Source organism: Psychrobacter sp. UBA6766 (genome assembly GCF_002453355.1).
Lineage (GTDB): Bacteria > Pseudomonadota > Gammaproteobacteria > Pseudomonadales > Moraxellaceae > Psychrobacter.
Window position 1 is genome coordinate 48,257 of record NZ_DKGQ01000052.1, and the last position, 57,671, is coordinate 105,927.

Sequence of the window (57,671 nt, forward strand, 5' to 3'; positions counted from 1 at the left end):
GCCTTTATTTCAAAAATACGGCCATGGCTTTTTTAAATAAACCACCATACGGCGGCAATAAAATATTAAGGCCATTTAGCTTCGATTGTACAAAGACTGGCTTCATATGACTGAGACGCTCAAAGCCCGCTTTGCCGTGATAAGAGCCGGTGCCTGAGTGTCCAACACCGCCAAACGGTAAGTCATGCTGCGCCACATGCATAATGACTTCATTAATACAAAGACCGCCTGATACCGTATTGTTGCGTACCTGATCTATCTCACTGCTATTGTCACCAAAGACGTAGAGTGCCAAAGGACGTGGGCGCTCATTGATGAAGTTAATGGCATCATCAAGCGTATCGTAGTGCATGAGCGGTAAGATCGGCGCAAAAATCTCATTTTGCATCACCTCGCTATCAGGATCAGGTTCACTGATAATCACTGGTGGCATTAGCCGGCTGTCGATATTAGCGTCTGCATCCGTCAACTGATGAACATTTTCGCCTGCTAACTCATCGAGATAGCCTTTTACGCGTTTAAACTGCTCGCCATTAATGATATGCGAATAATCAGGGTTGTCTTGAATATTGGGATAATGTTTGTCCATCCACTCTTTTGCCAGACGAATAAACTCCTCGTGATATTGACGTTGAACCAATACATAATCAGGCGCAATACAGGTCTGACCCGCATTAAGGGTTTTACCCATCATCACGCGATTAACAGCGTTTTCTAAGTTAGCGCCTTCTAAAATAACGACAGGCGACTTACCACCCAGCTCAAGTGTAACTGGCGTTAGATTTGGCGCAGCAGCAGCCATGACCTTTTTGCCTACCGCGGTCGAGCCGGTATACAATAAATGATCGAAGGGCAATTTACTAAACGCTTCAGCAATATCAACTTCTCCTAGTACCACAGAAACTATATCGGGAGAAAAATAACGCGAAATAGTCTCAGCAAAGGTTTGCGCAAATTGCGGTGCGGCCTCGCTCATTTTAATCATAATGCGATTGCCCGCTGCTAGCGCATCAATCATCGGTCCGACTGCTAAAAATAGCGGATAATTCCACGGTACCATAATACCGACCACGCCCAGCGGCTGCGGCTGAATCTCATTGTGGGCAGGCATATAAAGCGCTGAAATTGATACGCGCTGCGGTTTCATCCACTTTTTGCCGTGTTTTTTGGCATGGCTGATGCCTGTAAAGCTCGGAAATAGCTCGGCAAACTGCGTCTCCGACTCGCTACGATAACCAAAATCAGCGCTAATCGCTTTGGCAAGCAGTGCTTGATTGTCGCTTAGCATCACCTCTAAGTTGTCGAGTTGATTTTCACGCGTTGCCCAATCATTGATAGGCTGCGTGCGGCTTAGTTTTTGTAAGCGCAAAAATTGCGCTTGCATATCATCAATTGTCTTAACGATGCTAAGAGACTCATTTGCACTATGCGTACGATTTGGTTTTTGAGCTTGATCGACTGGCGCATGTTCATGTGGAGATGCAGAGTTTTGATTACTATCAGTCATTTGTCTTCCTTGTTATAGTCGATTCACTGTAGACGCCATATAGTGCTACTGGTATGAATGTTCCTCGTTTGCTGCTATCACAGAAGCTGCGAAAAATTCATCCCTCAGCGCATAAGATTCCGTTCGATGCGATTCGACACTATTTTAGTTAATGACGTTTAATGTAGCGCATTGTCTAGCGAATGCATAGTCTCTTTAATTGACTACTGGGTTTGTATGAAATACGTGTCGATTCGCGCTTATATGGCAGAAATTTATCAGCGTTTCTAGAACAGTTCGGTTAGTTGATTCAGGCCACAAATCATAAAAATTTAGATTTGGGCACAAATGCTAAAACTGCTACACTAAATATCAATAATAAGCACGTTTCTTAATAACAAAACCATAAGACAGTCACTCTCATGCAAAATGCCGCCCAACCACTCAATGATATGCTTATTAGCAAATCGCTCTCAGCTGCTGATTATGTTCCCACCCTTGATGCTATGCTATCGCGAACGTTAGCACGTATTGCGCTTAAAAAAGAACAAGGTCTGCGCACCCCTGACGAGCTATGGATTGTCGATCATAATGATGTCTATACGCTTGGACAAGCTGGTAAAGAAGAGCATATATTGCAACGCACAGACACGCCGATTATCAAGACCGATCGCGGTGGTCAGGTAACATGGCACGGGCATGGGCAACTGGTTATCTATTGGTTGTTTGATTTAGAAAGTTTGGGCTGGAGTGTGCGCAACATGGTATCGCACGCCGAGCAAGCGATTGAAGATGTGGTCAATGACTGCCTAAAAAGCCACGCGTCTAGCAGTGATTCCATTAGCGCCCATGCGCGGCGTGATGCGCCCGGTGTGTATTTATATAGTCATTTAAATGGTAGCTCTCAACCGCTTTCTAATGTACTCGCCGATGACGCTATTATGCTGGGTAAAATCGCCTCTCTTGGTTTTAAGATTAAGCATGGTTTTAGCTATCACGGCGTCGCGATTAATTTAGATTGTGACTTATCAGCCTTTAACGCCATCAATCCTTGCGGCTATGCGGGCATGCAAATGCTGCGACTGGCTGACTTTGTGGCTATGAATGAGCAAGCAGCGGATAAGCAAACAACTGAAAAGACTTCTCAGCAAAATTCTAACTATTTAAGTTATGAGCAAGTGACCCAAAAACTTATCGATAATATTGCCAAACGTCATGCCGGACATATCAAATTACGCGCCCTCGCGCCAAAGTAATTTCTTTAGGATTGTTTCGAATATTGTTTTTTACACACTGATTTCTACACGCTGCTTTTCGCATCTTGCTTTTGCATAATCCTTTTTTGCATAATATCGTGCGCGCTTAGACTTAAGCATTTTGAGAAAATTTAAGTCAAACTTGTTATAATCGCAGGCGCACAAATTGGGCGCAGCAATATTCTTAACCCACCAACATTTAACCCTTTATCGTTGAAGTATTCATAACAAAAGCACCTTGGAGCAATTTATGGCAGATTTTAATAAAATTTTAGACGCAGGCGACGTCGATGGTGGCATCATTAATGTGGTCGTAGAAATCCCAACCGGTAGCAGCCATAAAATCGAATGGAATCGCGAATTGGCGGTTTTTGAGCTTGACCGTGTTGATCCACAAATCTTTGCCAAACCCTGTAACTACGGTTTTATCCCACAAACCCTTGATGAAGATGGCGATGAGTTAGATGCGCTTATCATCACCGAGCAGCCTTTGCCAACTGGTATTTTCTTAAAAGCAAAAGTTATCGGTGTGATGAAATTCGTTGATGATGGTGAAGTCGATGACAAAATCGTTGTCGTTCCTGCTGATGATCGTGACACAGGCAATGCTTACAACAGCCTAGAAGACTTACCAAAGCAGCTAATCAACCAGTTACAGTTCCATTTCAGCCACTATAAAGACCTGAAAAAAGCCGGTACGACTGTGGTCGAATCTTGGGGTGACGTTGATGAAGCTAAAGAAGTGATTAAAGACTCTATCCAGCGCTGGAAAGACTTATAATTCATCGGTAATAACTTATAAAAGGCTTTTATTACAATACGTTTATTTAAACAGAATAAATCCCATGCAAAAATACCGCAGCCACGATAAGGACTGCGGTATTTTTTTGCTTGAATTTTGCGGCGATAAAATGAGTATAATAACCGTACCTATTTACTCTCACACGCAAATAAGGATTGTCATGTTTGATTCTGATTCAGGCTCGAAACCTTCTAACAAAAAACTGCCAAAAACCGTTATGATGATGGTCGAAAAAGGCAATTTGGTGCAGGCGATTAAAACCTTAGCCGCCGATGAGAATATCAGTATGGATGCCGCCAAATCTCGCATAGATGCTTACGAGCTTGCGCTAAAAAACAAACAACAGCAAACACTCAACACTATCGCAAATAAACAAGGCATTCCAAGCCAAGCCTTTAGCTTTGATAGAGAACAGGTCGAAGAGGCGTCAGAATGCTTGATCAGAAGTAAAGCCAGAGACACGCCGTCTGAACAAGGCTTCCAAAGCTTACAAGACGGTCTTGATAATCAGCTCAATAGTTTGGGCTATAAAAAGCCACTGCTCCCCTATTGGGTGAAGCGGTTATTGGTCATTGTTATCATTATGGCAGGATTGTTTTGGATAATGTGGCGTGTGTTTGGCTAGTCTGTTATAAGTAGTTCCATTATACCAGTCTGTTTTAAGGGGTCTGTTAATAGGTTTGAAGGGTGAAATAGCTGGTTCCGCTAGGGTATACATTATTGGAACTAGCTGAGGAATCAGCATCAATTATTACTTAATCCTTGTAAGTTTCTCCCAACAATATATACACCACCCAGTATGAGGGTGTTCAAGTACTGAATTATAACGCTCACAACGCTCACTATGAGGTCCATCAGTTAATTGATTGGTAATATTATTAATCATAGCTAATGCTTTATCTCGGTCTCTGTCATACACAGAAGATTTAAGTGAACTAAGCAAACGAAGAGTAGCATTAACATCGATATTTCGGTTTTCAGAATTCATTGTACTACCTTCATAATTGTTAGAAGATGCTCGATGTCTGTATAGCGCATCGATCATGATTTAATGTAAATCAGTTAGATTATAAGTCAGTTAGATTATAAGGAAGCTCTAGGCAATAAGTTTTGGCGAATCATTTTTGAGAATAGATTATGATCTTTACGTTCTGCTATTTTAAATTTCCTGACTCTGAGAGTTTGCATGCAACAATTCTTCCTAACAGAATAGAAGATATGGAAAGTTTAATTGCATCATATTTAGTAGACAATGGAGGGGCTTCGCTAAAATCACATATTGAATATTTGAAAGAATGCTTGAGAGCGCTAGAAAGCCCTTCAACGTATGAGGCTGATATAAGTAGTAATTCTTATTCTGCTGAAATACGTAATGATGGGGTGAGAGTAAGTTTTTTATATGATGAAGTTCAGAGTATTAAAATAAGTCGTACTAAGCTGCAAGACATTACGAAGGCTTGGATTTTATTTTTAGAAAGAGAACCCATAGCAGGATATATAGAAAATATGCATATTGCTTAAAACTGTTATATCTAATAATTCTCAAACAATTTTGAGCAAGCGAAGCTAAATATGACTTATGCTTTCAACCCTATAGTTAGCAGATCGATGCCTGTATAGTGCATCGATCATGATTTCATACTATTTTCATGCTTGCAAAGCGTATTAGTCAATATAAGGTTAATTAAATAAATGGCTCATTTGGATATACATGCTAAAGCAGAGATTGGTAAATCCTTAGCAGGGTTCACACTAGGTGAAAAATTGCAAAGCTTTTTGCATTATGTCGATCAGAGTGTAGATGGGAACAAGGTTCCTTGGGATGTTGATTTAGTAAACAATAATGAAGGTGTTTTACTATATAAATGGGGTTCATCGTACGGTAATGGATACGCAATATTCTTTAAAAACCCTACACTAGAGCTTAGTTTTTCTGAACAAGGTACGCTTATCTTCATTCAAGCTGGTGAAGGTTATCAAGGTGAAATCTTTGATGGTGGTATCAAAATTGGCAGTCGTATCGGAGATATAGACCATGCGTTAGTTTTGGATGATACGGAAGATGTGCACTATCTAGCGGATGAGAAAGGACAGTTCATGGATGGGATCTTCTTTTTCTCTGGTGGCTTAGAGCTTGAAGAAGATCCCGACTCCATCATAGAAGAAGTTAGGATTTATAATTACAACTTAATATAGTAACTATTCTGGTCTAGATACCATTTTACTCAAGTCACCTTGCATCGCCCAACAAGTACACTGTGAAGTACACCACAATGAAATGAATAATCAAAGCCTTTGATACCATTAGCCTACAGCCTAGGATTCAAGTCCTCACTAGGGTACCGAACCTGATTGGTTCGCCATATATATCTTAAAATGAATCCTTCTAGCATTGCCGCTTCTACTGGCACGATTAATGACTCCTCTTTCAGAGAATATTAACATGAGTAATATGCAACGATTGAAATCAACATTGTTAAATAAAAGTAACGGTAAATGGTATCAGAAGGGTAAATGGTATCAACGCGATAAGCTATACACAGGCATTATCTTCTTTGATAAACCAGACCATCAACTTGAAGCTTATGAAGTTAAAAACGGAGAGATTAGTAAACCGTATGTCTCACCATGTCAGATAGGATTATCTTCACCTATTCAAATAGACTCTTCAGGGTTTTGTAATGAAGATGAAGACGAGTATGGCTGTGGAACAATACCGCAATTTTATCAAGGTAAATTATATCAAGGTATGTCATATACCTTCGCTGAAGGTATATGCGATAGAGAGATCTATACCATTGAAAATGGCGAAACAGAAAATCAGATCATGTGGAGGACAAAACCCCATGAACCATCCATGTTTGAACTTCGATACGAATATGATCAATCAGGCTTCTACTATAGAAATAGTAGAGATGATATAAATTTTGGTTATAGCAAAACTTGTAAAGAAACCAATCAGCTTGAAGATATAGATATTACATATATCCCAAAATTAAATCGTATAAAACGTTTTACAGCTATAGATGATATTATTCACTCAAAAAACTACCTTGATTGTCCCATCCCTGTTCCAGAGATATATGAGCTGATAGAAAATTATCAAAATTTTACATTTGATACATTCATACGTTTGAAGATAAGCGAAGATATTGCAGAAGATTTGTTCGATAAATCGGCAAAGAACAATAGCTTTATACACGTGGATTTTATGTACATCACTGGATTAAACGGACTTCATAATTTAGAAATATTTAATGATAAAGAAGTGTTTAGTAGTTTAAAGGAGCTACGTATCGAAGAAAGTGAAGTACTACCTCAAAAAATTGAGCAGCTGAAAAAATATAGTAATAACTTTAAATTGGTTATCTATAAATAGGTTTATGAGGGCTAAATTGATATTTTTAATATTAGATGTGCATTATCAAACAGACGTGGTACAAAAGCTGGACAGCGCTAAAGTAGCGGGCATACGTTTTCAAGGTATAGAGACTAATGAGATATTAAGTGAGCATACTGTCAACGTGAATAATGTTGCGCCATATGAGTCAGGGCAATTTTATAAAAGAGAAATGCCTTGCTTACTGGCTTTGATTAACCAGATTGACGAACCTTTTGATGCAATTATCATCGACGGCTATGTATTTTTAGATGGTGTTAGTAAAGCAGGATTGGGTAAGTATTTATATGATAATCTTGCTAATAAAAAGCCTATCATCGGTATCGCTAAAAATCATTTTTATGACATTACAGAAGACTATGCTGTTTGGAGAGGAATAAGTAAGCACCCACTATATGTAACTAGTATTGGTATAGAAATCACGAAGGCTAAAGAGATGGTAAGTAGGATGGATGGCGAACATAGAATGCCGAAAATGGTTACTTACGTAGATAAACTAGGCCGTGTCATCAATTAGAACATTTATACCTATTGAAATAAATTCCCCTACAGCCATACCCTCACTAGATAACAGCCCTTATTCCCATAACGGGCGTTATGGTAAATAAACCTCGCCGCCTACCAATTCATATAAATTACGAATAACTTCAAGGCATTAAAAAAGAGATACCGTAGCATCTCTTTTTTTAAATACATCAGACATATTATCTTAGTGATGCTCACCCGGTAAAATTCTAGCAAAGGCACGCTGAGCAAGGTTTGGTTTTTTATTGCTAGTCAATCCAGCACGAGTACTTGGAAAAATACGATAACCCATCGATTGAATACCAACGTTAATGGCTGGTGCTAATGAATAAGTCGCCGACGCAAATTTGCCCATGTTACTGGCAATACTGTTTGGTTTATGGACAATCGCTTTGGCAACCATCATCGCCGCTTCATCAGGCATCAGCGCAGGCATGTAGCGGTATAACTTAGTTGGCTCAATCATCGGCGTACGCACCAACGGCATGAAGATATTGGTAATCGTAACATTATCGCCTTTTACTTCAGCGGCGAGGCAGCGGCTAAAGGCATCCAATGCTGATTTCGAGGCGACATAAGCGGCAAAACGCGGGCTGTTAGCTAGGACACCAATCGATGAGATATTTACAATTTGACCAGTCTGGCGCTCGATCATGGTCGGCAAAAATCCAAGCACTATTTTAACCGCACCAAAGTAATTGATATCCATGGTACGCTCAAAATCATGGAAGCGATCTATAGACTCGTGAACCGAGCGACGAATTGAGCGACCCGCATTATTGACCAGGACATCAACATGACCAAAATCTGCTAAAATTTGCGTGCTGACTTTTTCGATATCATCCATATTGGTCAAATCACAAGGGTAATAACTGGCCTTACCACCAAGCTCCTCAATACTTTCTTTGACTATTTTTAGCTTATCTTCGGTACGGGCCAGCAAAATAACATGAGCACCGCATTCACTTAGTAAAAACGCCGTTCGTTCGCCAATTCCGCTTGAGGCACCAGTAATGATAATATTTTTATCTTTGACCACTTTGCTGATTGCTTTTTTTGAGGGATTGGCCATAAAAAATCCTTTTAAAATTAGACTTTCGTTAATATTTGTCTAAATCATAGCAAAGAAATATAGAGTAAAGGGAATAAATCAGCAATAAAAACACTTTAACTTGATGGATACTTTTATTTGCTGAGTTATTGAACAATTTATGTTCGGCAAGTGACTTTCACTGACTATTCATGAGCATGTAAAAAATCTTCGACGACGCGAAACTGTCCGGCGGTACTCTCTTCACCGTACATGGCTTGGCGAAAGGCGTTGGAATTGGGAATGCCTGTGGTGTACCAAGCAATGTGCTTACGCGCGATTCGGCAACCTGAGTATTCACCATAGAAATCATATAGCTCTTGCAAATGCGCCAACACAATCTCTTTTATCTCCCCAACGCTTGGCGGCGCAAGCATTTCTCCTGAGCGTAAAAAATACTCAATATCACGAAATATCCAAGGCTGACCTTGTGCGGCTCGCCCTATCATTACCGCGTCACAGCCCGTTAGTTCATAGACTCGCTGGGCTTTTTGCGCGCTATCGATATCGCCATTGGCAATGACGGGAATGCTGATGCTTTCTTTGACCTCACGAATCAGCTCATAACGGGCCTCGCCGGTATACATGTCCTCACGCGTTCGGCCATGAATGGCAATTGCGGCAATACCTGCCTGCTCAGCGCGCTTGGCCACACGCAAGATATTTTCACGACCATTTTCAAACCCCAATCGTGTTTTTAATGTCACAGGTGCATCGACCGCTCCCACAGCAGCATCTAATAATCGCGCCACCAAATCTTCATCTTGTAACAACGCCGACCCCGCCAGCTTACGACAGACTTTTTTGGCAGGACAACCCATATTGATATCAATGATTTGTGCGCCATTATCAATCTGATAGCGGGCGGCTTCTGCCAATTTGTCAGGCTCTGCACCTGCTATTTGTGCAGAAATGGGCGCTATTTCGTTATCAAAATTGGCACGATAAAGGGATTTTTTGCGCGCGTAAAGTGCGGTATCAGCGATAATCATCTCGCTGACCGCATGCCCTGCACCAAACGACTTACACAATCTGCGAAATGGATTGTCGGTGACGCCTGCCATTGGCGCGACCATTAGACGGTTTTCAATCGTCAAGCCACCAATGGCCAACGGCTGTAATAAAGGATGGCCAGACGCTTGCGAAGACGAAAGTAACACTGGAGAATCAATAGGCATAAATGACGGCTTGTTGTTAATTGAAATAAGTCAAGGAAAACAAGCCGTTATTCTAAGGATTCGTACGCATATTGCAAGTTATTCAACCAATCATTTATTCAGCGCTCGTTAATAGCAAGGCGATTATTTATCAAATACACTGCCTTGCTCAAGCGTAATATCATCATCGTGAGCTTGCATTCGCCACGGTAAGATATCGGGCGAAACATTGATGAAGTGTAAATATTTTTCGAATTGATCGACAATATCGTTAATCACCGATTCTGGTTGATAACCATACAAATCATAAGTTTGACCGCCGCGGCGTAGATACACTTCGGCACGGTAATGACGTTCTTGTGGCAGTTTGTTGGCCATATCTTCCGTATAGTAGTCAGGAAGCTTGTTTTCTGACAAGCGAACTTCGTACCAGAATTCAACGTTGTCGCCGCCACGCAATTCGAACACCACGCGATCATTCACCTCATCATAATTCACTTCAGGCAACCAGCCAGTTTCAGTAAACTTCTCTGCAACCTCGTTCATCGATGATAAAACCGTGCCTTTAATATAACCGAGAACTTTTTCACGTGTGGGCTGCTGGGTCATGTAATCAATCCGGTCGCGCCAAGCATCTAGTTTTAACAGATGCGGCGGCAAGTGATTATCATTGGCCAAGCTCTGGTTGCGATGGCCTTCGATACGCAGCGCTTGCCACATACCAAACATGGCTAGCATCATAATAATGGCAAATGGTAGCGCACTGACGATAGCCGCTGTTTGCAGCGCCGTTAACCCTCCTGCTAATAACAGCGCCGAGGCCACCGCTCCTTCGGTTACCACCCAAAACGTGCGTTGCCACCACGGCGTGTCACTACGACCACCAGCAGCAAGCGAATCAATCACCAATGACCCTGAGTCTGACGAGGTCACAAAGAAAGTAATAATCAACAATACAGCAAGCGATGACACAATTTGCGTCAACGGCAGATTCTCTAGGAGTTTGAATAACGCAATCGCTTGGTTGCCTTGGACATCCTCAATCAAAGAGTTGTAACCATCAACCATTATCATATGAAGCGCAGTATCGCCAAGGACCGCAAACCAAAAAAAGGTGAAAATCGTAGGCACTAACATGACGCCCATAATAAATTCACGAATGGTACGACCGCGGCTAATCTTGGCAATAAACAACCCAACAAAAGGCGCCCAAGAAATGGTCCATGCAAATATAAATAAGGTCCAGTTACCAATCCAATCACTTGACTGATAGGCTTGTAAACTAAAGGTACGTTCGACGATGTTGCCAAGATAGCTGCCGGTATTTTCCATAAAAGCATTAAGAATGAAAACGGTCGGGCCAACGATAAATACGAACAACATCAGCGCTGTGGCGATGCCCATATTTAACATAGACAGACGCTTTACGCCTTTGTCCATTCCCGCCAGCACTGATATCAATGCAGCGCCCGTTATCAGTACAATGGCAATCACTTGAACTTTACTATTTACGGGAATGACATTGGGTAATAAATAATTCAATCCAGCATTGATCTGCGAAACAGAAATACCCAAACTGGTGGCCAAACCAAACAGTGTTCCCAATATGGCAAACACATCCACAGCATGACCAATAGGACCATGAATTTTGTCACCGATTAGCGGATATAACGTCGAGCGCATGGACAGCGGCAAACCATGACGAAAAGCAAAGTAAGCCAATGTTAAAGCCACGACGGCGTTAATAGCCCAAATATGAAAACCCCAGTGGAAATAAGCAATTTGCATCGCCTCTTTTGCTGCTGCAATCGTCTGCGGCTCGGATAATGGCGGGCTAGCAAAGTGGATGACGGGCTCAGCCACCCCGTAAAACAGTAAGGCAATCCCATAGCCTGCCGAGAACAACATCGCGAACCACTCAAGGAACTTATATTCGGGCTCTGCATGGTCAGGGCCTAGTTTAATATTGCCATAAGGTGAAAAGGCAATCGCCACCACAAACAACAAAAACGATGCCGTTGCCAGCATATAAAACCAGCCAAACTTTTGAGTGGTAAAGCTCAACACTTCCCCAAATAATGCGCCAGCCGCCTCTGGGTTGATCGACGTAGCAACCACCAGTAATAACATGATGACCGCTGTTGGTATAAACACTGGTAGTAAAATGGTGGAACGCGGTAATTTACTCATAAAAACTTCTCAAAGAAATCATAACTTTAAATAGATATGCAATATCTGTTATATAAAATTTATTTTTTCAAACGAATTTTTCAAATAACACAAAAATACGGATATGATTCAGATTTATCAACCCTGATAAACAAACAATATCGATTCCTCTCAAAAAAAGGCAACCTTTTAGCTGCCTTTTTCTTATTAAATGATGAACGGTTTATTTATCAAACACACTGCCCTGCTCTAGGGTAATATCATCATCGTGTGCTTGCATTCGCCATGGCAAAATATCCGGCGAAACATTGACAAAATGCAGATATTTTTCAAACTGATCAATGATGTCATTGATGACCGAAGCCGACTGATAACCGTATAAATCATAGGTTTGACCGCCACGGCGCAAGTAAACCTCAGCGCGGTAATGATGCTCTTGCGGCAGTTTACTTGCCATATCTTCAGTATAGTAGTCAGGAAGCTCGTTTTCAGATAAGCGAACTTCATACCAAAACTCAACATTATCGCCGCCACTTCTTAACTCAAGCACGACCCGCTCATTTAACTCATCATAGTTCACTTCTGGTAACCAGCCTGTTTCGGCAAACTTCTCTGCAACTTCCTGCATAGACGATAAAACGGTTCCTTTAATATAACCAAGAACTTTTTCACGCGTTGGCTGCTGAGTCATGTAATCAATACGGTCACGCCAAGCGTCTAGCTTCAATAGATGCGGCGGTAAGTGGTTGTCGTTGGCTAAACTTTGATTGCGATGACCCTCAATACGAAGCGCTCGCCACATACCAAATATCGAAATTAATATAATAATCGCAAACGGTAAGGCACTGACAATGGCCGCTGTTTGCAGAGCCGTCAGACCACCTGCAATAAGCAAGGCTGCCGCAACCGCTCCTTCAGTTGCTACCCAAAATGTCCGTTGCCACCAAGGCGTATCGCTTCGGCCACCTGCTGCGAGCGAATCGATCACCAATGACCCTGAATCCGACGACGTCACAAAAAAGGTAATAATCAATAGTACCGTTAATGAGGAAACGATTTGGGTAAATGGCAATCTCTCTAACAGTTTAAATAAAGCAATCGCTTGGTCATTTTGCACTTCAGTAATGAGCGTCTCATAACCATCAACCATAATCATATGAAGGGCTGTATCACCAAATACCGAAAACCAAAAGAAGGTGAATAAGGTCGGTACGAGCATGACGCCCAATACAAACTCACGAATGGTACGACCGCGGCTGATTTTGGCAATAAACAAACCGACAAAAGGCGCCCATGCAATCGTCCATGCAAAGATGAATAGCGTCCAGCTACCGATCCAATCACTCGATTGATAAGCTTGTAAACTAAAAGTACGCTCAACGATATTACCTAGATAGCTGCCTGTATTTTCCATAAAAGCATTTAAAATAAATATTGTCGGTCCAACAATGAATACAAATAGCATCAAAGCAGTGGCTAACACCATATTTAAAATAGACAGCCGTTTTACACCTTTATCCATTCCCGCCAGCACTGAGACTAACGCCGCCGCGGTGACCAACGCAATAACAATCACTTGAACGGTTGTATTAACCGGTATCAGCTCGGGCAATAAATAGTTTAAGCCTGCGTTAATCTGTGCCACCGATAGGCCCAAACTGGTGGCGATACCGAACATTGTGCCTACAATTGCAAACACATCAACGGTATGACCAATAGGACCATGGATTTTGTCACCGATTATTGGATACAGCGTCGAGCGCACCGATAGCGGCAACCCGTGGCGAAAAGAAAAATACGCCAGCGATATACCTACCACACCATATATCGCCCAAATATGAAAACCCCAGTGAAAATAGGCAATTTGCATGGCTTCTTTTGCGGCGGCAATCGTCTGCGGTTCTGATAGCGGGGGACTGGCAAAATGAATGACAGGCTCAGCTACCCCGTAGAATAACAGGGCAATCCCATAGCCTGCTGAAAACAACATCGCAAACCATTCAAGGAATTTATACTCAGCCTCCGCATGGTCAGGACCTAGCTTAATGCTACCGTAAGGCGAAAACGCTAAGGCAACAATAAACATGAGAAAGATGGCGACTGCCAACATATAAAACCAACCGAAAGTCTCGGTAATGAAAGCCAGAACAGTGCTAAACAATTCACCAGCAGCGGCAGGATTGACGGCAGTGCCAATAACCAACAGCAGCATAATGACCGCTGCAGGTACAAATACTGGCAACAGAATGGTGGATTTGGATGAGTGATGATTCATAAAAGGGGTCTCATAATAGTGAGAAAAATGCCAATAAATTTTCAAAGCATGCCAATAAAAAATGGAGAAATAAAAGGCATGCAAATAATAAGATGGTTGATTTTTAACACATTAATGGCTCAAACCCTAGTATCTTATCTAAGACGTAACATTACTTTAACGCTTGTTACACCACCATTACCTAAAACTAAAAAAGGCAACTTGTTGGTTGCCTTTTTATCATTATAAGAAAAACAAATTACTATGAACTTTTTTATTAGGAAAACTCATGGTAAATAGGAGAGTTAAACATCAATAAGCGCTGCTAACTGCTTGGCTTGCTCTGCTAACTCTTGTTGATCCGCCATTTCAACGGCATGTTTCCCTAACTCATGAATGTTTGATGGAATCAGATGAACGTGATAATGAAAGACAGTCTGTCCTGCCTCTGAGCCATTTAATTGCATTTGAATAATGCCCTCACGCTCAAATACTTGACGTTGAGCTTGCATGATTTTTTTGGCAGTCATAAGTACTGCTGCGGCGTATTCCGGCTCAAGATCAGCTAAATCAATGGTTTTTTGCTTAGGGATCACCAACACATGGCCTTTGGCTTGTGGCATGATATCCATAAAGGCCAAAGTTTTATCATCTTCAAAAACCTTATGATAGGGAATATCACCGTTAAGCATTTTGGCAAAGATATTATTGTCGTCGTATTTTGTTTGGTTGTCTTGACTCATTTTTTTTCCTTAATCAGCTATTAGTCATTGGTTGCCAGCAATTAATGAACCACCTATTGGTATTAAAGGGTAAATATCTCAGCAAATATAGTGGACGAAATATTGACTCAGTACAAGTAGGGAATAAATTAAGAGCCAATTTCAGCCTTAGTTCAGCCTTAGTTCAGCATAAAGCAATCTGTAAGCGTTTTGATTAATTTATTGGCGAGTCATGCGCTTTAAATGTTATATTAATCTTCTATTTTAATCACCCTACGTTTATGGATTTGACTGCCTTGCCAACTCAATCATCAGATAACCACCCTTATTCAAAACCTTATAATATAGCAGTGCCATCTGCATCTGCTTCTATATCAAATGCTATATCAGAGCCAGTTAGCACTGACGTTGACAGTGTTAACGCTGAAGCTCGTACGCAAACCATCGAGCCAAACGCCATCATCTTAGCTGAAGCACTAACCGATAAGGCCATTATCTGGCGTATTCATAATTGTAAAATTAGTAAAAAAACTGTCACGCAAGACCTGCCGCTGCCCTTTTTATATCATTACGACAGCTTAGATGACAATATCAAACAAACCTATCCATTAACGCCTCCGTTGCTTGCACAGTTTAATCATCCAATGACGGCTGATGAGGCGGCGAAACTTATTGGTATTGATAAAGCGCTCATAGCTAGCCCTTGGCATGTCAAGATAATTGGCTCGTTAGTGGTGTTTAGTGAAGCGCTGCAATTGGCCGTACGCTTGCATTGGACCAATACTGGTAAAGAAACCGAGCAAATTTATACCAAGGATGAAGCGGATGCGCTCATTGCAGCGTTTAAAGACTGGCAGTTTTTTGGTCGCGTTGATGTCCTTTATAAAAACGATAAGCAGGCGTTAATTAGTATTGATGAACACGCTGAAGGCAACAATCAAATACTGACTATCAATGCCAGTGCTGACTATCAGTTCTTGCCAGCAACCCACGCTTTGGCGGTCATCGCCGAACTTGAAGCCGATAAAGGCGAGTTACCTTGGTTCGAGACCGCTATTTTAGAGCGTCTTGCTTAAATATTGACCCTCAAGTTTTTATGATTTTTGGTTAATAATTTTTAGTTACTCATATCTAATGGTATGGTAACGCCCTAGTATTATTCACTAGTACTCACTTAGCATAAAAAGCACACTATCAGTATGACAGCGGATGCTGCACACGTTCATAAATCTCGCTTATTTGTAAGGAATATCACATGGATTATCGCTCAAAAACTTCTACTGGCGGTCGTAATATGGCAGGCGCGCGTGCCCTATGGCGTGCGACGGGTATGACGGATGGCGACTTTGGCAAACCGATTATTGCGATTGCCAACTCCTTTACGCAGTTTGTACCGGGCCATGTGCATCTAAAAGACTTGGGACAATTGGTTGCGCGTGAGATTGAAAAAGCGGGCGGCGTCGCAAAAGAGTTTAATACCATTGCGGTTGATGATGGTATTGCCATGGGTCATAGCGGGATGTTGTATTCATTACCAAGTCGCGACTTGATTGCCGACTCTGTTGAATACATGGTCAATGCTCACTGTGCCGATGCCCTAGTTTGTATTTCTAACTGCGATAAAATCACCCCAGGAATGCTAATGGCAGCCATGCGCCTCAACATTCCAGTGGTCTTTATTTCAGGTGGCCCGATGGAAGCCGGTAAAATTATCGCCAGTACCGTAGCTCACAGCCATAATAATGACGGCGAAAGTGATGCTCAAGGCATAGACAGCAAAGGCAATGCCATCCGTAAGCTCGACCTCGTCGATGCGATGATGGATGCCGCTGATGATAATATCAGCGATGAAGATGTACTAGCGATTGAAAGCTCAGCTTGCCCAACTTGTGGCTCGTGCTCTGGCATGTTTACCGCCAACTCGATGAACTGCTTGACTGAAGCATTAGGATTGGCACTGCCGGGAAATGGCTCGCTATTAGCCACGCATTCACTCCGTCGTGAGCTATTTTTAGAAGCCGGTCGTACTATCGTGTCATTGGCTAAACGTCGCTATGAACAAGATGATGACTCGGTATTACCGCGCTCTATCGCCACCAAAGCAGCATTTGAAAACGCGATGACTTTAGATATTGCCATGGGCGGCTCGACCAATACCATTTTGCATCTACTTGCTGCCGCTAATGAAGCAGAAGTCGACTTTAAGATGCACGACATTGACCGTTTAAGTCGCGGTGTTCCTTGTCTTGCAAAAGTAGCGCCTGCTTCACAGAAATATCATATGGAAGATGTGCACCGTGCGGGCGGGGTCTTTGCGCTGTTAGCAGAGCTTGACCGTGCTGGTTTGCTCCATACCGATTCGCCGACTATCCATAGTGAGACGATGCGCGAGGCCATAGATAAATGGGATATCATGAATCCTGATAATCTCGAAGCACGTGCAAGATACCTTGCTGCTCCGGGTGGTATTCGTACCACACAAGCATTTTCTCAATCAAAAGAATGGTCAAATCTTGATGTCAACCGTGAGTCAGGTTGTATTCGTAGCGCGAATCATGCCTACACTCAAGACGGCGGCTTAGCAGTCCTTTATGGTAATATCGCTGAGCGTGGCTGTGTGGTCAAAACTGCTGGCGTCGATGAGAGCATCTTAGTCTTTACTGGACGCGCTCGTATTTTCGAATCGCAAGATGATGCTGTAGCCGCTGTGCTCGACGACCAAATTGTGGCAGGCGATGTGGTTATCATCCGTTACGAAGGACCAAAGGGCGGCCCTGGAATGCAAGAGATGCTTTATCCAACCACCTATCTTAAATCCAAAGGCTTGGGTAAAGCGTGTGCGCTGCTGACAGATGGTCGCTTCTCTGGCGGAACATCAGGGTTATCCATTGGTCATGCCAGTCCAGAAGCTGCTGAAGGCGGCGCGATTGGTTTGGTTCAGGAAGGCGATACTATCCATATTGATATTCCGAACCGTACCATTAATATGCAGGTCAGCGATGCAGAGCTTGCCGCCCGCCGCGAAGAAATGGAAGCGCGTGGACGTGATGCATGGAAGCCAGTCAGCCGTGAGCGTCATGTTTCTCCTGCCCTGCGTGCTTATGCGGCAATGACTACCAGTGCTGATACAGGTGCCGTTCGTGATGTCAGCCAAGTTGAGCGTTAAATAAGCCCGTAAACGCGATTTCTTAAGAATAGTCTTAAAGAATTATCCAAAGCCTGCGCTATGCAGGCTTTTTTTCACCAAAAAACAACGCAGCTGCTATTCTGATAACGTTTTTTTTCGGTATTAAAAGGTATTTACCGTCATCATTAACAACCATTAGTCCTCTTCCAATTTTACCTTTTAAACTAAAAAAAATAGCGTGCACCAAACTTATGATTGAAAACTATAATTTATTCTTATTGGTCTGCGGTATTGCCTTTTTATTTGGCGCCCTATTTCCTATTATTTTTAAACGCACGCCCATCTCATTACCTATGTTGCAAGTAAGCTTTGGTTTACTCATGGGCTACTTATGGACCAGTTTATCTTTTTTAAATCCTATGGATAATGGATTTATTATCGAAAAACTGACCGAGATTGTGGTGTTGGTCTCTTTGGTCGGTGCAGGTATTAAAATCGACACCGATTTATCGTGGCACTTATGGCGTCCAACCGTCCGTTTACTACTTATCACCATGCCAATTGGTATTTTTGTCATGGCAGCATTGGGACATTATGCTTTCGGTTTGACACTGGGCGCTGCCATTTTACTCGGCGCAGTTCTTGCTCCAACCGATCCTGTATTGGCCTCTAGCATCCAAGTTGGACCGCCTAACACAGGCGGCGAAGATACGCCCCGCTTTATCTTAACGTCAGAAGCAGGATTAAATGATGGTTTGGCATTTCCATTCGTCTATCTTGCGATTAAGATAGCAGAAGCCTACAGCGGCGGCCAGCAATTCACAGGTGAGATGCTGTGGTCATGGTTTACTCATGATGTGATATGGAAAATTGGTGCAGGATTGGTGGTTGGGATTGTTGTTGGTAAAGTGCTAGCAAAATTGGTCTTTTCAAAATACAGCCGTCACACGACTATCTCTCAAGGATATGTTGTGATTGCCCTTACCTTACTGGCGTATGGTCTAGCAGAGTATGTCCACAGTTATGGCTTCATTGCGGTCTTTGTCGCCGCCTTTGCTTTTCGCCGCTCAGAGCGTGAACACAGTTACCATCAAAAACTGCATGATTTCGCTGAGCAGTCAGAAGGTTTATTGATGTCATTGGTTCTAGTGGTTTTTGGAATGTTTTTAGGACAAGGGTTGCAAGCTGGAGTCGAGCTAACATGGCGTGTCTATATTGTTAGCTTCACCTTTTTATTGTTGATTCGACCCATTGGCGGGTTTGTTGCTCTTTCAGGATTAAAGTTGCCATATACTGAAAAATATGCAATTTCCGCCTTAGGGATTCGCGGTATCGGCACCTTATACTATCTATCTTATGCGCTTAATCAAGGCTTCTTTAATGAGGTAGATGCCGTTAAACTTTGGATAGTATGCTCAATTGTTATTTTAGCCTCTATCTTTATTCACGGTTTAATTTCTCCAAGGCTGCTTAATATGACACCCAACAAGCCGCGCCAAAGATAATTGCTAATATCGAGCGCATACATCAATGCTTTTGCCACTTATCCTTCTGGTCTCTGTACTTATACCATTCACGTTGGTAGTAAATTTATTGATGTTCGCTCATAATTAACCACTATTATATTTCAGTTTCAATCAAGCCTAATACTGCTTCCGTTAGCGCAAATTGACGGACGTCATTGAGCATCGTCACATCAAAGTTATGAATAAAAGCAAACGACAATTGCCGTGCAGGATCACACCAAGCAACCGAGCCGTTATAGCCCATGTGACCAAAACCTTGCGCGCTATTATTGTCATCTTCGCTGTGACAAATACTAAATCTGCGATGATAGCCCAATCGCCAGTTCATTTTTGCGGGCATCACCGCATCCATACCTGTGACTTGCGGGGTTGATAGCTGTTTAAACGTTGCTGAGTTAATCAATGTTTGTCCCTGCCATCTGCCGCCATTGGCCAGCATGGCATAAATAGTCGCTAATGCTTGCGCTGATGCCACGCCATTTGCAGCGGGAATGATGGCTTGTAGCGTCCGATTATCGTAATAATCAATAGGTTGTCTATTAGCCAATACAAGGGCTGATTTATAATTTTTTAGATTAAGCTGACTATTATTAAAGTATAAGCGGTTGATGGTCGCCGTATCTAGATTTGGCATGTCATTTATCACTTTATCCTCAGCGCCATTTGCTGCTGTAATAACGACTTGATCGGTAGCGGTCTTTTTTTGCCAACAAGCATAGCTTGGTAATTTTGTATAAGTATGCAAAGTATGTGCAGAGTCCGCTCTTAAAACCGGTTTGTTACGACGAGGGCGCGCTTGCAATTGCTCTTGATTGCTTCCTTGCTCTGCTCCCTGTTCTGCTATTTCAAAATATTTAACCAAATGGGCGACTTCATTTACCTTATCGTCTGGCATCCCAAAGTAACAGCTGTCTGCAATTCCGAGAGGCTCGGTTAAATAATGACGCAATGCATCGGCTAATGGCATATCCGTAACGGCTTCTATCACGCCACCTAATACCCAACCATAAACCAGGGCACTATAAGCGCTTTCATATAGCTTGCGCTCTTCAGGAGCCGTTATTGGCATGGCGGCAACTTTTTCTAACATAAGATGCCAATTAAGCACCGTTTCATTGTCGACATCGATACTTTGAATTGAAAATAAATTCGCTTGGTGCGACATGACACTACGCAGCGTAATCTGCTCTTTTCCATTTGCGGCAAAAGCGGGCCAATAATCGGCAATCGGTCGGTCATAATCGAGTATTTGCTGTGAGACCAATATATGCACCAATGTCGCTAACACCCCTTTCCCCGTTGAAAAATTCAGCGACAAGGTATCAGGGCTCCATGATAAATTTGCACGTGCCATTCCCACACTGGCTCTAGCGACACATTGTCCTGCTTGATAAACCACCAAGGCACCACCCGCTGGCGTGTCATCAAGTTGCAAATCCGTTAATAGCTGTTGTAATCGTTGCTGAATGACAGGATTAATGGACTCAACAGATTCATTAGCATTTCGATTATTGGTTTTTTCATTCTCATTATTTTTTATCATTGCTTACTCGCTCTACTTATAAAAAATGCTTCTTAGTTCTAAAAAATTGCTCACGTGCAAAATTTACTCATAAAAAAGGCAACCTATTGGTCGCCTTTTTGTTGAATGTCGCTAATATCTAGTGCGTACAGCTTACCGTCCATATTTTAGTATGATAACAGTTTAGCGAGGAACCAATAAGCGATTATGAACCTCTTCTTCCAGCTTCGTCAAACCATGACTACGGCCACGCTCCATTGCGGTATCCATTTTACGACCGCGTAGCCAGCCCGCCCGTAACGCCACAGCTGCGCCAGCGCGATTACCTGTGCCACAGTGTAAGACGGTTTTTTTACCATGGTACTGACGTAAAATATTATCAAACGCCAATATATTTAGCTGCTTTAAGTCTTTAGCGCCGCTGATAGGCAGCTGCTCATAATGCATGCCAGCGCTTTCTACCGCCGCTCTTTCATCAAAACTTAGCTCGTCATCTGGCTGTAAATTAAGCACCAACTCAACGCCAGCAGCCGCTAAAGCAGCTACTTTCTCTTCATCGAGTGCGCCGCAAACAATGGTATTATCATCAGGACGAAAATAAGGCTCAACAATATTTTCTAACTTGATACCATTATCTACCGTGCTCGCATCGTTTTGATCGTTATTAGCGTTTTGCTCATCAACCGCAGTTTGATTTATCGTAGCTGAGTTATTAGGCTCAGCTTCGCTTGTCGTATTTTCATGTAAAGTCATAATGAATAACTGGTTGGTAAAATATAAAGGTTAAAAATATGGCGAAATCTATTGATTTTCGCCTTGCAGTTTAATCACACCAGCAAGATGTGGCTTGTCATTCTTTGCGCTAAACAAGCCAAATTCACAAGTATCGGTTGGGCTCTGTAACTGCGCTACCGGCTCAGCGATCAGCTCCACTTCAGCTGGTAAAAAGATAGGAAGCTTAAATGCTACATCAACGGTGCAAGCATCAGGCAGCTCGTCCATCAATGCTAGGCACTTTGCCTTTGACCACATGCCATGAGCGATGGCTTTTGGAAAACCAAATGCACGTGCCGAAAGTGGATGAAGGTGAATAAGGTTAAAGTCCCCTGACACAAACGCATAACGACGACCGATATCTTCTGGTACTTCAAAAATACTGTGCACACCTTCTTCATTGACCAGAGGCTTAACGGTCACTGGACGCGGTGTACTTTTTTTATTTTTACTGCTGGCAGGTTTTTTGCTACGTGATAAATAAGTAGAAGTGCCTTCCCAAATAACCTCGTCGTCTGACTTAACGGTGGTGACAAAATCAAACTGCTGACCTTGCGCATGGTCGCGCAGATTACCAAATTTTACTGCCATAGCAACCGTTTCACGCTCACCGATAGGACGATACTGTGTCACACTATTATCCACGTGTACCAACCCTAGCATGGCAAATGGAAACGGCTCTTTAACCATCATATTCATCTGCAATGTCTGAGATAACACAGAAAAATAGGTAATCGGCACTTTGCCGTTGTCAGCGAAACCACAAATTTGACGATAATCATCAAGATTGCTTTGGTCGATGTGCAAATCGTCGACATAGTATGTCGCTTGTGGCAACTGATCGCGGCTGACCTTATCGCTATTACCAATAGGCAATAAACTCTTGACGATGTTGGCATAGGTGGTGTGCGCTTTTGGCAACGCATCATAATGTTTGTCTGACATAATAAATCCTAGATGGGGGTTGAGCTAAATGGGGCTTAAATAAGTTTTCCGGCTACATTTAAAATGCTATGCACTCGTTTGTGGGCTTGTTAACACTTGCTTTGATTCATACCTGTTTTTATCATAAAAAAGCCACCCTCGGGCAGCTTTATTACAATTTATCAGCAATTTTTTCGTAAGCATATGTGAGGTAAATTTAAAAATCTCGTAAATATCACCTACTTAATACAGGCTTACTTGATACTATATCGTTATTTATCAAAATAGTTCTTCATCAAGCAATATTTTGCCTCTATTTTATCGATTATGCACCCAATAAGCTTTGACCACAAACGCGTACGATATTGCCGTTTAGTCCGCCAGAAGCTGGTGAGGCAAGCCATGCAATGGTCTCAGCCACGTCTATTGGCAAGCCGCCTTGGCTCATTGAATTCATTCGACGACCGGCTTCACGAATAGCAAATGGGATTGCTTCGGTCATTTGTGTTTCGATAAACCCTGGCGCCACAGCGTTGATTGTCATACCTTTATTTTTGTAGCTGTCTTCTAATTGTTTAGCCGTTGCATTGACCAAACCAATGACACCAGCTTTCGAGGTGGCATAGTTACTTTGGCCTAAGTTACCAGCAATTCCTGAGATTGATGATACGCAGACGATACGAGCATTGTCTTTTAGTACGTCATTATCAAGCAAATAGCGGTTCAGCTTGGCAATACTGCCCAAGTTGATGTTGATAACCATGTCCCACTTTTTCTCGTCCATTTTTGCCAATGTTTTATCACGTGTCACGCCAGCATTGTGAATGATTGCATCTAAACCGCCGCGCTTTTGCGCCGCCTCTGCAATCTCTTTGCCCGCATCTTCACTGGTGATATCGACAGTTAAAACAGAGCCACTGATTTCGCTCGCGACTTTTTGCAAGTCTGCTTGCTGCTGTGGTACATCTAGACAGATAACGTGAGCGCCTTCGCGCGCCAAAACACGAGCGATGGCTTCACCAATACCGCGACTTGCGCCAGTCACCAGCATGGTTTTGCCGCCTAAAGGCTGGGTCCAATCGACATCAACGTTCGCGCCATTGCTGACTCGTACAACCTGTCCTGATACATAAGCTGAGCGCGCTGACGCAAAGAAGCGTAACGTTGAATCTAGATTTCTTTCAGCGCCTTCTGCTACGTAGATAAGCTGGGCGGTGATACCGCGCTTAAACTCTTTTCCAACAGACTTCACAAAACCTTCAAGCGAGCGCTGAGCCAATGCCGCTTCAATATCCGTTAGCTCTTCTGGCGGACGACCGATGACGATAACACGACCTGATTTTTCTACGCGGCGCGCCACCGCATGAAAGAATTCATACACTTGTTTGAGCTCGTCAGCATTACGAATATTGCTAGCATCAAACAACAAGACTTTAAATTTGTCATCGCCGCCCGTATTGGCTTTTGCTTTCACGCCAGCATCAGCCAGCGCATCTTTTACCGCATCACGGCTATTTACAAACACATCAGCATGTAGATCTGACAAAATACGCGCTACTGATTCACTGATAGCAGTATTGTCACCATTAGCACGACCCACTAATACACTACCACGAACTGATGGCTGACCACTATCAAAACGATCAAGCTCCACTGGCATCGGCAGGCCTAGATTTTTTGCTACTTTTTTACCAATCGTAGACTGTACAAAATCACCATAACGGTCTGACATAATATAATCCTATAGTTAATGAGTAAAATAAAATTCACGAATAAAATAAAATTAGCGAAGAAATAATAGTAAACAAAAAAAATGTGATACGCCTATTATAAAGACGCCTCAACTTTATCATTGATAAAAATTATTAATATTTAGTAAAAGGGTGAAGAACTGCCTTAACTATACACTTCAATGCGAAACAAGTCCAAAAGCCGCTCCTGTCTATCATAATCTGTAGACAAGCCAGTATACAAGATTGCAACTTTTTCTCGCGTTAAAAACACTCAACTTATGCTAAAATCTAACTTATAAGTTATGGCAAATGTATTTATAGATAACAATATATTATCAAAAGCTCAGTTATGCAACGTCATTAATCAACCTAATCAGTATAACCATTACGTATTGATGGTCAGCATTGATTGCATGAGCTTAAAATTAGCGTCACATCGTTTGCTAAAGGGATACAGTAAGTGCGTAAAAAGCGCCTTATGCTAAACTTCTCTGCCATGTACTATGTTTTTCCCTTTTATCTTCTACCCATATTTTTTAAGGATAATATTATGAGTACTAAAAACAATCACCCTGATAGCCCTGTTGTTGAAACTACCGTCGTAAAAGTTGGTGATACCCCAAATACCGATAAGGCGGCTGATGTAGCAACCGCTAAAAAAGCAACAACTGAAGACGCCAATCAGCCTAATGTGTTTGACACGATGGCAAACTCAAAAACGGCTGAGCCAAAAAATACAGACGATAAAACGGCTGACACTGATAAAACAGCTGACACTAAGGCCAACGACGAAAAAACCACAGACACACAAAAAACAGAGGCTAAAAAAGACAGCGCATCTGAAAGCGACTCGAAAGGCAGCCAAAGCGCTACTGCTAATAAAGATAATGGCGCTACTGACGAAGTTAATAAAGCCAATAGCGCGGCAAAAAATGTCGATAAAAACATTAATACGACTGATAAAAAAGATACCAATATTGCGGCTAAAAAAGCGCACAAAACTGGACTTAGCTCAGGTCAGCATCGTGTGGCCATCTTAGGTGGTAACCGTATTCCTTTTGCGCGCTCAAACGGCACATACGCAGATGTTAGCAATACCGATATGCTAACGGCGGCGTTAGACGGCTTGGTTGAGCGCTTTCACTTACAAGATGAGAAAATGGGTGAAGTGGTTGCGGGTGCGGTCATGAAACTGAGCCGTGACATCAACTTAACTCGTGAAGCGACACTAAGCACCGCATTAAACCCACATACTCCCACTTATGATATCTCACAAGCGTGTGGTACGGGCTTACAAGCAACCTTTGCTTCTGCCAATAAAATCGCTCTTGGTATCATCGATTCAGCTATTACTGGTGGGGTTGACACGACCTCTGATGCCCCTATCGCAGTTGGTGATGGCTTACGTAAAGTACTGATCAAATTGGGCGCTGCGAAAGACAACAAACAACGTTTAAAAGCTTTAATGAGTCTAAACCCAAAAGATTTGATCGATTCACCGCAAAATGGTGAGCCACGAACTGGTCTATCAATGGGCGACCATCAGGCGATTACCGCGCTTGAGTGGAACATCAGCCGTGAAGATCAAGACGAGCTTGCCTTCAATAGCCATAAAAATCTAGCGCGCGCTTATGATGAAGGTTTTTTCGACGACCTAATCACACCATATAAAGGTCTGACGCGTGACAACAACTTGCGCCCAGATACCACATTAGACAAGCTTGCTAAATTAAAACCTGTGTTTGGTAAAAAGAACGCCAACCCAACCATGACCGCTGCTAACTCTACGCCGCTAACGGATGGCGCCTCTTGTGTACTATTAGCCAATGATGAATGGGCTCAAGAGCGCGGCCTTAAGCCACTAGCGTATATCGTTCATCAAGAAACGGCTGCTGTTGACTTTATCGGCAAATCTGGCGATAAAGAAGGCTTGCTCATGGCCCCAGCTTATGCAGTACCGCGTATGCTTGAGCGCGCTGGTCTAACGCTGCAAGATTTTGACTTTTATGAAATCCATGAAGCCTTTGCCTCACAAGTACTCTCAACATTGGCTGCTTGGGAAGACGAAAAATTCTGTGAAGAGCGTTTAGGTCTTGATGCGCCACTAGGGTCTATTGATCGTAGCAAACTCAACGTCAATGGTTCATCACTTGCTGCAGGTCATCCATTTGCCGCAACAGGTGGTCGTATTTTAGCCACTGCTGCTAAATTACTGGATCAAAAAGGTTCAGGTCGCGCGCTTATTTCTATCTGCGCCGCTGGCGGTCAAGGTGTGACGTGTATCCTAGAGAAATAATTTATCATTCTGATTAATTAGCCAATAAACAACAGTAATTTTTAAGACGCCCTTTAATCCATTGATTAAAGGGTGTTTTTTTATCTGAATAAAATGCTAAAAATGACTGCAGTAATCAAACACGGCTCATTCATAGCCTTATCAATAAGTGTGCTAAAGTAATAGCCATATAAAGAACAGTCATAATATAGTGTTCTATGAAAAGAATTATCAGGAGTTTACTATGAGCAAGAATTCCTCATCGATTGATCGACAAACTTTAAATACATCAAAGCAGCAAGCGCTGTCAGCACTCGAACAGGACAGTTTTATTACCCGTATGGATAAAGAAGTGTTTGGCGATGAGCTGCGCCGCAGAATGCACCAAGATTTAATTGATAGCTATGATGAAGAGCTTGAAAACGAGATAGACGACTACGTGCGTGACTTCCGTTTTGATGGTCGCGAGTTGAGTGAGCAAGAAAAGCTTGATCGCCGTACCTATTTTGAAGAATTACTGCGGCTGCAACGAGAGCTTATCAAGTTGCAAGACTGGGTGGTTGAATACGGTGAGCGCATCGTCGTGATATTTGAAGGACGTGATTCTGCAGGTAAAGGCGGCGCTATCAAGCGTATTACCCAACGCTTAAACCCGCGTGTTTGCCGCGTCGCTGCCTTACCTGCCCCAACCGAACGCGAGCAGTCGCAGTGGTATTTCCAGCGTTATGTCGCGCATCTTCCTGCCGCTGGTGAGATTGTCTTGTTTGATCGCAGCTGGTATAACCGTGTAGGTGTCGAACGCGTGATGGGGTTTTGTACCGATGCGCAATACGAAGAGTTTTTCCAATCGGTACCTGAATTTGAGCGTATGCTAGTACGTTCAGGCATTCGCTTGGTTAAATATTGGTTTTCGATTACCGATGACGAGCAGCATTCGCGCTTTATGAGCCGAATTCATGACCCTCTTAAACAGTGGAAATTGTCGGCGATGGACTTGCAGTCACGCCGCCGCTGGGAGGATTACACCAAAGCCAAAGAAACCATGTTTGAGCGCACGCATATTCCTGAAGCGCCGTGGTGGGTAGTCGAAGGTAATAATAAAAAACGCGCTCGACTAAACTGTATCGCTCATTTACTTGAGCAAATTCCTTATAAAGAAGTACCGCGAGATGAGGTTGAGTTGCCTGAACGGAAACGCGATGACGAATATTACCGCGAGCCGATTCCTGATGATATGTATGTACCGCCGCGCTATTAACCCAATCCATTTACATATTATTTAAAAAACTGCACGGACAAAAAAGCAGCCTTACATATTTTATAAAGCTGCTTTTTATATGCTTTTGCTGGTATTTATAACAATCCTAATGAATACGATTACTGCTACGCACAAGTACTACATGGTATAAGTCGATTGTAAGCTATCAATCTTACCGGCCAATAAACGCTCAACCTCATTTTTGATTCTTAGCCCAGCAATATCCGTACCTATCTGCACCGCAAAACCTGCTGGACGCCCGCTTTGGCTTTTTGAATTGATCCAAACCACTTTACCGTTCATGGGTAAGCGCTCGCTAGAATTGGGCAAAGTCACGGCAATAAAAACCTCATCACCCAATTTTTGCGTTTTATCAGACGGTACAAATAACGCGCCATTGGTCACAAAAGATAAATAGCTTGCGTATAACGTTTCCATATCTTCAATATGACAGGTTAAAATCCCGCCACGCCCTGGCATTGCCATAGTCCGCTTCCTTTATAAGTGAGGTTTACTTTTTTAATCTAAGTTATAAATAAGCCAATTCTTGCATCAGCTTATCATAAGCGAATTTTTCTTGCACATTTTGTTGTAGGGCAATTTTTGTTTCTTGCAGACTGTTTATAAATGCCTCTAATCCATCTTCAGTAGGTTGATAATTGTTTAGAGACGCTGATAAGTCAATGTCTTTTTGCAGGGCATCGAGCCCCAAGCATTCACGGCGCAAGTCTACGAGCATTAGCTCAGACAATTGGATAAATTCACTGATATTCAACTGGGTTTGCCAATAATCACTCGCCGCCACGCTACTGCGTTTGCCGCTACATAACGCTTGCCACGTTGTTAGCCATAGCGCGCGCTTGCTATACCAAGGCGCTTGCGCAAGAGCGACCGCTGCTAAAGGCGCGCCATTTGCCAACTGTATCAGCTGCTCAATGGCCGCCGTGCTAACTGCTTCACGATTGACCGTACTACCAAGTGCTTGAGTGACATAATCAATTGAAACAGCCGGATCAATCGTTTGCAATGCCAACTGCTGGACGCGGCTTTTAATGGTTGGTAAGAGCTGTGCCGGACTGTCGCTGATTAGAAATAAATGCACTTGCGCTTGCGGCTCTTCCAAGGTTTTAAGCAGCGCATTAGCAGCTGCAACCGTCATCTGCTCTGCATAATCTAGCACACAAATCCGCATGCCCTGACCACCTTGATAAATAAATGGTTGTAAAGCACGAATATCATCAACCTTTACTTTTAACACAGTATTACTGTCAGCTTTAACAGTCTTGGTAGATTTTTTATCTTTTGCTGTACTACTCGCCACTTCTTTATTATTAGCATTATCGATACTAACGGGCATACCAATAAGTGGCAAAACTTGTAAACTTGGATGCGTCCCTGATCTGAGCCATTGACAACTCTCGCATACACCGCAAGCACCGAGCGGATGACTCTCACGCTCTCGGCATAATAGCCATGCTACCAAGCGCCAGACAAAAGCACGCTTACCCATACCTTGCATACCAGCGGCTAAAAGTGCATGCGGTAAAGACTGCTGCGGTATTAATACCCGCTTAGTCAGCTGTGACCATAGCTCATTTTGCCAGGGCAACAACGGTGCAAAATATATATTATCCGTCAAAGGCAATGTGCTGGTCATTTCAGTTACCCCATTCACGATCATCGCTCAATACCTTAAATACGTTCAATACGCTTACAACCTTTGAGTAACAAACAATCCTACTCTATTTAATAAAATACTTTATAAACATTTACTTAGGCTATTATTAATTATGTAAATTAGCAATTTTGAAAATTTACCAAACTCATAGCATTAAGACGATCCAAATCTTCTTGAGTATCGACGCCTGCTGGTAGAGGACAGTTGGCAATGGCAATAGCAATATGCCCGCCATTTTCTAGTACGCGTAACTGCTCTAGGCTTTCCAGTGTTTCAAGGGGCGTTTGCGGCCAGTGTACAAACTGCTGTAATAAGCTAACTCGGTAAGCATATAATCCCAAGTGACGATAAGCATTCTTTGGCGCTTGCTGCTGTATACTTTTATCGTTTGCCAAAACCACATTACGGTTGCACGGAATCGGTGCTCGGCTAAAATACAGCGCTCGCTGCAGATTATTAGACTTCTGACTGACAACTTTAACCACCGATGGTCGCATAAAAGTTTCGTAGTCTTCGATAGGCTCGCATAAAGTCGCCATCACGCTGTCGCTATCTTGCACTAGAAGTGCTTTGACTTGCTGTAATAATAAAGGCGGTACTAGAGGCTCATCACCTTGCATATTAACCACGATATCATGCTCAGCCCAACCTTTAATAGCGGCGACTTCAGCCAAGCGGTCAGTCCCTGACGCATGCTCGCTACTGGTCATTACTACATCAAAACCAGCATCTATGCAAACTTTGGCAATCGCTTCATCATCTGTAGCAATACACATGTCATCAGCAAAATCAGCCAATTGCGCTTTTTCAGCCACCCAAAGTATCATTGGCTTACCATGAATGCTTAATAATGGCTTACCAGGTAAGCGGGTGCTCTTAAAGCGTGCAGGGATAACAATATGCGTTTTAACTGGTGCTGTTTCAATTGGCATTGTTTCGACTGATGTTAAGACTGATGACATGGTTTATTCCTATAAAAATCTTCTACATTTTTAGGCTTCTAGTCATTACTAGTATCGATATTTAAAGCTTTTAATTGCTGCTGTAAATTGTCATAACAACTGTCCGACAACACCGCAGTTACTGGCAATACCCATAATCGGCTAACAAGCTCTTGATATTCGTCGCTAAGTGTTCGACGGCTAGTTATATTCAGAAGCAGGGCTCTTATTTTAACTGCGTCTTTACTGGTCACAACAATAGGCAGCTCGCTATGCTGTAACAGCTCATCCAAGCTAAAGTCATAATGATCGGGATAAGCATGCTCAACAACCTCAAAGCCAAGCGACAATAAAGTATCAAAAAAACGCTGTGGATAGCCGATACCGCTTACCGCATGTACCCGACTATTTGGCATAGGTGGCATAGGCATTTTTTCTTCTGTGACATTTGAGCTACCTATCTCAGCAGCAGAAGACCATAAAAGCTGCAACTTATCCGCTTTTAAGTACATCGATAAACGATTAGATTGTGCTTGATTGTTGCTATCTTTGGTCGTCCTATTTGCTTTTTCGTGGTAGACCACATTTGCACCCTGCAATCGCGACATGGGTTCACGTAGAAATCCGGTTGGCAGCAATTGCTGATTACCAAAGCCGCGTGATGCGTCAACCACAATCCATTCGATATCACGTTGCAGCGCATAATGCTGCAAGCCATCATCAGCAATAATCAGTTGTAAGTCAGGATAAGCATTTAATAAGGTGGTAATAGCCTGCTTACGATTGGGACAAACGGCCATCGCCGCGCCTGTCATATTGACAATTAAACACGGCTCGTCACCTACGATGCTTGGCAAACTGTCTGCACTAACCAAAGCGGGCATCTGACTACTATCGCCACCATAACCGCGGCTGATAACCCCTACCTTTATGCCTTGCTTTTGTAAGTGAGTAACCAGCGCAATAATTAACGGCGTTTTGCCACTACCGCCTACCGTAATATTACCAATCACCATCACTGCAATAGGCGCGCGATAACTTGAAAACAATCCCACCTTATAAGCTTGACGGCGCAGCATGGCGATGAGCCCGTACAACCAACTGACAGGCAGTAGCAGCCAGAGCCAAGCGGCCTGACGTTGCCATGCACGCGTCATTGTGGTTTCAATACTCATGATTATTTTTACTTGCCCTAGCTATTTAAACTAATTATTCAACCCAATGATTACATTCAATTACTTAGCACAATTTATTTAATAAACTACTATGAACAATTGCTACTTTTGTACAATTATTCAAAGTCGCGCGCGTACATTTGCGCATAATGGCCATGCAATTGCATCAGCTCTTCGTGGGTGCCTAATTCAACAATTTGACCACTATCTAACACTGCAATACGGTCAGCTGATTCAATCGTTGTTAAACGATGGGCAATCACCAGTGTCGTCCTATCTTTCATGACGTTATCAAGTGCTTTTTGAATATAGTATTCTGACTCGTTATCTAAAGCACTGGTGGCTTCATCTAAAATCAAAATCGGTGCGTCTTTCAATAACGCACGCGCAATCGAGATACGCTGACGTTGACCGCCTGATAGCTGCAAGCCTTCAGCGCCAATCTCACTTTGATAGCCATTTGGCATTTTCATAATAAAATCGTGGGCAAAAGCGTCTTTTGCAGCGCGCTCGACCTCAGCTTGGGTTTTATCCGCTAGGCTACCATAGGCAATATTATTAAACACAGTAGTATTAAACAGTACCACTTGCTGATTGACCATCGCAATCTGCGCGCGCAAACTCTCAAGCTTAATATCTTCAATTGACATACCGTCAAGGGTAATTTGCCCCGAGGACGTATTTAAAGTACGCGTAAGTAAGTTCACTAAAGAGGATTTACCAGCGCCGCTACGGCCGACCAGTGCTATCGTCTCGCCTGCACGCACATCCAAAGTAAAATCACGCAGCGCCACCGTTGAATCAGGATAAACCAAACTGACATTATCGAACTGAATGTTACCTGCTAAAGTCGGGCTAAGTATGCCTGTGTCTTGTTCTTCTGGCTCATCCAGCAAGGTAAAGATTGACTCGCCCGCGGCAAGCCCTTTTTGCAATTTTTGATTGATATCAGTGAGCGAGCGCACCGGCTTACTTAATAATCCTGCAGCAGCAATATAGGAGATAAACTCACCCGCTGAGATATTATCTATCACCGCAGGACGCAGCGCCAGCCATACAACGACTGCCATTGCCATCGCCATCAATAACTGCACCGCTGGGGTATTAATGCTATTGGTCACCACGACCTTCATCCCTTGGCGCAGGTTTTTCTTCGAGGTTATATCAAAACGCTTGGCTTCATACGCTTGTCCGCCATAGTTTTTCACCACCTGATAGCCGCCGATGACCTCATTAGTGATGTGGCTGACACTACCCATGGTTTCTTGAATGCCTTTAGACAGCTTTAAGTAACGCTTCGAGGCCACGCGTATCAACCACAAAATCGGTGGCAGCACGACAAATAAAATCAAAGTTAAACGCCAGTTGCTATAAAGCAAAAAACCTATCAGAGCCACGACTGTCAAACCATCGCGTAACAAAGTTTTCATTGAATCGGTACTGGCAGCAGTCACCTGTTCAACATCAAAAATAAGTTTGGATGAAATAGTCCCTGCTGGATTTGCCAGATAGAACGAGCTTGGCAAACGCAAAAGCTTATTAAACACCTGAACGCGTAACTCATAGACAAGATTTCGCGAAACTAATGCCGTATAGTAATTACCTAAAAAACTCCCTACGCCGCGGACAAAAAACAGCATGACGATAATAAAGGGAAACAAATCCTGTTTGCTTTGATCGTTTTGATTGATGGCATCAGTGATGTATTGCAATAATTTGGCAATCCAAATCTCTGTCGCTGCATTAATTGCAAACCCTATTATGACTAATAGTAGTGCCCACCAATAAGGTTTAAGATAGCTTAATAGACGTAATAATGTCCTATGCTTAGGCGTATTTGATGGCACTGCTGATAACTTTTTAGCAGAATTTTTTTTAGAGTCAGGTTGATAAGCTTGGCTCATAAAAGCCTCAATTTAGGTATAAAAAAGAAATGACACAAATGCAGCAGTGGCAAGTGAACATAAAATACAGCAGTAAAAACACCAAGGGTCATGATAGTGGCGTTTGATGTTTTTACTGTAGCAATATATCAAACACCCTAAAACTTATTGTGGCACAGATTGTGGTAAAGGCTGACCTAGTGGCACAACTGTACTGATATTTAGATTTAAAAAACCCAATTTACCAGCAATATCCATGACCCGTACCACCGATTGATGCGTGGCATTTGCATCGGCGGCAATAACAAATAGCATATCGCGATTATTTCCCGCTTCTTGCTGAAGCATGCTGGTCAGCTCGGCCTCATCGCTACTCGCAAGCGTAATGCCATTAACCAAATAACTGCCATCTTCTTGCACGGCCACTTCAATACTGTTTTTTTCTTCTGTCAGTGCCACGCCTTCCGCTTCAGGAAGAATGATATTTAAGCGGCTAAAGTGATTAAACGAGGTTGCAAGAAGTAAAAATACAATTAAAAATAATAAGCAATCAATCATCGGTGTCAGATTGATTTCTAGTGGCTCAACGGTCGGTTTTCTAAAACGCATATCGCTCTCTTCAATGGGCTGCAATGTACAGATTCAACAAATAAGTGACGCCACACAACTAAGTCGCTGTAGCCGCTGTCTCTAAGTCTGAGGTATCAATTGAAAGCTCATAACCCATAGATTTAGTTGTTTCTACACCACTAGCAGGGAGAGACATGGTAGAGGCGTGCGTATTATCTAGCAATTGATAATCGTACAACTCTTGAATCATCAGTCCCGCTTGCGTTTCAAACTGCGCATTGATATCAATAATTCGGCGCTGAAAATAACGATAAGCGACCAGTGCTGGAATAGCCACGATCATACCCGCAGCAGTAGTAATCAATGCTTGTGACACGCCTGCAGCCAACATTGTTGGATCTTGCATCGCGCCATCAGTAATCGCCAGAAAAGACGAAATAATACCTAATACGGTGCCCAATAAACCCAGCAATGGCGCAATAGCACCGATGGTGCCAAGCATATTAATGTTTTTTTCTAGCTGATGCACTTGAACACTTGCGCGGTTTTGCATATGCATGGTCATCGAGTCTAGGCCGTACTGGCGGTAAAGCAGGCCAGTCGCGAGAATATCGCCTAAAGGGGTTTTTTCTTTCACATTCATCAGCTGCGTTCGACCAATATCACCGTTTTCACGTAGACGAGTTATCAGCTGTTCGCGCAATCTATTGGGTACAATCTTATTAAATTGCAACGTATGGCTACGCTCTATGATAATCACTAATGCCAATATTGAGCACACCACGATAGGCGTCATCAGCCAACCACCTGCCTTTACCAACTCCCACATACGCATTCTCTTCTATGTTGTTATAAAGTTACTAAAAGATGGTTTTACATTTGAACACTCAATTTAAGCTTATAAAAAGTCTTAAGCCTGCGCTTCTATATGCTTAATCAAGGCTGCTAACTGATCTTGACTGTGGAAAAATATCTCAACACTACCCTGTCCATCTTTTTTATGCTTAAGCTTTACTTCTGCGCCTAACATATCGGTTAAACGCTGAGTTAGGCGCTCAGCATCACGCGATTGGATTTGCTCAGTTCGACTGACTTTCGGCGCAGGCTGCAGAATAGATTTAACCAGCTTTTCAGCTTCACGCACTGTCATACCGCCATCGATAATCTTTTGCGCAATAATAGGCTGCTGTTCTGACGATAGTGCTAACAATGTGCGCGCATGACCCATATCTAAAGCGCTGGTTGCCAAATGGTCTTTGACCGTATCATGGAGCTGATTTAAACGTAGCAGATTTGATACTGTGGTACGTGCTTTACCAACAACCTCGGCTATCATCGCGTGACTCATACCAAATTCTGTATGAAAACGCTGTAGGGCAGCGGCCTGCTCAATCACCGATAAATCTTCGCGCTGAATATTTTCAATCAATGCCAGTGCAATTGCCAACTCATCAGATAACGCCCGTTCAATCGCTGGTATAACCGACTTGCCAGCCATTTTTGCCGCACGCCAACGGCGCTCACCAGCGATAATTTCGTGCGTAACCAAGGCCTCGCTTTTGTCTTCATTCGCCAGCAATGGACGAATGACAATCGGCTGCATCACGCCATGTTGTTCAATAGAAGAAGCCAATTCTGCTAGCGCCGTTTCACCCATATCACGGCGCGGCTGATATTTACCTGCCTGCAAGCGCTTGACATCAATTTGTACCAAGCTGATTTGATCTTCAGAAGCACTACTTTCTGCCGCGTTACCACGGACTTTATTAGCAGGCGTTTTCTTAATCATCCGCGCTTTACGATTGTTATTATCGTCAGTAGATTGCTCAATCACTTGCGAAGCAGAAAGTTTGTGAGCAGCTTTTGTAGCAGCAGCTTTGACTGCCGTGCTAGCATTTTGTTTATCAGATTCTAAGGCTTCAGTCTCGGGCGTTTCAACTGCTACAGAGGCCTCACGCACCACCGTATCATCTTGTAAGGCAGAGGCGGCAATTTGCTTTTCCTTTTTGATTGACCCTAGTAAGGCATCTAAGCCTCGATTGGCAGCCAACCCTCTTTTCTTTGCCATGATTACCTATCCTCTAACGCTAAAATAAAAAGCCAAATGATGATGAACGCGAGCTTACTAATGAATATAATTTGATGTTTTTAGTGTGTTAACTGAACAAGCCAATTGTTTATTAACGGCTTTGTTTCATCACTTCAGCCGCCAGTTTTTGATACGCCCGCGCGCCTTTTGACCATCTCTCGTAGGCGATAACCGGCAAACCATGCGCCGGCGCTTCTGCCAAACGAATATTTCTTGGAATATGGGTGTTATACATGATATCGCCAAAGTGCGCTTCTAATTCAGCAGACACATCTCGCGCCAAGGTATTGCGCGCGTCAAACAACGTTCTTACTACGCCGCGAATATATAGTTTAGGGTTCAGTTCGGTCAGACGCTCAATTGTTTGCGACAAATCTGCCAATCCTTCTAGCGCATAATACTCACATTGCATGGGAATGATAACGCCGTCAGTGGCAACCAAAGCATTAATCGTCAGCAAATTTAAGCTTGGTGCACAGTCAATAATGACATAATCATAAGCAGGTTTGTTTGACGCGCTTTGATCCTCAACCAACTGCACCATCGCTGTTTTAAACAGCTCATGACTATTGGTCTTACTCATTAGCGTGATGTCCATCCCCGCCAAATCACGATTGGCACCGATAACATCAAACCCAGCTGGACTACTCACAATCGCCTCAGATAAAGACACACCATCAAGCAGCACATCGGCGATTGTCAGCTCTAGTTCGTTCTTATCTACGCCCGTGCCACTGGTCGCATTGCCCTGTGGGTCTAAGTCAATCAGCAGTACATGCTTGCGCTTGGCCGCTAAGCTGGCAGTCAAATTCACTGCCGTCGTGGTTTTACCCACGCCGCCTTTTTGATTCGCAATTGCTATGATTTCCATAAACTCACTCAATTTAATTAGGATCTGTTACTGATTTTTACTCAAACATTTTTACTGATAGTACTTATTATTTTACGCACACGGCCAACTTTTACCTATCACTTATTTCATCATGAGCGTATAAATAAATATAAAAATTATTTTCACAATAGAACAAATGTTGCTCTATCGTTATCTACGTGTTCATAGCTTAGACATTTTTATAAGATAATTCAATTAAATGACGACTATCTTGTAAACGCGGCACTTTTAACGGAATTGTTTTAATTTGCCAAGCATCATCTAGCGTCTGTAGCTCTTCATCGCTTGGGACTTTGCCCTTCATTGCACATAAATAACCATTATCTGCCAATCGCGGCTGAGCCACGTCGACGAAATCAATCAAACTAGCAAACGCTCTCGACGTTACCACCTCATAGCTGGCTTCATGCAACTCAATACGGGAGGCGACTGGATGTATATTACTTAAACCAAGCTCGCTACTGATTTGTTTAATAAACCGAATTTTTTTCTGATTGCTATCAAGGGCGGTACACTGGCGCTCAGGTTGACAGATAGCAATAATCACCGCTGGCAAGCCTGCTCCCGTGCCTATATCAAGCAGCGGCCCTGAGGGCAAATGCGTTATAATAGCCAAACAATCGATGATATGTTTGATAAGCGCTTCGACTGGATCAGTAATCGCGGTCAGATTATACGCTTTATTCCATAATAAAAGCTGGTCTAAATACAATAATAACGTGCGCTGCTGCGATGCGCTTAAAGTAAGACCTAACTCATCTACTGATTGCGCCAAGATATTTGCAAGTGTTGGCAACTGGGGCCCAAGCTTTGCAAAACCTGTCGGGTCAATATGATTATTACCCGTGCTAGCAGATGATGACGAGGATTTAAGAGAATCTGACATTCGGGATTTTCCAGTTTTGACATGTGAACCGTCTATTTTATCATGCGCTCTGTCCATTGAATAGTTGTAGATTGCACCAATGTACGCCATCTTATACTATCTACGCCTATATTGAAGGCTTATCTTTTTTGAATAGTCATCAAGATATCGCAGCAAAGTGCCTACCATTTCAACTTAGTTTGCTAAAATTCTCATCTGTCTATGATACAAAACTGCGCTGAATGTCTTGTCTAAAACGCGGCTATATCTTGTAAGATGTCCTTATGCACTATTATTATGAAATCGTTATGAAAGTTATTTAGACAATCGTTATGAACGTACATTTTTAAACTTAGCATTTAAACATCAAAATGTTGATAGCCATTTAAAACTCATAAACATTCCGCCTTCTTAAAACGACTTATTATACAACTATGACCGAACCGCAAAACGCCCCTGTGAAGCAAGACCTAAAAGATACTAACCCTATGGTAAAACCTGTCAATAAATCAGCAGAAGCAGAATTATCTGCACCGAAGCTACCTAAAACAAATCTTGCATCAACAAAGCCATCCGAGACTGATGAGCCAGATAGTACATTAGATGCACTTGACGCTCCTCATCCGGAATTTATTGACGTCACTAAGCGCTGCCTTATCAGTGCCGAACAGCTTAAACGTTATACTGATCCAAATAAGCTACCGACCGATACTCGCACTGCCCCCGATTTAAATGTCGGCTTTGGACAGCAGCGCGCCCTTAAGGCTTTACAGACGGCACTAGACATTCATGCCAGCGGCTATCATGTGTTTGCCGCAGGTGAAAATGGCTTGGGTAAACGTACGGTTATTAGCCGCTTATTACAGCGGATTGCCGCCGATGCACCCACGCCTGATGATTGGGTTTATGTGCACAATTTTATCGATCCCCGCACACCGCAAGCATTGCGCTTACCTGCGGGTCAAGGGCAGATACTGAAGCAACAAGTTAATCAACTATGGCAGCAAGCCAAAAAACGACTTGGCCAACGTTTTCGTAGCGATCAATATCAGAGCAAAATCGAAGCGATTAAAAATGCTACCCATCAAAAAGAAAGTCAAGCCTACGATGATTTAAATACGGAAGGCAAACAGTACGATTTGACGCTCACGTTTCGCTCATTTGATAATAAAGCAGTTTTTGTCCACCCCAGTAAATTGTCTACAGACGAGAATAGTCAGATCACTGACAATTTAAAAACTTCTAGCAGCCAGAAAAGTCAAACAGCAACAGAAGAAACTGAGCAATCTGATAAAAACAGTCTTGATAACGAGGATACTCATAATAGATACGGCAACGAATACGACAATAGCGAATATGAAGCTGAGCTGAATAATTTTGCCAAAAAAAATCACATGCAAAAGCGCTTAAGTCAGCTAACCATTGCATTGGAGCAATTAGAAGACGAGGCCAACGATGCGATTGAAGTACTACATCGTAATATTGCACGCCGAGCGTTACAGCCTTTATTTGCGCCTATTTATGAGCAGTTTTCTGCCCATCCATTGGTTGTCGAATACCTGAAAACCGTATTTGCCGATATGGTCACGCATGTTGAGCGTATCGTTAATGGCGATGACGAAGAGTTCGTGACGGCCGTTCTTACTACAACGCCGAGCCGCTATGCGGTAAATGTTATTGTCAGTCATGCACCAAATAGTGGTGCGCCCGTCATTTTTGAAGATTTACCGACACATTTAAACCTATTGGGTCATGTCGAGCAAATCACCCAATTGGGCACAGTCACCACCGATGTCAGCATGATTCGAGCAGGCGCCCTGCACCGGGCAAATGGCGGTTATCTGTTGCTAGAAGCCAGTCACCTGCTTGAGCATCCTTACGCATGGCAAGGTCTTAAGCGTGCACTGCAATCTCGCAAAATCAAACTCTCAAGCCTTGAGCAAATGCTCACCTTAACAGGCAGTTTATCACTTGCACCCGCGCCAATTGACCTTGATATTAAAGTAATTTTGCTTGGCGAAGCAGATTTGTATTATGAATTACTTGAGCTTGAGCCGGAGTTTGATGCGGTATTTAAAGTGCGTGCCGACTTTCACGATGATGTGACGCGCAGTCCTGAGCACGAATTGGCCTTGGTCGCAAAAATGGCGGACATCATTGATTATGCCAACCTCTACCCTTTTGATAGCAGCGCCCAGGCCGCCTTACTCGAACATTTAAGCTTACAAGCAGAAGACCAAGATCGTCTGAGTTTACATAGTGACTTATTGATTAAGCTCTTACACGAATCTAACCGCCATGCACGTTTGAGCGGTCAAAATATCGTCAGCGCTAACCATGTTACCCACGCTATCGACGATATGGACGAGCGTTCAGGATATTTGCGCGATCTGTATTGGGATGAGTTAAAAAATGGTCAGCAACTTATTCAGACCCAAGGTAATGCTGTCGGCCAAGTAAATGCGCTAACCGTTGTCAGTTACGCGGACAGCGAATTTGGTATGCCCGCTCGTCTGACAGCGGTTATTCAGCCAAATATCGGCGCGGGTGAAATCCTCGATATCGAGCGTGATGTAGATTTGGGCGGCAGCTTACACGCAAAAGGTATGCTGATTATGACCAGCTACTTGCGCGCCTTATTTAGTCAGCATCATGCGCTGAACTTTAGCGCCTCACTGGCGTTTGAGCAGAGCTACGCGCATATCGATGGCGATAGTGCGACAGTCAGTGAAGGCTGTGCGCTGCTATCAGCTTTGGCAAACGTTCCTATCAACCAATCTTTTGCAATTACAGGTTCGATGAATCAGCTGGGTGAAGTTCAAGCGGTTGGCGGAATTAATTCTAAAATTGCTGGGTTTTTTGATGCTTGCCGCGAGCAAGAGTTAACCGGTCAGCAAGGCGTGGTCATCCCTATGGCCAACGTCAAACAACTCATGCTCCGTGACGACATCATTGCCGCCGTCAAAGCTGGGCAATTTCACATTTATGGCGTGCAAACGCTTAGTGAAGCCTTGACCTTAATGACAGGGCTTCCTGTCGATACCATGAATAAAAAAGGTCGTTACCGTAAAGAAACCTTATTTGGCAAAGTGTTAAGTCGTTTGATGCTTTGGGATGAAAACCAAGACGCTGATGACGAAATAGATGATAAAAAACCAAAGAAAAAAGACAAGAAAAAGCGCAAAGCCAAACGTCAAAAACAACAAGATAAGCGTAAAAAGGCCAAGAAAGAAAAAGATGAAGGGTACGAAAACACAGAAGAGCTCTCCTAGACGTTGGCATGCTTTTCTGCGATGATTAACTTTATGTGATTTGCTATGTTAATGGATAAAACACTAATGAACAGCCAATCATCAATTCTGTGACTAAATAAAGGTTATCTCTTAATGACTGTACATTCTACTAACGCTGATAATACCCAAGCGCAAGCAGCTGTTGACGAGACAACAACTGCTCTAGTAACTACAGAGTTGACGACAGATAGTAAAGCATCTGGAGACTCAGCGGATAACCGCCATGGAGCGGCAACGACGGCGCGGCAATGGCAGGTATTGTCGCAATTGCAGCGTAATCGCTGGGTAGGTACGACGCATATCTATGAGCAACTTATACTTGCAGGATTTGATATCAGTTTGCGCACAGTACAACGCGACTTAAACGCCCTTGCCAAACGCTTTCCTATCGAAAAAAACAATGCCAATCCACAAGGTTGGCGCTGGAAGGACGACGCGCCACTGCAAAGTTTACCGCATATGAATTTATCACAAGCGGTTGCCTTTAACATGGTCGAAGCCAATCTAAGCCAACTGCTACCGCCCGTGATCTTAGATGAGCTATTTCCTTGGTTTGATTTGGCACGCAGACAGCTTAAAAACAGCAAAGTCACGCATTCATGGATTGATAGGGTACGTATCGAGCCTGCCTCTCAGCCCTTAATTGCGCCTCATATCGATTTGGAAAGTAAAGACAATATTTATCACGCTTTATTTTATCAATTACAAATAAAAGCCAGCTATACCCGCAGTGACAAATCACAAGCCAGCGAATACATTTTAAATCCCATTGCTATCATCCAGCGTGGGGTGATTATTTACCTGTTAGCAACGCGTACCGATGATCCAGATGTGATTATTCGCACCTTTGCCCTCCATCGCTTTGTCAGCGTTGAGATACTTGAAAGCGCAGCTCAAACCCCAGACAACTTTCAATTAGATAACTATCTAGATGCAGGTGGTATGGGCTTTAGCCATCCTCTTTTTAGTCAACTGCCCGATCATGGCAAACATACCGCGGTTGAGCTACAATTTACCAAACAAGCGGGCAAAAGCTTAACGGAAAGCAAGCTCAGTGACGACCAAACGGTCACCATTAATGATGATGAAACCCTCACCATACAAGCCACGGTAAACTTAACCTCGCAGCTGGTCTGGTGGTTACGCGGCTTTGGTAGCGGTTTATTAGACGCCAAACCCGGACTACTTTATCAAGCCGTACTAGACAAAGCAGTAAAGGTCGAATAGCGCGGTCGTTCGACTTGATGCGCAATGATACCTAAACTGAGCAACATCTCTAATATGATAAAAATCTAAAAGGAATATTATGTCGACCACTATCCCATCACCATTACTTTCAGACAGTTTAAGAGGGCTGGGTTTAGATACGGGTACTCTATTTTTTGCGTTAAACTACGAATTTACTAGGATTGAACACAAAGGCATACTTAAGCGCCTTAAAAAAAATGAAAACGCAATTGATATCGATTTGGCCTGCGTATTGTATGATGATAACTGCACCATCAGCGATATTGTCTGGTTTAAGCAGTTACGCGATAAAGCAGAATCCGTCAAACATCAAGGCGATAGTCTCAACGGCAAAGACCGCGGTGAACAAGCACTGTACCTTGCGCCCCTTGATCAAGAGCAAATCAGAATTTATTTGGATGACATTCCTGCCCACATTTCCCATATTGCTTTGATCGCCAACTCTTATCACGGTCAGCCTTTTATCAGAGTAAAAAAAGGTGAGATTCATTTAAGCGATGATGAAGGCAACCGCGTTTTTGAAATTAATTTAAATCAGCTACCACCCGACTGCGTGACGATTTGGGCTGCCCACTTACGCCGAGAAGTGGACGATTGGCATTTAACCCTGCAAGACTTACCTCTCCCTGCAAAAGACTTAGCGACAGCCGCGCAAGAAGTAGCGCATGAATTGGCACGCGTTTTACCGATTTCGCAAGGTATTTCCAGTTCAATGTAAAAAGATATAAATATAAGAAAATACGACGGAACCGGGACGATTTTTGCCGCTCTTTACTCTAACGGCTCGCCGCAGTGCGGACAAAAATTCTTTTGCCGAACTTCTTTTTCGCGGCGCTCAAGCTCTTTTTCACGCAGCACTTGCAGTACAATCTCTTGTGCTTGCTCTTTATCCAATCCAAGCTCACGGCGGATTTTTTCAATCATCATCTGATTTTGAACCAAGTCAAAATCACTATCGACCAGTTGCTCTCGAAAATCTTGCTCAAGCTCTTCTCGGCGCTGGCTCAGCTCATTTGCCAAACCCGTTGCCAAGATACCAGCCGGTAGTGCCGCAAGTCCGACGCCCAATATCGTGATAATCGCCCCCAAAATCCTACCCGCATTGGTAACAGGCGTGACGTCTCCGTAACCAACGGTCGTCAGTGTGACCACCGCCCACCACATGGCTTTCGGTATGGATTCGAACTCCTCGGGCTGCGCGTGATTCTCTACCAAATAAATACCACTTGATGCGGTCACAATCATGATGATTAAGATAAAAATAACCGCTTGAAACGAACCTTTCTCTTTACTGATAACCACCAATAAAATACGTAAGGAGGCAAAATAACGGGTAAGTTTAAGAATGCGGAACAGGCGCAAGATACGTAAGAATCGCAAATCGATACTGACAAAGAAATTTAAGAACGCCGGTGCAATCGCAATGATATCAATCAGCGCCGAGGGGCTTTTTAACCATTCCCAGCGCTGACGCCACGTGGTATTGTCAGGCTTCGCTTCAGCGACACTCCATAACCTGAGTAAATATTCAATAGAAAACACCACGATAGAAAAGTTTTCAAACCAAGTAAAATAAGCTTGATAGGGATAATACCAGCTGTCAACCGACTCAGCGATGACCGCCGTGACGTTCGCCATGATCAAAAAAATGAGAAAGTAATCAACATAGCGACTAAAGAGCGTGTCATGCTCATCGTTTTGCAGAATATTGTAAACAAAAAGACGCAAGCGCCGAATAGATTGAAATAGCATGCTGTCCCTATGCGGTGTAACACCGGTTTATACCAACAAAAAATCAGGTAGGAGACATCAATAAAAAGAGGGTTGCGCTGGCAGATTTACTGATGAGCTGTTTTAAATAATTTATGTTAATTTTTCTTTAGACGTTATGATTATACAAAATTTACATAATAAATGTAGGTTGCTGCTACCAATGTCACCGCAGTGGCAAAAAAAATCAAACGCAAAAAACGTTCGTTAGCTCGTATTTGATGGCTTAAGTTTTGCGCTGGTAATAAAAATAAGCCGCATTTAGGACAACAGGCATCCATTTGATTTAAAAGTTTTATTGAACGGGCGTTTTCGCAGCGAAGGGGTGAGTTACTACAATAACCGAGCATAATATACGATCAATCCTTTTATTAATTCTAATCCTTTAATAAATAATAACAGCAAATGCAAATTTACTGTAAAAGAAGCTATTTAACAATACCATCTAATTTCACCCACCAAGCTCATTATGACTGTAGGATGAAATCCAATTATGACAACTTAGTATTTAAAACCTTACTTGATGATAGCGTTGGTGTTGCGGGTCACATCGGTCTTGATATCCCATTTGCGCCTACTGAGTCTTTGCGTATCGATGCCCGTTATATGGACATCAAAACCGATGCTACTTTAAACGGTACAGACATTGGTGACCTTGATATCAGTCCTTGGGTTTATGGCGTTGCTTTCGTAAAACAATTCTAATATAGCCTGTTGCTCTAAACTGAACACGATAAATAAAAGAAGCCGGCTTATTAGCCGGCTTCTTTTTGTCTGTAAATACAATTTTTTTTATCAAGCAGAGCACTTATAGCAAGATACGGCGTGGATCAGCCAATAAGGTTGCGATATAACGGGTAAATACAGCGGCATCAGCGCCATTGATCACGCGATGATCATAAGACAATGATAGCGGCAACATCAAACGCGGCTCAAAGGCTTGCTTACTAGCATTCCAGCGCGGCTGCATACTGGCTTCTGACACCCCTAAAATACCCACTTGTGGCCAATTTACCAGTGGCGTAAATGCGGTACCGCCTAAGTTACCTTGGCTAGATATGGTAAAGCTCGCGCCTTGCAAGTCCTTGGCCGTTAGCTTCTTATCACGCGCTTTAACCGCAAGCTCACCTATCTCAATGGCGATTTGCTTTAGGCCTTTATCTTGCACATTTTTGATAACAGGTACAATCAAGCCATCATCCGTCGCGACCGCAATGCCCATATTCACGCTTTTACGTAAGATAATTTGAGTATTATCGTCACTCAAATGACTATTAAAACGTGGATGCTGGGTTAATGCATAAGCAGTTGCTTTGACGACAAACGCCAAAATGGTGAAGCCGATACCTTCCGCTTTCATAGCGCCTTTGAGCTCACCACGTAACTTTTCAGTTTCCGTGATGTCAGACAAGTCAAATTGCGTCACTTGCGGCAGCAAAGTATTGTAATTGAGCTGTGGTATCGAGACTTTTTGTAGGCGGCTTAAATCTTGTACTTCGGTCTCACCCCATATCTCGCTATTACTCATATCAGGTAAACTTGGCAGGCTTGAGCTCGCCACATTACCATTAGCAGGCGCTGTTTTTTGCGTGCTAAGGCTTTCTTTTACATGGGCAAACAAATCTTCTTTTAAGATACGGTCGTTAAGCGCTGACCCTGTCACTTGGCTGATATCAACGCCCAACTGACGCGCAAGCTTACGCACGGCAGGACCGGCATAGATATCGACCATTTTTTCGTTGACTTGTGCTTCGGTCAACTTATCATTTGCAGCGCTAGGACTAGTCGTAGATTTAGCAGCTTGTTTAGGCTCACCAGTCGTTTGCTTACTCGCCTTTTGGTCTAAGTCAGCTTTCTTATCTGATTCAGCTGGTTTTGAATCTTGCGATTCAGAAACACCAGATTCAGACTCGTTAGCGCTCTCTGCACCTTCACCAATGATGACGATAAAATCTTGACCATTGGCGACCATGTCGCCAGTTTGAACTAAGATTTTTTCAATCTTACCGGCTTCTGGCGCTGGTACTTCAACCGACGCTTTATCAGACTCAATGAGCAAAATGGATTGGTCAGCAGTGACCATATCTCCGACACTGACCATAATTTCAGACACTTGCGCTTCGTCAACACCTAAATCTGGCAAGGCATGAGTGGTTGCCTTTCCTGTTTGTCCAGTAGCCTTAGAAGTATTTGCCTCAGCTGTTTTAGTATCTACTTGCTGATTAGGCTGCGCTTCATTTTGTTTGTCAGCGGCAGCTTCTGTTTCTGTTTCTTTATCAGTGCTTTGGTCATCATCGCTTTGGCTATCAGAATCTGCTTCGCTTTCAAGCTCAATAAGCACCATACCTTCACGGACTTGATCGCCAACCGCCACGCTAATTTTAGTCACTTTACCGGCAGCCGAGCTTGGTACTTCTACTGACGCTTTGTCAGATTCTAATAAAATAATATTATCGTCTTTTGCAATAACGTCGCCAACTTCGACCATAATCTCACTGACTTCGGCGCTATCAACACCCAAATCGGGGGCTTTAATGTCCATCCGTAATTCTCCTTATATTATTGTTGCCTTGTCTTTGGGCTATTCTTTGACGTCGTCATCATTGAGTAAAGCAGCATCGGCTGGATCTTCTGCGCGGCCTTCGCTGCTTATTTCGTCATCATCTTCACTGACAAACTCTGGCACAGGGTTTGGATGAACATTGTCAGGGCCTGGCGCATCTGGGAAATGATCATAATGAGGCTGTTGTTGCCATGCAGGTGGTTGATCCGCTTCGATACCAAAGCTTGAAATCGCATCTTTTACCAGACGCATCTCAACTTCACCTTCATCGGCTAAGCGTTTGAGCGTTGCAACCACAATATGAGCAGCATCGACATGGAAGAAGCTACGTAATTGCTCACGGGTGTCTGAGCGACCATAACCATCTGTGCCTAAAGTCGTATAAGGACGGTTGTCCGGTAACCATGCGCGGATTTGTTCTGGATAATTGCGCATATAGTCGGTTGCCGCGACAACAATACCTTCGTGCGGAGCAAGCTGTTCGGTAACCCATGGCACCACTTCTTCCTCCATTGGATGCAGGCGATTATAGTCATCACAAGCCATACCATCGCGAGTCAGCTCGTTAAAGCTCGTTACGCTCCAAACGTTAGATGAGATATTAAACTCGTCTTGTAATATTTTCGCCGCTTTCTGTACTTCGCGTAAAATAACGCCTGAACCTAATAGCTGAACTTGGCTTGAGCCATTGTCTTCTAGCAAGTACATACCGCGTTTAATACCTTCTTCAACACCTTCTGGCATGGCAGGTTGTTCATAGTTTTCATTCATCAAGGTCAAGTAATAATAAACGCGCTCGCCCTCGCCATACATACGGCGTAGGCCATCGTGCATAATCACTGCCAGCTCGTAACCAAAACATGGGTCATAAGACACACAGTTCGGCACAACGTTAAATAAAATCTGTGAATGACCATCTTGATGCTGCAAGCCTTCGCCGTTTAGCGTGGTACGACCAGCTGTCGCGCCAAGTAAGAACCCTTGTGCCTGACAGTCACCCGCTGCCCATGCCAAGTCGCCGACGCGCTGGAAGCCGAACATAGAGTAGTAAATATAAAGTGGAATCATTGGTAGCGCGTTGACAGAATAACTGGTTGCCAGTGCAATCCACGTACTCATCGCGCCCGCTTCGTTAATGCCTTCCTCTAACATATGACCGTCGATGGCTTCTTTATAACCCATCAAAGCCTCACTATCCTCTGGCGTATATTTTTGTCCAGAAGCCGAGTAAATACCCAATTGACGGAACATACCTTCTAAGCCAAAGGTACGCGCTTCATCAGGAACAATGGGTACGACACGATCTTGAATGTCTTTATTTTTTAACATCGCCGCTAGTAGACGGACAAACACCATGGTAGTCGATTGCTCTTTACCATTGCTGCCTTTTAGTACGCGATCAAAAATCGACAACTCTGGAATATTGAGCGGGATATGACCACTACGGCGGTTGGGCAGATGACCACCTAACGCTTCACGGCGACCTTTTAGATATTTCATCTCCAGCGAATCTTCTTTTGGACGATAAAACGGCAGCGTCTGCAACTCTTCATCGGTAAATGGCAAATCGAAGCGATCACGGAAATACATCAAGGCTTCATGATCAAGTTTTTTGATTTGATGCGTCTTATTGACCGCTTGCGCTTGGTTAGACAAACCATAGCCTTTAACGGTTTTCACCAAGACCACAGTTGGCTGACCTTTGGTTTTCATGGCTTCACTAAAGGCAGCATAGACCTTCATCGGATCATGACCACCGCGATTTAAGCGTGAGATATCATGGTCAGACAGCTCATTGGCCATCTCTTCTAGCTCTGGGTATTTACCAAAGAATTCTTTACGGGTAAATTCAGGCGTTCGGGCTTCATATAACTGATATTCACCGTCAACCGCTTCTTCCATTCGGTATTTAAGTACGCCGGTCACGTCTTTATCTAACAAGGTATCCCACTGACCGCCCCAAATGACTTTAATCACGCGCCAGCCAGCACCGCGGAATACCGACTCAAGCTCTTGAATAATCTTACCGTTACCACGCACTGGTCCATCAAGGCGTTGCAAGTTACAGTTGACGACCCAAATTAAATTATCCAATTTCTCACGACCAGCAAGAGAAATCGCACCCAAGCTTTCTGGCTCGTCGGTTTCGCCATCACCTAAGAAGGTCCAAATCTTGCGATCTTCTTTTTCTAGTAAACCGCGGTTTTCCATATAACGATGCACGTGCGCATGATAAATGGACATAATTGGACCCAAACCCATCGACACGGTTGGGAACTGCCAATAATCTGGCATCAAATATGGGTGCGGATAGCTTGAGAGGCCTTTACCGCCTACTTCACGGCGAAAGTTTTCTAGTTGCTCCTCATCTAAGCGACCTTCTAAATAAGAGCGTGCATAAATTCCAGGCGCTGAGTGACCTTGATAATAAATCATGTCACCGCCGAAATGGTCGCTCGCCGCACGGAAAAAATGGTTAAACCCTGTCTCATAAAGCGTCGCACTTGAAGCAAAAGTCGCTAAGTGACCGCCTAAATCATCATCGTTCTTATTGGCGCGCATCACCATCGCCAACGCATTGTAGCGAATCAAAGCACGGATTTTGCGCTCAATCGTCAAATCACCTGGGTACATTGGCTCATCTTCGACGGCGATAGTGTTGATATAAGCCGTATCGAGACGGTTAAATGGCAACCCTTCTTGAACCGCCATGTTATATAGTGCTTTTAATAAAAACTGCGCCCGATCCTTATCGGCATGTTTGATAACCGACTCAAAGGCTTCCAGCCATTCTTGGGTTTCGGTGCTATCAGCATCCTTATAATAGTTCATCTTAATTAATCCTTTTTATCAGTCAGTCCTGCATGGTGACAGGGTGTTATTAAATCAGAATGTGGTGTGTGTCTTAATGAGCAATTGATTGGCTTGATGACTTCCCTATAACTTCCTTGCTGCATCTAAGCATTACAATATCGTTCGCCGTGATGATAATAAGTCTAAACAATGTGTCTCACTGTACATTTGCATAAGGGTAAATAGGCATCGTCGTAAATTAAACGTCAGCCATTTTTCGACTATCATTATTAAATGATAATGACACTCTATTATAAGTGCTTATTAAGGATTTGTTTATAGCTATGAAGAAATGCCAATATGACAAGTATTTTTGAAATAAATAGTGATTAGTTATTAAATGAATATTTGTTGTTAAATCTTCTTAAAAACACTCTTTGTCAGTCGTTTCTATTACAAAGGTGCTAGTCGTCGCCTTATTCGACCTTTTATCGATTTATATGCTAACAATTGTATGCTTAATGTTATATTAAGTTAAAATAATCTATCAATTAAAAATAAATTATCTTTTCATAAATACCCTTTATTTGCAATTTATTATAACTCTGAGATGAACTATGACTGGTCGATTACTACTTTTGCAGCGTTCTCTATTTTTAGATAAAAACTTAGGATGGACTAAGTATGCTATCGTCTTGACGGTCATTGCTATACCGTTTGTCACGCAGGCGGCTTCTCCGACGGGTTTTGGCACTTTCACTCGCGATGAAAGAGTCGCTCCCAATAGCATAGTATCAGGGACTTACAAAACGCTTACAGGAGCCACGGGTAACTATCGAATTATTGCAGGCTCAACTAGTGGGTATAATGGGGTAGAATTTCAGATAGGTGACAATGGTATTATGATTAAAAACCTAAGTAATGATAGTACAGATAAAGATAAGTTTACTTATACTTTTGAGCTTATACCCGATCCCAATAACGCTAACTTCATTAATACTATTAAAATCGCTCAGGCGACTTATCCGACATACAACAATAGCTCTAATCCTAGCGGTAATTCTGAAATAGCAAGACAAACACTAGACTACGTTCCAAATATCTTTGGTCCAGAAACTAAAGCAAAAGTCCTTATTAACTTGAACGCTTCTTATTACTTTGGCGCGATGGGTGATTATTTTATGGGTAACTCAAGTGGGTTAAATGACCAAACTATATTTACTTCCAACAATCCCATTATTGACCAACCACAATTGCGTGTAGACAGTACAAGAGGAGGTGGAGAAAGCGGTTTATATTACTATGATATTAGTAAGCTTAAAGGTACTAATTCTGGAAACTTTTATACTCTTGAACGCACAGCTGCTCCTAATAAATATGTTGAGTTTAAAACATCTGATAAAAAAGGAGTATTACCACCTGAGCCAACTTTTGAAAATATCTTAAAAGCTAATTCTAGTAATAATCGAACAACTTACCTTCCTTACACTAGTTCTATTATTCCTAAGAATACTAGCTACGTTAGTTATGGTGTTAATAATTCCGATAGTAATTATGTTATTGGAGTAGAAAATGCTCAAGCAGTCACTTTAACATACGAAGGTATTATGAATGGTAATAGTGGTAAAGATACTGCAGTCATAGGTGAGACTTTTAATGAGTGGATTAGCTTTGGTATAACAAGCGAAGTTGCTCCAACCTATACTTTTTCCGGTACGGTGTTTAATGATAATGGCGGGCTAACACTAAGATCTGATGAAGTAGGTACCGTCAACAGCCAATACTTCAACGGCATTTTTGATTCTCTATCTGGTGAAGTAGGTATATCTAACCCTAATTTAGCAGTTAGGCTAACGGATTGTAGTCGTGAAAACACTCTTATACCCACTACGTCGCCGCAAGCCATAACAGACACTGGTATAAAGAAAGGACAATATGGCTTTAGCGTGTCATCAAGCGCTCTACAAAATAGGACTAAGGTTTGTATCGTTCAAGTAGAGCCGGAAAATTGGGAATATAGTGTTGATAGCACCACAAACAAGAGAGAAGTTACACTAAACACAGGTGTTTATAACTACAACAATCTAGACTTCGGTGAAGTTCAAGCGAATAACGCTTCTCTCGTGTTAGTTAAATCACAGTACGTCAATAACTGTGATATCAATGCCAACTATAGCGGCACTACTGGCCCCTCTCCTCAAACCCCTACCTTCACGGATACGATCACAAATATAGAGCCTGGTAAATGTATCGCTTACAAAATCGATGCCTATAACCGAGGTCATGTAGCACTCGCTAACATACGTATTACTGACATACTACAAAAGATGCCTGTTGAGTCAAGGTTCCACTTACCAGTCGCTTCAGGTATCCCTGCGAGCTTACACAAAACTGATAAGCTAGACAGCCCACTAGTCACTATAGGTGAAAACGGTGTCATTATCACTGAGCCTTTTGAATTAAACAAAACTTCTGCTACTACCCTGCCATTGAAACGTACGCTGTATTTCAACACTAAATATGGAACAACTGTAAATCCTTAATATTAATTGCCTCTTGCATTATTCTTAATATTCAAAACTTAATTATTTCCAACAAAAGCCCTATTTTTACAGATGGGGCTTTTACCGTTTAACCCCTCCAAACTTCCTTTTGTCACCTTTTTAGTGACACTGTGTAATTAATTTGTAAAAATCCTTTCTAAAGCAAAGTCGATATTTTTTCACTTAAATAAAGCTTAACAGTTGTATAAGTGAGCCTCACAGAAGTAAGAGACATCTCTGACCGTGATGATTTAATAAAGGATTTCATATGAAAGGTTCTAGTTTTTTACGTAATACCTTACTAGCTAGCTTAGCATCGGTATTTTTATTAGGCACGGCCAATGCTGACGACGCTTTAAAGATGGACTTAACCGCCAATAAGGTCGTCAAGAGTGCCGAGGGTAAAACTACTTATCTACCAGTCCGGAATGCACCAGCTGGCACGGTTATTCAGTATAAAGCCACTTACAGCAATACCATTAATAAAGACATTCAAGACTTAGCAGTTGTACTGCCTATTCCTGCAAACATGACCTTCACTGGTGAAGCATTCCCTTCATCGGCACAAGCCAGTATCGATGGCAAAAACTACGCTGACATGCCACTGATGCGTAAAGTCGACGGCAAAATGGTCAAAATTCCTTTTTCTGAATACCGTACTCTGCGCTGGAATATCAAGCTATTGCCAGCACAGAAATCAGCAGCGGTCGCTCTAAATACTACTGTTAATTAAACCTCTTTATCCGTTCATTTTTTTCAACCTTACACATAGTTTTTATCATCACTTTTGGAGCAATACATGAAATCAAACACTTTTAACTATAGCTTACTTGCTGTCGGCGTCGCGACATTGATGGGTTTATCTACTGGCGCTAGCGCTGCACCTTCATCAACGCCAACAGCAACAGAAAGTGGTAACGCTGGAACTAAATCTAAAACTATCAGAAACGTCGCCACTGCTAGCTATAGCGTAGGTGATCAAACTCAGAAACCTGTGAGTTCTAACGAAGTAACTGTCAATATCAACGAAGTTATTTCATTCTCGTTGACTGCTAATAATATAGATGACGTTCAAAACGATGATAAGAATCTGAACTCGACGGTTGTACCGGAAGGCTTTGTAACGTTTAAACATACCTTAACAAATACTGGTAACCTAGATGATACTTATAGTTTTGCTCTCACCGATTCATCAGGTGGTAAATACAATCTTGCTGGCTCAAACGCAAACGTAATCATCAAAGACGCGGCTGGAGTAAAAAAAGAAGAATATACCATTAATGGGATTCCTAGTGGTTCCTTCCCATTATTAGCTGGATATTCAGTAGAAATCACCATTAACGCTAAGACCACAGGTAATCAGGGCGGCAGTACGCAAAACCTACAGCTTTCTGTCACAAGTACTAAAATTGCAGCAATTACCAGCCCAGCTAACGGTGCAACAGAAACTCTGACAAATACTGATCAATCTTCAACAGTTTTACCAGTTTTTAGTATCGCCAAAACCATTACTTCTGGTACTTTTAATGTTAATGACTCTACTGCAGAAGTAAGCTATGAAGTAGTAGTCAAGAACGTTGCCGGTGGATACTCTACAGATGCAACTAATGTCACGATTGAAGATTTCTTGCCTGATGGCTTAATTATGTCGGCGCCGTTAGCAGCTACTAATATTACCCTCGATGGAAATGCCACCATTGGAGCTACTATTACCAATACGTCTAAGGGATTCTCATTTGTAGCTACTAGCCTACCACAAGATGGAAAAATGACCATCAAATTTAAAGCTAAAAAAGATAAAGATGTACCATTAGCTCAAAATGCTCTTAACCATGTCACGGTTACTGACGATTTAGATGATGGTAAAACTGCTACTAATACCTTAGTTGATAGTACAGATGGCTCAAAAGAAACAAATATCAACTTCTATCCTACAGGCGATGATACTAACATCACTAATGGAACTTCGGTTGATGGCACTGATGGTAATGACTCTACCCAACCTCTTAACTCAATTCAACGTAGCTTGACACTGACAAATCCTCAAACTATTCAGATCCCCACGACTACTAACAGTACTACACAAGCCAATCACTCAGTGACCATCACCAATACTGGTCGTGACTCTGAAACAAACCTTAGTTTTACCCTCGCCAAGAGTGATACAGCAGAAAATGTTAGCGTCAGTAATGTACAAATAAATGGAACAGGTACAGTTTTAACTGCCGATGCTGGTGTCTACACTATTCCAGATACGCTTGCCGCTGGAGCCAATCTCAAAATCACTTATGTAGTTACATCTACCGATGCCGAAGTTGGTCAAAAAGAAGAAACCACTGTCACCTTAGTTCCTAGTGCTACGCCAGGCAATCCACCAACTGTAAATCCTGTTGTTGATACGACTCAGGTTCGCGGTATTGAGTTAGCAAAAACTCAAGCGCTTGATGCTAACTGTGATGGCAATCCAGAAGGAAGTTTTGTTACTACCTCTTTCAATGTTGATGCTGGTCAGTGTGTGGTCTATAACATTAGAGCAACCAATACTTTCGATAGTAGCGTAACTGGCAGTTATAGCATCGCTAGCTTAGTAATCTCAGATGATCTTGTTAAGAATGGTGTGACAACAAATGCTGACTATTTAACAGGGTCTGCCAATAACAAAAACATCTCTGGTTCACCTACTACTGGTTCAGTAACAGCGCCAAGTGCTAACAATCAAGTGGCTTCAAATACTGTAGGAACATTAGCGCCACAGGCAACTGCTAACCTGCAATTCACTGTCAAAATCAAGCAGAACTAATTGATAAAAATATCTTTGAATCTATAAGTAGCTTTTGCTGCTTATAGAAAAACCCTCTAGCTTGACCTAAGCGATTTTGATTGGCCAAGCTAGAAGATCACTTTTTTATCTTCCATTTATGTTTTATTGGATAAGCGACACATGACTCTATCTACCATGACACCGTCTAATCGTACCGCATTGTGTTCAGCGAAGATCTCTGCGCTGTCATTGGCGATGTTGCTTATGCAATCGAATATGGCGTTTGCAGCGACTGATTCAAATTTAGCGCCAAACCCTGACCTACAAATCATCAATAACATCGCAAACGCGACCTATAACGTCAATAGCCAGCCTGACGTCACTATCTCTAGCACCTCAAACCAAGTTCAGGTCAAAGCCTCTCATTTACCAGAGTACGGTATCAACTTAACGCAGCAGCCGGTGCAAACCGCCGCGCCTAATACAATAGTCAGTTGGGTCAACGTCTTAAATAACACGAGCTATAGCAATCAAACGATTGAGCTGACACTTGATGTCGCCCCCTCTCTATCAAATGTCAAAGTTTATCAAGACCTAAATAAGAACGGCATTATCGATAGCGCTGACAGCGAGATTATCTTTGACAATTTACGTACTCAAATTAAACTTGGGCACAGCGAGAGCATTCAACTTATCGTCCAAACATTGTCAGACCCTAACGGTAAGAGTGGCGATGCTGCTGATATCAAAATAGGCGTAGTGGTGTTAGAAGATCCATCAGTCACTCATGCGGCAACTGATGCTTTACTTATCGTTCAGCCTGAAATCAATTTTACCACTTCTAAGTACGATGATAATAAGACTACTTCGCAATTAGAAGATAACGTCTATGTGCAAGCCAGCTACGCCCAGTGTAATGTTCAATTAGATAAGCCTGATCAAGTATGGGTCACAATCACCTCTTTACTGACTGGTGATAAATACTCATTAAAAGCGATTGAAACTGGTAATAGCACGGGTAAATATCAACTATCAGTACCGACACAAAATAATGCCAATGCCATCAATGATAAAGTCATTCAAACCTTAAAAAGTGATACTTTGACTGCAAGTTTGGATGCTTGTATTATCCCTTCAGTAGGTCTAGGTCCTGAGCAGTTACCTACATCCTCTGCTGATTTTACGACTCGTATTGAAAATTTAGAAACTACGATTTCTGTCGTCGATGACAACCCGGCCTTAGTCGTCACCAAAGAAAGTAACGTCAAAACTGCCTCACTCGGTGATTATGTCAACTACACGATCAATATCAAAAACGACGGTGCTACCACCGCTTATGACGTACAACTAAAAGACGCCCTACCGCGCGGTTTTGCCTATGTCGATAGCAGCGTACGTATTGATAAAGCCCAAACAACTGAGTTTAAAACCGACGGTAAATACCAAGTCTTAAGTTTAGGTAATATGAATGCTGGCGAAACGAAAGACATTACTTATCGCGTCCTTATTGGCTCATCGGCATTAGGCGGTGACGGTACCAACCGTGCTACTGCCGTTGCTACTACTGAGCAAGGTCAGAGCCTCGTATCACGAGAAGCCCAATGGAAGATTGAGGTTGAGCGCGGTGTCATGAACACTGACGGTATCATCATTGGTAAGGTTTACCATGACATCAACCGTGACGGCATTCAACAAAAAGAAGATGGCGAGCTTGGCGTTGCAGGCGTGCGCATCTATATGGAAAACGGCAACTTCGTCGTCACCGATCCTGAAGGTAAATATAACTTCTATGGCGTCAGTGCAAAAACTCACGTCCTAAAAGTTGACCGCACCACCATTCCTAACGCCACCGAACTGATGACTCAAAGCAATCGCAATGCTGGCGATGCGGATAGCCTTTTCGTTGACTTAAAATATGGCGAGCTGCATCGTGCGGATTTCGCTATCGTTGGCGGGTTGGGCGATAGTACCGAACGTTTAAATGCAGAGTTGGTCGCGCGCAGCAAATCTGTCAGCGCTAAAAACGATAACCTAGAGCAAGCAGTAAAAACCGAGCTGGTGTTAGAGCCTGATTATAACCGCGATAATAAAGACAATGTCGATGCAAGCGGCTGTAAATCTAACGATGTCCTAGATGCCGGTATCCAGTGCGACTCGGCCATCGTGAATGAGATGGTTAAGCCAGCGGCCAATCGTGTCGATATGGCCGTGACAACGATTGCGCCTCCGGTAGAAAAAGAGCTCGAAGAATACTTAAAAGACGTTTCTAACAATGATGTTGCTTTTATTAATCTTAGCGAAGGTCAACAGCTCAGTACCTACAAACAAATGGTACAAGTTCAAGCGCCGCTAGGTTCTAACTTTACCCTATATGCCAATGGCAAAGCCGTATCAGCCGAGCAAATCGGTAAAACCGCTGAGCAAGAAAAGCAAAATGTCACCGCGTTTGATTATTATTCGGTCGATTTACAGCGCGGTGCTAATACCTTACGTGGTGTCGCCACTGACGTTAATGGCAAAGTCATCTCTGAGCAAACCATCAAGGTTTTGACACCCGATAGCCTGCAAACCATTGACTATCGAACGCAAAAGCAATTGGTCGCCGCC

General features: G+C 42.8%; 43 protein-coding genes (1 of these 43 cut by a window edge). 20 read left to right on the top strand and 23 right to left on the bottom strand.

All coding sequences use genetic code 11. The annotated features are described in order from the left end of the window. Positions 1-4: 4 nt before the first annotated feature. Positions 5-1,384, bottom strand: a complete 1,380-nt coding sequence (locus tag B4K26_RS11555; RefSeq protein ID WP_296245721.1) for a coniferyl aldehyde dehydrogenase — start codon at positions 1,382-1,384, stop codon at positions 5-7. 524 nt (positions 1,385-1,908) lie between these two features. Here B4K26_RS11555 and lipB point away from each other — a divergent pair. The 7 genes from lipB to B4K26_RS11590 all read left to right on the top strand — a co-directional run bounded on the left by lipB (position 1,909) and on the right by B4K26_RS11590 (position 7,461). Then, positions 1,909-2,742 carry a lipoyl(octanoyl) transferase LipB gene (gene lipB / locus B4K26_RS11560; RefSeq protein ID WP_296245653.1) on the top strand — a complete coding sequence of 278 codons (834 nt, stop codon included), beginning with the start codon at positions 1,909-1,911 and terminating at the stop codon, positions 2,740-2,742. A gap of 250 nt (positions 2,743-2,992) precedes the next feature. Beyond that, entirely contained in the window at positions 2,993-3,523 is a 531-nt protein-coding gene (locus B4K26_RS11565) for an inorganic diphosphatase (RefSeq protein ID WP_296245654.1), read from the top strand. Positions 3,524-3,704: 181 nt separating this feature from the next. Then, positions 3,705-4,169 carry a hypothetical protein gene (locus B4K26_RS11570; RefSeq protein WP_296245655.1) on the top strand — a complete coding sequence of 155 codons (465 nt, stop codon included), beginning with the start codon at positions 3,705-3,707 and terminating at the stop codon, positions 4,167-4,169. Between the two features lie 512 nt (positions 4,170-4,681). Further along, complete coding sequence (locus tag B4K26_RS11575; RefSeq protein ID WP_296245657.1) at positions 4,682-5,065, top strand: DUF5376 family protein; 384 nt, start codon at positions 4,682-4,684, stop codon at positions 5,063-5,065. 171 nt (positions 5,066-5,236) lie between these two features. After that, on the top strand, positions 5,237-5,740 hold the full coding sequence (locus B4K26_RS11580) for a hypothetical protein (protein ID WP_296245658.1): 504 nt from the start codon (positions 5,237-5,239) through the stop codon (positions 5,738-5,740). 247 nt (positions 5,741-5,987) lie between these two features. After that, on the top strand, positions 5,988-6,923 hold the full coding sequence (locus B4K26_RS11585) for a hypothetical protein (RefSeq protein ID WP_296245660.1): 936 nt from the start codon (positions 5,988-5,990) through the stop codon (positions 6,921-6,923). 4 nt (positions 6,924-6,927) lie between these two features. Continuing rightward, entirely contained in the window at positions 6,928-7,461 is a 534-nt protein-coding gene (locus B4K26_RS11590) for an endonuclease V (RefSeq protein WP_296245661.1), read from the top strand. A gap of 192 nt (positions 7,462-7,653) precedes the next feature. Here the strand turns inward: B4K26_RS11590 and B4K26_RS11595 are convergent, their stop codons facing one another. The 5 genes from B4K26_RS11595 to B4K26_RS11615 all read right to left on the bottom strand — a co-directional run bounded on the left by B4K26_RS11595 (position 7,654) and on the right by B4K26_RS11615 (position 14,882). Then, positions 7,654-8,541, bottom strand: coding sequence for an SDR family NAD(P)-dependent oxidoreductase (locus B4K26_RS11595; protein WP_296245662.1), 888 nt, complete (start codon positions 8,539-8,541; stop codon positions 7,654-7,656). Between the two features lie 164 nt (positions 8,542-8,705). After that, positions 8,706-9,737, bottom strand: coding sequence for a tRNA dihydrouridine synthase DusB (gene dusB, locus B4K26_RS11600; RefSeq protein WP_296245663.1), 1,032 nt, complete (start codon positions 9,735-9,737; stop codon positions 8,706-8,708). Positions 9,738-9,860: 123 nt separating this feature from the next. Further along, positions 9,861-11,906, bottom strand: coding sequence for a BCCT family transporter (locus B4K26_RS11605; RefSeq protein WP_296245665.1), 2,046 nt, complete (start codon positions 11,904-11,906; stop codon positions 9,861-9,863). 202 nt (positions 11,907-12,108) lie between these two features. Next, positions 12,109-14,160, bottom strand: coding sequence for a BCCT family transporter (locus B4K26_RS11610; protein WP_296245666.1), 2,052 nt, complete (start codon positions 14,158-14,160; stop codon positions 12,109-12,111). A 284-nt stretch (positions 14,161-14,444) separates the two neighbouring features. Beyond that, positions 14,445-14,882 carry an HIT family protein gene (locus B4K26_RS11615; protein WP_296245668.1) on the bottom strand — a complete coding sequence of 146 codons (438 nt, stop codon included), beginning with the start codon at positions 14,880-14,882 and terminating at the stop codon, positions 14,445-14,447. A 275-nt stretch (positions 14,883-15,157) separates the two neighbouring features. Between B4K26_RS11615 and B4K26_RS11620 the strand changes: the two genes are divergently transcribed. The 3 genes from B4K26_RS11620 to B4K26_RS11630 all read left to right on the top strand — a co-directional run bounded on the left by B4K26_RS11620 (position 15,158) and on the right by B4K26_RS11630 (position 19,493). Beyond that, entirely contained in the window at positions 15,158-15,937 is a 780-nt protein-coding gene (locus tag B4K26_RS11620) for a hypothetical protein (protein WP_296245671.1), read from the top strand. 179 nt (positions 15,938-16,116) lie between these two features. Continuing rightward, positions 16,117-18,027 (top strand): dihydroxy-acid dehydratase, encoded by a 1,911-nt coding sequence (ilvD, locus tag B4K26_RS11625; protein ID WP_296245673.1) that lies wholly within the window; start codon positions 16,117-16,119, stop codon positions 18,025-18,027. Between the two features lie 212 nt (positions 18,028-18,239). Next, positions 18,240-19,493, top strand: a complete 1,254-nt coding sequence (locus tag B4K26_RS11630; protein ID WP_296245675.1) for a cation:proton antiporter — start codon at positions 18,240-18,242, stop codon at positions 19,491-19,493. 115 nt (positions 19,494-19,608) lie between these two features. Here the strand turns inward: B4K26_RS11630 and B4K26_RS11635 are convergent, their stop codons facing one another. From B4K26_RS11635 to B4K26_RS11650, 4 genes are all read right to left on the bottom strand, one after another. Continuing rightward, the gene (locus B4K26_RS11635) at positions 19,609-21,057 is read right to left on the bottom strand and encodes a serine hydrolase domain-containing protein (protein WP_296245676.1); all 1,449 of its coding nucleotides are present in this window, start codon (positions 21,055-21,057) and stop codon (positions 19,609-19,611) included. 162 nt (positions 21,058-21,219) lie between these two features. Further along, positions 21,220-21,789, bottom strand: coding sequence for a beta-lactamase hydrolase domain-containing protein (locus B4K26_RS11640; protein ID WP_296245677.1), 570 nt, complete (start codon positions 21,787-21,789; stop codon positions 21,220-21,222). A gap of 48 nt (positions 21,790-21,837) precedes the next feature. Beyond that, positions 21,838-22,755: a MaoC family dehydratase gene (locus B4K26_RS11645; RefSeq protein WP_296245679.1), complete on the bottom strand. Its 918-nt coding sequence runs from the start codon at positions 22,753-22,755 to the stop codon at positions 21,838-21,840. A gap of 304 nt (positions 22,756-23,059) precedes the next feature. After that, entirely contained in the window at positions 23,060-24,466 is a 1,407-nt protein-coding gene (locus B4K26_RS11650; protein ID WP_296245680.1) for a 3-oxoacyl-ACP reductase, read from the bottom strand. Between the two features lie 551 nt (positions 24,467-25,017). Between B4K26_RS11650 and B4K26_RS11655 the strand changes: the two genes are divergently transcribed. Both B4K26_RS11655 and ppk2 read left to right on the top strand, forming a co-directional pair. Beyond that, the gene (locus tag B4K26_RS11655) at positions 25,018-26,763 is read left to right on the top strand and encodes an acetyl-CoA C-acetyltransferase (RefSeq protein WP_409521367.1); all 1,746 of its coding nucleotides are present in this window, start codon (positions 25,018-25,020) and stop codon (positions 26,761-26,763) included. Between the two features lie 223 nt (positions 26,764-26,986). Next, the gene (gene ppk2 / locus B4K26_RS11660; protein WP_296245682.1) at positions 26,987-28,000 is read left to right on the top strand and encodes a polyphosphate kinase 2; all 1,014 of its coding nucleotides are present in this window, start codon (positions 26,987-26,989) and stop codon (positions 27,998-28,000) included. A 138-nt stretch (positions 28,001-28,138) separates the two neighbouring features. Here ppk2 and B4K26_RS11665 read toward each other — a convergent pair whose 3' ends face one another. From B4K26_RS11665 to rsmG, 10 genes are all read right to left on the bottom strand, one after another. Further along, positions 28,139-28,486 (bottom strand): PilZ domain-containing protein, encoded by a 348-nt coding sequence (locus tag B4K26_RS11665; protein WP_200661918.1) that lies wholly within the window; start codon positions 28,484-28,486, stop codon positions 28,139-28,141. Between the two features lie 43 nt (positions 28,487-28,529). After that, complete coding sequence (locus tag B4K26_RS11670) at positions 28,530-29,657, bottom strand: DNA polymerase III subunit delta' (protein ID WP_296245683.1); 1,128 nt, start codon at positions 29,655-29,657, stop codon at positions 28,530-28,532. Positions 29,658-29,797: 140 nt separating this feature from the next. Further along, positions 29,798-30,640 (bottom strand): 3-deoxy-manno-octulosonate cytidylyltransferase, encoded by an 843-nt coding sequence (gene kdsB, locus B4K26_RS11675; RefSeq protein ID WP_296245684.1) that lies wholly within the window; start codon positions 30,638-30,640, stop codon positions 29,798-29,800. Positions 30,641-30,678: 38 nt separating this feature from the next. Further along, positions 30,679-31,794: a tetraacyldisaccharide 4'-kinase gene (lpxK, locus tag B4K26_RS11680; RefSeq protein ID WP_296245685.1), complete on the bottom strand. Its 1,116-nt coding sequence runs from the start codon at positions 31,792-31,794 to the stop codon at positions 30,679-30,681. A 116-nt stretch (positions 31,795-31,910) separates the two neighbouring features. After that, entirely contained in the window at positions 31,911-33,698 is a 1,788-nt protein-coding gene (gene msbA / locus B4K26_RS11685; protein WP_296245686.1) for a lipid A export permease/ATP-binding protein MsbA, read from the bottom strand. Positions 33,699-33,842: 144 nt separating this feature from the next. Next, entirely contained in the window at positions 33,843-34,286 is a 444-nt protein-coding gene (locus tag B4K26_RS11690) for an ExbD/TolR family protein (protein WP_296245688.1), read from the bottom strand. A gap of 58 nt (positions 34,287-34,344) precedes the next feature. Then, positions 34,345-35,076 (bottom strand): MotA/TolQ/ExbB proton channel family protein, encoded by a 732-nt coding sequence (locus B4K26_RS11695; RefSeq protein WP_296245689.1) that lies wholly within the window; start codon positions 35,074-35,076, stop codon positions 34,345-34,347. Between the two features lie 81 nt (positions 35,077-35,157). After that, complete coding sequence (locus tag B4K26_RS11700) at positions 35,158-36,315, bottom strand: ParB/RepB/Spo0J family partition protein (protein ID WP_296245690.1); 1,158 nt, start codon at positions 36,313-36,315, stop codon at positions 35,158-35,160. Between the two features lie 112 nt (positions 36,316-36,427). Next, complete coding sequence (locus B4K26_RS11705; RefSeq protein ID WP_296245691.1) at positions 36,428-37,207, bottom strand: ParA family protein; 780 nt, start codon at positions 37,205-37,207, stop codon at positions 36,428-36,430. A gap of 190 nt (positions 37,208-37,397) precedes the next feature. Continuing rightward, on the bottom strand, positions 37,398-38,114 hold the full coding sequence (rsmG, locus tag B4K26_RS11710) for a 16S rRNA (guanine(527)-N(7))-methyltransferase RsmG (RefSeq protein WP_296245723.1): 717 nt from the start codon (positions 38,112-38,114) through the stop codon (positions 37,398-37,400). 413 nt (positions 38,115-38,527) lie between these two features. Here rsmG and B4K26_RS11715 point away from each other — a divergent pair, with 413 nt between their 5' ends. The 3 genes from B4K26_RS11715 to B4K26_RS11725 all read left to right on the top strand — a co-directional run bounded on the left by B4K26_RS11715 (position 38,528) and on the right by B4K26_RS11725 (position 43,352). Beyond that, on the top strand, positions 38,528-41,365 hold the full coding sequence (locus B4K26_RS11715) for an ATP-binding protein (RefSeq protein ID WP_296245692.1): 2,838 nt from the start codon (positions 38,528-38,530) through the stop codon (positions 41,363-41,365). 114 nt (positions 41,366-41,479) lie between these two features. Continuing rightward, positions 41,480-42,613: a helix-turn-helix transcriptional regulator gene (locus tag B4K26_RS11720; RefSeq protein ID WP_296245694.1), complete on the top strand. Its 1,134-nt coding sequence runs from the start codon at positions 41,480-41,482 to the stop codon at positions 42,611-42,613. A gap of 79 nt (positions 42,614-42,692) precedes the next feature. After that, positions 42,693-43,352 carry a TerD family protein gene (locus B4K26_RS11725; protein ID WP_296245695.1) on the top strand — a complete coding sequence of 220 codons (660 nt, stop codon included), beginning with the start codon at positions 42,693-42,695 and terminating at the stop codon, positions 43,350-43,352. A 53-nt stretch (positions 43,353-43,405) separates the two neighbouring features. Here B4K26_RS11725 and B4K26_RS11730 read toward each other — a convergent pair whose 3' ends face one another. After that, a complete protein-coding gene (locus tag B4K26_RS11730) occupies positions 43,406-44,386 on the bottom strand; it encodes an ion transporter (RefSeq protein WP_296245696.1) in 981 nt (326 codons plus the stop codon). A 423-nt stretch (positions 44,387-44,809) separates the two neighbouring features. Here B4K26_RS11730 and B4K26_RS11735 point away from each other — a divergent pair, with 423 nt between their 5' ends. Then, positions 44,810-45,109 (top strand): OmpW family outer membrane protein, encoded by a 300-nt coding sequence (locus B4K26_RS11735; RefSeq protein WP_409521368.1) that lies wholly within the window; start codon positions 44,810-44,812, stop codon positions 45,107-45,109. A 103-nt stretch (positions 45,110-45,212) separates the two neighbouring features. Here B4K26_RS11735 and B4K26_RS11740 read toward each other — a convergent pair whose 3' ends face one another. Together B4K26_RS11740 and aceE are read right to left on the bottom strand one after the other, a co-directional pair. Beyond that, entirely contained in the window at positions 45,213-46,946 is a 1,734-nt protein-coding gene (locus B4K26_RS11740) for a 2-oxo acid dehydrogenase subunit E2 (protein WP_296245699.1), read from the bottom strand. Positions 46,947-46,985: 39 nt separating this feature from the next. Further along, positions 46,986-49,799 carry a pyruvate dehydrogenase (acetyl-transferring), homodimeric type gene (gene aceE / locus B4K26_RS11745; protein WP_296245701.1) on the bottom strand — a complete coding sequence of 938 codons (2,814 nt, stop codon included), beginning with the start codon at positions 49,797-49,799 and terminating at the stop codon, positions 46,986-46,988. Positions 49,800-50,377: 578 nt separating this feature from the next. On the opposite strand from aceE, the gene B4K26_RS11750 reads away from it, so the two are divergent. From B4K26_RS11750 to B4K26_RS11765, 4 genes are all read left to right on the top strand, one after another. Continuing rightward, the gene (locus B4K26_RS11750; protein WP_296245702.1) at positions 50,378-52,303 is read left to right on the top strand and encodes a hypothetical protein; all 1,926 of its coding nucleotides are present in this window, start codon (positions 50,378-50,380) and stop codon (positions 52,301-52,303) included. 268 nt (positions 52,304-52,571) lie between these two features. After that, positions 52,572-53,036 carry a hypothetical protein gene (locus B4K26_RS11755; protein ID WP_296245703.1) on the top strand — a complete coding sequence of 155 codons (465 nt, stop codon included), beginning with the start codon at positions 52,572-52,574 and terminating at the stop codon, positions 53,034-53,036. A 66-nt stretch (positions 53,037-53,102) separates the two neighbouring features. Then, on the top strand, positions 53,103-55,103 hold the full coding sequence (locus B4K26_RS11760) for a hypothetical protein (protein WP_296245704.1): 2,001 nt from the start codon (positions 53,103-53,105) through the stop codon (positions 55,101-55,103). Between the two features lie 141 nt (positions 55,104-55,244). Further along, a protein-coding gene (locus tag B4K26_RS11765) for an SdrD B-like domain-containing protein (protein ID WP_296245706.1) crosses the window boundary here: on the top strand, positions 55,245-57,671 show its 5' portion. The gene runs 2,895 nt beyond the window's last position; 2,427 of the gene's 5,322 nt are visible here — the first part of the coding sequence; its start codon is at positions 55,245-55,247; its stop codon lies off the right edge, out of view.

What these genes read in the sequence shown, in the direction of transcription:
- B4K26_RS11555 (WP_296245721.1), bottom strand. Translation starts at nt 1,384, where the DNA reads ATGCAAGCGCAATTTTTGCGCTTACAAAAACTAAGCCGCACGCAGCCT.
- lipB (WP_296245653.1), top strand. Translation starts at nt 1,909, where the DNA reads ATGCAAAATGCCGCCCAACCACTCAATGATATGCTTATTAGCAAATCG.
- B4K26_RS11565 (WP_296245654.1), top strand. Translation starts at nt 2,993, where the DNA reads ATGGCAGATTTTAATAAAATTTTAGACGCAGGCGACGTCGATGGTGGC.
- B4K26_RS11570 (WP_296245655.1), top strand. Translation starts at nt 3,705, where the DNA reads ATGTTTGATTCTGATTCAGGCTCGAAACCTTCTAACAAAAAACTGCCA.
- B4K26_RS11575 (WP_296245657.1), top strand. Translation starts at nt 4,682, where the DNA reads ATGATCTTTACGTTCTGCTATTTTAAATTTCCTGACTCTGAGAGTTTG.
- B4K26_RS11580 (WP_296245658.1), top strand. Translation starts at nt 5,237, where the DNA reads ATGGCTCATTTGGATATACATGCTAAAGCAGAGATTGGTAAATCCTTA.
- B4K26_RS11585 (WP_296245660.1), top strand. Translation starts at nt 5,988, where the DNA reads ATGAGTAATATGCAACGATTGAAATCAACATTGTTAAATAAAAGTAAC.
- B4K26_RS11590 (WP_296245661.1), top strand. Translation starts at nt 6,928, where the DNA reads ATGAGGGCTAAATTGATATTTTTAATATTAGATGTGCATTATCAAACA.
- B4K26_RS11595 (WP_296245662.1), bottom strand. Translation starts at nt 8,541, where the DNA reads ATGGCCAATCCCTCAAAAAAAGCAATCAGCAAAGTGGTCAAAGATAAA.
- dusB (WP_296245663.1), bottom strand. Translation starts at nt 9,737, where the DNA reads ATGCCTATTGATTCTCCAGTGTTACTTTCGTCTTCGCAAGCGTCTGGC.
- B4K26_RS11605 (WP_296245665.1), bottom strand. Translation starts at nt 11,906, where the DNA reads ATGAGTAAATTACCGCGTTCCACCATTTTACTACCAGTGTTTATACCA.
- B4K26_RS11610 (WP_296245666.1), bottom strand. Translation starts at nt 14,160, where the DNA reads ATGAATCATCACTCATCCAAATCCACCATTCTGTTGCCAGTATTTGTA.
- B4K26_RS11615 (WP_296245668.1), bottom strand. Translation starts at nt 14,882, where the DNA reads ATGAGTCAAGACAACCAAACAAAATACGACGACAATAATATCTTTGCC.
- ilvD (WP_296245673.1), top strand. Translation starts at nt 16,117, where the DNA reads ATGGATTATCGCTCAAAAACTTCTACTGGCGGTCGTAATATGGCAGGC.
- B4K26_RS11630 (WP_296245675.1), top strand. Translation starts at nt 18,240, where the DNA reads ATGATTGAAAACTATAATTTATTCTTATTGGTCTGCGGTATTGCCTTT.
- B4K26_RS11635 (WP_296245676.1), bottom strand. Translation starts at nt 21,057, where the DNA reads ATGATAAAAAATAATGAGAATGAAAAAACCAATAATCGAAATGCTAAT.
- B4K26_RS11640 (WP_296245677.1), bottom strand. Translation starts at nt 21,789, where the DNA reads ATGACTTTACATGAAAATACGACAAGCGAAGCTGAGCCTAATAACTCA.
- B4K26_RS11645 (WP_296245679.1), bottom strand. Translation starts at nt 22,755, where the DNA reads ATGTCAGACAAACATTATGATGCGTTGCCAAAAGCGCACACCACCTAT.
- B4K26_RS11650 (WP_296245680.1), bottom strand. Translation starts at nt 24,466, where the DNA reads ATGTCAGACCGTTATGGTGATTTTGTACAGTCTACGATTGGTAAAAAA.
- B4K26_RS11655 (WP_409521367.1), top strand. Translation starts at nt 25,018, where the DNA reads ATGAGTACTAAAAACAATCACCCTGATAGCCCTGTTGTTGAAACTACC.
- ppk2 (WP_296245682.1), top strand. Translation starts at nt 26,987, where the DNA reads ATGAGCAAGAATTCCTCATCGATTGATCGACAAACTTTAAATACATCA.
- B4K26_RS11665 (WP_200661918.1), bottom strand. Translation starts at nt 28,486, where the DNA reads ATGGCAATGCCAGGGCGTGGCGGGATTTTAACCTGTCATATTGAAGAT.
- B4K26_RS11670 (WP_296245683.1), bottom strand. Translation starts at nt 29,657, where the DNA reads ATGACCAGCACATTGCCTTTGACGGATAATATATATTTTGCACCGTTG.
- kdsB (WP_296245684.1), bottom strand. Translation starts at nt 30,640, where the DNA reads ATGTCATCAGTCTTAACATCAGTCGAAACAATGCCAATTGAAACAGCA.
- lpxK (WP_296245685.1), bottom strand. Translation starts at nt 31,794, where the DNA reads ATGAGTATTGAAACCACAATGACGCGTGCATGGCAACGTCAGGCCGCT.
- msbA (WP_296245686.1), bottom strand. Translation starts at nt 33,698, where the DNA reads ATGAGCCAAGCTTATCAACCTGACTCTAAAAAAAATTCTGCTAAAAAG.
- B4K26_RS11690 (WP_296245688.1), bottom strand. Translation starts at nt 34,286, where the DNA reads ATGCGTTTTAGAAAACCGACCGTTGAGCCACTAGAAATCAATCTGACA.
- B4K26_RS11695 (WP_296245689.1), bottom strand. Translation starts at nt 35,076, where the DNA reads ATGTGGGAGTTGGTAAAGGCAGGTGGTTGGCTGATGACGCCTATCGTG.
- B4K26_RS11700 (WP_296245690.1), bottom strand. Translation starts at nt 36,315, where the DNA reads ATGGCAAAGAAAAGAGGGTTGGCTGCCAATCGAGGCTTAGATGCCTTA.
- B4K26_RS11705 (WP_296245691.1), bottom strand. Translation starts at nt 37,207, where the DNA reads ATGGAAATCATAGCAATTGCGAATCAAAAAGGCGGCGTGGGTAAAACC.
- rsmG (WP_296245723.1), bottom strand. Translation starts at nt 38,114, where the DNA reads ATGTCAGATTCTCTTAAATCCTCGTCATCATCTGCTAGCACGGGTAAT.
- B4K26_RS11715 (WP_296245692.1), top strand. Translation starts at nt 38,528, where the DNA reads ATGACCGAACCGCAAAACGCCCCTGTGAAGCAAGACCTAAAAGATACT.
- B4K26_RS11720 (WP_296245694.1), top strand. Translation starts at nt 41,480, where the DNA reads ATGACTGTACATTCTACTAACGCTGATAATACCCAAGCGCAAGCAGCT.
- B4K26_RS11725 (WP_296245695.1), top strand. Translation starts at nt 42,693, where the DNA reads ATGTCGACCACTATCCCATCACCATTACTTTCAGACAGTTTAAGAGGG.
- B4K26_RS11730 (WP_296245696.1), bottom strand. Translation starts at nt 44,386, where the DNA reads ATGCTATTTCAATCTATTCGGCGCTTGCGTCTTTTTGTTTACAATATT.
- B4K26_RS11735 (WP_409521368.1), top strand. Translation starts at nt 44,810, where the DNA reads ATGCAAATTTACTGTAAAAGAAGCTATTTAACAATACCATCTAATTTC.
- B4K26_RS11740 (WP_296245699.1), bottom strand. Translation starts at nt 46,946, where the DNA reads ATGGACATTAAAGCCCCCGATTTGGGTGTTGATAGCGCCGAAGTCAGT.
- aceE (WP_296245701.1), bottom strand. Translation starts at nt 49,799, where the DNA reads ATGAACTATTATAAGGATGCTGATAGCACCGAAACCCAAGAATGGCTG.
- B4K26_RS11750 (WP_296245702.1), top strand. Translation starts at nt 50,378, where the DNA reads ATGACTGGTCGATTACTACTTTTGCAGCGTTCTCTATTTTTAGATAAA.
- B4K26_RS11755 (WP_296245703.1), top strand. Translation starts at nt 52,572, where the DNA reads ATGAAAGGTTCTAGTTTTTTACGTAATACCTTACTAGCTAGCTTAGCA.
- B4K26_RS11760 (WP_296245704.1), top strand. Translation starts at nt 53,103, where the DNA reads ATGAAATCAAACACTTTTAACTATAGCTTACTTGCTGTCGGCGTCGCG.